Origin of the sequence: Enterobacter sp. 296B2 (genome assembly GCF_034106185.1) — a bacterium.
GTDB lineage: Bacteria > Pseudomonadota > Gammaproteobacteria > Enterobacterales > Enterobacteriaceae > Enterobacter > Enterobacter cloacae_N.
This window is the reverse complement of sequence record NZ_JAWNCA010000027.1, coordinates 1-56,872: the sequence shown is the minus strand read 5'-3', so window position 1 is coordinate 56,872 and position 56,872 is coordinate 1. Positions and strand designations below refer to the sequence as shown.

50 protein-coding genes, 5 tRNA genes, 1 pseudogene and 1 riboswitch (1 of these 57 cut by a window edge) are annotated in these 56,872 nt (G+C 55.6%); of the genes and pseudogenes, 32 read left to right on the top strand and 24 right to left on the bottom strand.

Translation table 11 applies throughout. The features are described 5' to 3' along the window. Positions 1-334 carry the 5' portion of a hypothetical protein gene (locus URZ40_RS18155; protein WP_320720954.1) on the bottom strand. It extends 116 nt beyond the left edge of the window, so only the first 334 of its 450 coding nucleotides appear in the window; it begins with the start codon at positions 332-334; the stop codon falls past the left edge of the window. Then, positions 301-447, bottom strand: a pseudogene (locus URZ40_RS23205) (HAD family hydrolase); the annotation flags it as partial. The gene URZ40_RS18155 and the pseudogene URZ40_RS23205, both read right to left, overlap by 34 nt. 798 nt (positions 448-1,245) lie before the next feature. Between URZ40_RS23205 and URZ40_RS18150 the strand changes: the two are divergent. After that, a complete protein-coding gene (locus URZ40_RS18150; protein WP_320720953.1) occupies positions 1,246-2,865 on the top strand; it encodes an ABC-F family ATP-binding cassette domain-containing protein in 1,620 nt (539 codons plus the stop codon). Positions 2,866-2,903: 38 nt separating this feature from the next. Here URZ40_RS18150 and URZ40_RS18145 read toward each other — a convergent pair whose 3' ends face one another. Beyond that, a complete protein-coding gene (locus tag URZ40_RS18145; RefSeq protein ID WP_116343066.1) occupies positions 2,904-3,191 on the bottom strand; it encodes an HTH-type transcriptional regulator in 288 nt (95 codons plus the stop codon). Positions 3,192-3,522: 331 nt separating this feature from the next. Between URZ40_RS18145 and URZ40_RS18140 the strand changes: the two genes are divergently transcribed. Both URZ40_RS18140 and cspA read left to right on the top strand, forming a co-directional pair. Then, complete coding sequence (locus URZ40_RS18140) at positions 3,523-4,233, top strand: DUF3053 domain-containing protein (RefSeq protein WP_045260020.1); 711 nt, start codon at positions 3,523-3,525, stop codon at positions 4,231-4,233. A 246-nt stretch (positions 4,234-4,479) separates the two neighbouring features. Next, positions 4,480-4,692, top strand: coding sequence for an RNA chaperone/antiterminator CspA (gene cspA, locus URZ40_RS18135; RefSeq protein ID WP_003860775.1), 213 nt, complete (start codon positions 4,480-4,482; stop codon positions 4,690-4,692). A gap of 58 nt (positions 4,693-4,750) precedes the next feature. On the opposite strand, the gene ghrB is transcribed toward cspA, so the two are convergent. The 6 genes from ghrB to URZ40_RS18105 all read right to left on the bottom strand — a co-directional run bounded on the left by ghrB (position 4,751) and on the right by URZ40_RS18105 (position 10,802). Continuing rightward, a complete protein-coding gene (gene ghrB, locus URZ40_RS18130) occupies positions 4,751-5,725 on the bottom strand; it encodes a glyoxylate/hydroxypyruvate reductase GhrB (RefSeq protein ID WP_320720952.1) in 975 nt (324 codons plus the stop codon). A 26-nt stretch (positions 5,726-5,751) separates the two neighbouring features. Next, positions 5,752-7,032, bottom strand: a complete 1,281-nt coding sequence (locus URZ40_RS18125; RefSeq protein WP_316380443.1) for an MFS transporter — start codon at positions 7,030-7,032, stop codon at positions 5,752-5,754. A 166-nt stretch (positions 7,033-7,198) separates the two neighbouring features. Beyond that, entirely contained in the window at positions 7,199-8,137 is a 939-nt protein-coding gene (locus URZ40_RS18120) for a sugar kinase (RefSeq protein ID WP_316380445.1), read from the bottom strand. A 3-nt stretch (positions 8,138-8,140) separates the two neighbouring features. After that, on the bottom strand, positions 8,141-8,890 hold the full coding sequence (locus tag URZ40_RS18115) for a sugar phosphate isomerase/epimerase (RefSeq protein WP_320720951.1): 750 nt from the start codon (positions 8,888-8,890) through the stop codon (positions 8,141-8,143). A 103-nt stretch (positions 8,891-8,993) separates the two neighbouring features. Further along, complete coding sequence (locus tag URZ40_RS18110) at positions 8,994-10,010, bottom strand: LacI family DNA-binding transcriptional regulator (RefSeq protein ID WP_116343076.1); 1,017 nt, start codon at positions 10,008-10,010, stop codon at positions 8,994-8,996. Positions 10,011-10,139: 129 nt separating this feature from the next. After that, positions 10,140-10,802: an OmpA family lipoprotein gene (locus tag URZ40_RS18105; RefSeq protein WP_008502762.1), complete on the bottom strand. Its 663-nt coding sequence runs from the start codon at positions 10,800-10,802 to the stop codon at positions 10,140-10,142. A gap of 212 nt (positions 10,803-11,014) precedes the next feature. Here URZ40_RS18105 and URZ40_RS18100 point away from each other — a divergent pair, with 212 nt between their 5' ends. Next, entirely contained in the window at positions 11,015-13,294 is a 2,280-nt protein-coding gene (locus tag URZ40_RS18100; protein ID WP_239508643.1) for a molybdopterin guanine dinucleotide-containing S/N-oxide reductase, read from the top strand. Here URZ40_RS18100 and URZ40_RS18095 read toward each other — a convergent pair. Together URZ40_RS18095 and tag are read right to left on the bottom strand one after the other, a co-directional pair. Next, positions 13,257-13,703 (bottom strand): N-acetyltransferase, encoded by a 447-nt coding sequence (locus URZ40_RS18095; RefSeq protein ID WP_320720950.1) that lies wholly within the window; start codon positions 13,701-13,703, stop codon positions 13,257-13,259. The two genes, URZ40_RS18100 and URZ40_RS18095, sit on opposite strands and share 38 nt — an antisense overlap. Beyond that, positions 13,681-14,262 carry a DNA-3-methyladenine glycosylase I gene (gene tag / locus URZ40_RS18090; RefSeq protein ID WP_116343083.1) on the bottom strand — a complete coding sequence of 194 codons (582 nt, stop codon included), beginning with the start codon at positions 14,260-14,262 and terminating at the stop codon, positions 13,681-13,683. Before tag ends, URZ40_RS18095 begins: the two co-directional genes overlap by 23 nt. 162 nt (positions 14,263-14,424) lie before the next feature. Between tag and URZ40_RS18085 the strand changes: the two genes are divergently transcribed. From URZ40_RS18085 to dppF, 9 genes are all read left to right on the top strand, one after another. Further along, the gene (locus URZ40_RS18085; RefSeq protein WP_116343085.1) at positions 14,425-15,123 is read left to right on the top strand and encodes an autotransporter domain-containing protein; all 699 of its coding nucleotides are present in this window, start codon (positions 14,425-14,427) and stop codon (positions 15,121-15,123) included. A gap of 238 nt (positions 15,124-15,361) precedes the next feature. After that, on the top strand, positions 15,362-16,564 hold the full coding sequence (locus tag URZ40_RS18080) for an MFS transporter (RefSeq protein WP_320720949.1): 1,203 nt from the start codon (positions 15,362-15,364) through the stop codon (positions 16,562-16,564). 237 nt (positions 16,565-16,801) lie between these two features. Then, positions 16,802-18,496 carry a kdo(2)-lipid A phosphoethanolamine 7''-transferase gene (eptB, locus tag URZ40_RS18075; protein WP_116343100.1) on the top strand — a complete coding sequence of 565 codons (1,695 nt, stop codon included), beginning with the start codon at positions 16,802-16,804 and terminating at the stop codon, positions 18,494-18,496. A gap of 91 nt (positions 18,497-18,587) precedes the next feature. Continuing rightward, positions 18,588-18,664 (top strand) — tRNA-Pro (locus tag URZ40_RS18070). Between the two features lie 620 nt (positions 18,665-19,284). Further along, a complete protein-coding gene (gene dppA, locus URZ40_RS18065) occupies positions 19,285-20,892 on the top strand; it encodes a dipeptide ABC transporter periplasmic-binding protein DppA (RefSeq protein ID WP_080329898.1) in 1,608 nt (535 codons plus the stop codon). A 161-nt stretch (positions 20,893-21,053) separates the two neighbouring features. Next, positions 21,054-22,073: a dipeptide ABC transporter permease DppB gene (gene dppB, locus URZ40_RS18060; RefSeq protein ID WP_028015092.1), complete on the top strand. Its 1,020-nt coding sequence runs from the start codon at positions 21,054-21,056 to the stop codon at positions 22,071-22,073. A 9-nt stretch (positions 22,074-22,082) separates the two neighbouring features. Next, entirely contained in the window at positions 22,083-22,985 is a 903-nt protein-coding gene (gene dppC / locus URZ40_RS18055) for a dipeptide ABC transporter permease DppC (RefSeq protein WP_233003603.1), read from the top strand. A gap of 10 nt (positions 22,986-22,995) precedes the next feature. Continuing rightward, a complete protein-coding gene (gene dppD, locus URZ40_RS18050; RefSeq protein WP_008502772.1) occupies positions 22,996-23,979 on the top strand; it encodes a dipeptide ABC transporter ATP-binding protein in 984 nt (327 codons plus the stop codon). Beyond that, entirely contained in the window at positions 23,976-24,989 is a 1,014-nt protein-coding gene (gene dppF, locus URZ40_RS18045; RefSeq protein ID WP_116343104.1) for a dipeptide ABC transporter ATP-binding subunit DppF, read from the top strand. Before dppD ends, dppF begins: the two co-directional genes overlap by 4 nt. Before the next feature lie 44 nt (positions 24,990-25,033). Here the strand turns inward: dppF and coaA are convergent, their stop codons facing one another. Continuing rightward, positions 25,034-25,984 carry a type I pantothenate kinase gene (gene coaA / locus URZ40_RS18040; protein WP_316380449.1) on the bottom strand — a complete coding sequence of 317 codons (951 nt, stop codon included), beginning with the start codon at positions 25,982-25,984 and terminating at the stop codon, positions 25,034-25,036. Positions 25,985-26,301: 317 nt separating this feature from the next. On the opposite strand from coaA, the gene URZ40_RS18035 reads away from it, so the two are divergent. The 13 genes from URZ40_RS18035 to rpoC all read left to right on the top strand — a co-directional run bounded on the left by URZ40_RS18035 (position 26,302) and on the right by rpoC (position 40,367). Further along, positions 26,302-26,377: transfer RNA gene (locus URZ40_RS18035), tRNA-Thr, on the top strand. 8 nt (positions 26,378-26,385) lie between these two features. Further along, a tRNA-Tyr gene (locus URZ40_RS18030) sits at positions 26,386-26,470 on the top strand. A gap of 117 nt (positions 26,471-26,587) precedes the next feature. Beyond that, positions 26,588-26,662, top strand: a tRNA-Gly gene (locus URZ40_RS18025). A gap of 6 nt (positions 26,663-26,668) precedes the next feature. After that, positions 26,669-26,744: transfer RNA gene (locus URZ40_RS18020), tRNA-Thr, on the top strand. 118 nt (positions 26,745-26,862) lie between these two features. Beyond that, positions 26,863-28,047, top strand: coding sequence for an elongation factor Tu (gene tuf, locus URZ40_RS18015; RefSeq protein WP_023309456.1), 1,185 nt, complete (start codon positions 26,863-26,865; stop codon positions 28,045-28,047). Between the two features lie 229 nt (positions 28,048-28,276). Then, positions 28,277-28,660, top strand: coding sequence for a preprotein translocase subunit SecE (secE, locus tag URZ40_RS18010; protein ID WP_013094999.1), 384 nt, complete (start codon positions 28,277-28,279; stop codon positions 28,658-28,660). 1 nt (position 28,661) lies between these two features. Then, positions 28,662-29,207: a transcription termination/antitermination protein NusG gene (nusG, locus tag URZ40_RS18005; protein WP_003862341.1), complete on the top strand. Its 546-nt coding sequence runs from the start codon at positions 28,662-28,664 to the stop codon at positions 29,205-29,207. A 156-nt stretch (positions 29,208-29,363) separates the two neighbouring features. Continuing rightward, a complete protein-coding gene (gene rplK, locus URZ40_RS18000; RefSeq protein WP_008503452.1) occupies positions 29,364-29,792 on the top strand; it encodes a 50S ribosomal protein L11 in 429 nt (142 codons plus the stop codon). 3 nt (positions 29,793-29,795) lie between these two features. After that, a complete protein-coding gene (rplA, locus tag URZ40_RS17995) occupies positions 29,796-30,500 on the top strand; it encodes a 50S ribosomal protein L1 (protein WP_006810530.1) in 705 nt (234 codons plus the stop codon). 289 nt (positions 30,501-30,789) lie between these two features. After that, positions 30,790-31,287: a 50S ribosomal protein L10 gene (gene rplJ, locus URZ40_RS17990; protein WP_003862338.1), complete on the top strand. Its 498-nt coding sequence runs from the start codon at positions 30,790-30,792 to the stop codon at positions 31,285-31,287. Positions 31,288-31,353: 66 nt separating this feature from the next. Next, positions 31,354-31,719, top strand: a complete 366-nt coding sequence (gene rplL / locus URZ40_RS17985; protein ID WP_002445276.1) for a 50S ribosomal protein L7/L12 — start codon at positions 31,354-31,356, stop codon at positions 31,717-31,719. A gap of 319 nt (positions 31,720-32,038) precedes the next feature. Continuing rightward, positions 32,039-36,067, top strand: a complete 4,029-nt coding sequence (gene rpoB / locus URZ40_RS17980) for a DNA-directed RNA polymerase subunit beta (RefSeq protein ID WP_061096566.1) — start codon at positions 32,039-32,041, stop codon at positions 36,065-36,067. A 76-nt stretch (positions 36,068-36,143) separates the two neighbouring features. Then, positions 36,144-40,367 carry a DNA-directed RNA polymerase subunit beta' gene (gene rpoC / locus URZ40_RS17975; RefSeq protein ID WP_116344079.1) on the top strand — a complete coding sequence of 1,408 codons (4,224 nt, stop codon included), beginning with the start codon at positions 36,144-36,146 and terminating at the stop codon, positions 40,365-40,367. A gap of 59 nt (positions 40,368-40,426) precedes the next feature. On the opposite strand, the gene URZ40_RS17970 is transcribed toward rpoC, so the two are convergent. The 10 genes from URZ40_RS17970 to URZ40_RS17925 all read right to left on the bottom strand — a co-directional run bounded on the left by URZ40_RS17970 (position 40,427) and on the right by URZ40_RS17925 (position 49,212). Continuing rightward, the gene (locus tag URZ40_RS17970) at positions 40,427-40,744 is read right to left on the bottom strand and encodes a PTS lactose/cellobiose transporter subunit IIA (RefSeq protein ID WP_316380450.1); all 318 of its coding nucleotides are present in this window, start codon (positions 40,742-40,744) and stop codon (positions 40,427-40,429) included. Next, complete coding sequence (locus tag URZ40_RS17965) at positions 40,744-41,052, bottom strand: PTS sugar transporter subunit IIB (protein ID WP_010425948.1); 309 nt, start codon at positions 41,050-41,052, stop codon at positions 40,744-40,746. Before URZ40_RS17965 ends, URZ40_RS17970 begins: the two co-directional genes overlap by 1 nt. A gap of 180 nt (positions 41,053-41,232) precedes the next feature. After that, entirely contained in the window at positions 41,233-42,774 is a 1,542-nt protein-coding gene (locus URZ40_RS17960; RefSeq protein WP_163331139.1) for a sensor domain-containing diguanylate cyclase, read from the bottom strand. 337 nt (positions 42,775-43,111) lie between these two features. Continuing rightward, positions 43,112-44,239: a 2-iminoacetate synthase ThiH gene (gene thiH, locus URZ40_RS17955; RefSeq protein WP_316380452.1), complete on the bottom strand. Its 1,128-nt coding sequence runs from the start codon at positions 44,237-44,239 to the stop codon at positions 43,112-43,114. Next, entirely contained in the window at positions 44,236-45,006 is a 771-nt protein-coding gene (gene thiG, locus URZ40_RS17950) for a thiazole synthase (RefSeq protein WP_316380453.1), read from the bottom strand. Before thiG ends, thiH begins: the two co-directional genes overlap by 4 nt. Before the next feature lies 1 nt (position 45,007). Further along, on the bottom strand, positions 45,008-45,208 hold the full coding sequence (thiS, locus tag URZ40_RS17945; RefSeq protein WP_163331138.1) for a sulfur carrier protein ThiS: 201 nt from the start codon (positions 45,206-45,208) through the stop codon (positions 45,008-45,010). Further along, positions 45,192-45,947, bottom strand: coding sequence for a HesA/MoeB/ThiF family protein (locus URZ40_RS17940; RefSeq protein WP_116344073.1), 756 nt, complete (start codon positions 45,945-45,947; stop codon positions 45,192-45,194). The genes thiS and URZ40_RS17940 overlap by 17 nt, the downstream gene beginning before the upstream one ends. Further along, positions 45,940-46,575 carry a thiamine phosphate synthase gene (thiE, locus tag URZ40_RS17935; protein ID WP_320720948.1) on the bottom strand — a complete coding sequence of 212 codons (636 nt, stop codon included), beginning with the start codon at positions 46,573-46,575 and terminating at the stop codon, positions 45,940-45,942. The genes URZ40_RS17940 and thiE overlap by 8 nt, the downstream gene beginning before the upstream one ends. Next, positions 46,575-48,470, bottom strand: coding sequence for a phosphomethylpyrimidine synthase ThiC (gene thiC / locus URZ40_RS17930; RefSeq protein WP_316380454.1), 1,896 nt, complete (start codon positions 48,468-48,470; stop codon positions 46,575-46,577). The genes thiE and thiC overlap by 1 nt, the downstream gene beginning before the upstream one ends. A gap of 78 nt (positions 48,471-48,548) precedes the next feature. Then, positions 48,549-48,660, bottom strand: a riboswitch (TPP riboswitch). A gap of 54 nt (positions 48,661-48,714) precedes the next feature. After that, positions 48,715-49,212 (bottom strand): Rsd/AlgQ family anti-sigma factor, encoded by a 498-nt coding sequence (locus tag URZ40_RS17925; RefSeq protein ID WP_061096558.1) that lies wholly within the window; start codon positions 49,210-49,212, stop codon positions 48,715-48,717. Between the two features lie 95 nt (positions 49,213-49,307). Here URZ40_RS17925 and nudC point away from each other — a divergent pair, with 95 nt between their 5' ends. The 6 genes from nudC to URZ40_RS17895 all read left to right on the top strand — a co-directional run bounded on the left by nudC (position 49,308) and on the right by URZ40_RS17895 (position 53,660). Then, on the top strand, positions 49,308-50,081 hold the full coding sequence (gene nudC / locus URZ40_RS17920; RefSeq protein WP_163331135.1) for an NAD(+) diphosphatase: 774 nt from the start codon (positions 49,308-49,310) through the stop codon (positions 50,079-50,081). Positions 50,082-50,119: 38 nt separating this feature from the next. Continuing rightward, complete coding sequence (gene hemE / locus URZ40_RS17915) at positions 50,120-51,184, top strand: uroporphyrinogen decarboxylase (RefSeq protein WP_116344069.1); 1,065 nt, start codon at positions 50,120-50,122, stop codon at positions 51,182-51,184. Positions 51,185-51,193: 9 nt separating this feature from the next. Then, positions 51,194-51,865, top strand: a complete 672-nt coding sequence (gene nfi / locus URZ40_RS17910; protein WP_023331768.1) for a deoxyribonuclease V — start codon at positions 51,194-51,196, stop codon at positions 51,863-51,865. Positions 51,866-51,906: 41 nt separating this feature from the next. Beyond that, positions 51,907-52,497, top strand: coding sequence for a YjaG family protein (locus tag URZ40_RS17905; RefSeq protein WP_116344068.1), 591 nt, complete (start codon positions 51,907-51,909; stop codon positions 52,495-52,497). A 186-nt stretch (positions 52,498-52,683) separates the two neighbouring features. Then, complete coding sequence (gene hupA / locus URZ40_RS17900; protein ID WP_002445246.1) at positions 52,684-52,956, top strand: nucleoid-associated protein HU-alpha; 273 nt, start codon at positions 52,684-52,686, stop codon at positions 52,954-52,956. A gap of 11 nt (positions 52,957-52,967) precedes the next feature. After that, positions 52,968-53,660 carry a DUF1481 domain-containing protein gene (locus URZ40_RS17895; RefSeq protein ID WP_302221391.1) on the top strand — a complete coding sequence of 231 codons (693 nt, stop codon included), beginning with the start codon at positions 52,968-52,970 and terminating at the stop codon, positions 53,658-53,660. 49 nt (positions 53,661-53,709) lie between these two features. Here URZ40_RS17895 and purD read toward each other — a convergent pair whose 3' ends face one another. Together purD and purH are read right to left on the bottom strand one after the other, a co-directional pair. Further along, positions 53,710-55,002: a phosphoribosylamine--glycine ligase gene (purD, locus tag URZ40_RS17890; protein ID WP_316380455.1), complete on the bottom strand. Its 1,293-nt coding sequence runs from the start codon at positions 55,000-55,002 to the stop codon at positions 53,710-53,712. 15 nt (positions 55,003-55,017) lie between these two features. Continuing rightward, the gene (purH, locus tag URZ40_RS17885) at positions 55,018-56,607 is read right to left on the bottom strand and encodes a bifunctional phosphoribosylaminoimidazolecarboxamide formyltransferase/IMP cyclohydrolase (protein WP_116344065.1); all 1,590 of its coding nucleotides are present in this window, start codon (positions 56,605-56,607) and stop codon (positions 55,018-55,020) included. Between the last annotated feature and the right edge of the window lie 265 nt (positions 56,608-56,872).

The window sequence follows — 56,872 nt, the reverse complement described above, 5'->3', positions numbered from 1 at the left end:
GCGGCAGTGAGCCGTTCATCAGCATCTGCGTAAGCTCCTGACAGTAGCGCCCCAGCTGATCGCATTCGGGTTCGAAAGCCGGAACGCGTGACGGGAGTTCCTTCACGGTCAGGCTGGCTTTTAAAGCGTCCGGAACAGGATCCAGAAGCGTGGGTTGCAGAAGATTCAGACAGGCATAAAGTCTGCCGTAAAGCGCCATTTTTGGGGCGGGTTCTTCGCAATCTACCAGTGCGTCGGTAAAACGTTCGCAGTTATCCGCCAGTTCGGTGAAGTCGGTGGCATGGTTGAAGGGCAGGGTGATTAAAGAATGAACTTGGGTTGGGGTAGTAGCCATATTGGCAGCCTCCGATAAGTGATAAAGCTTCCACCATCGGAAATGCTAATTTCGCTGGTGGTGGACTGAACAGAGTTAGCATTACCGGCCTTATCGGATACCGGCGCATCTCTCGATGCCCCTGCTCAGCCCACCATTGAGATGTAGCAAAGCATGCTGCACATAATGTGCCGCCGATAAGATAAGCCAGGATGCTAAACCCGGCACCTGATTTTGCAGGTGCGAAGAGAACTTACTGCTCATCAAAACAGGCGGCAACAGATTTGAGCTATGCCACTGAGGATATTACCATTTCTGGAAAGAGACTCGCAAAATTACCGCAACGAAAAGCATACTGCGGGCAGAGGTCTTACAGCGACGCTATGGTCCGGCTGTAAATTGCTGAGGCGTTTGCCTTCCGGCCGGGGCGAGGCGCAGGGATGCGCCGAGAGGGCGGGCTTTACAGGGATGTTACCTCCGCCCGTCCCCGATAAGCCGGAAGGAATAAGCCGAAGGTACCGCGTAGTGGCGATTTACCGCCGGGAGCCCGGGTAGCCAGGGTGGTGGCGACTGAGCCACCCTGGCACGCTCACGGGTATTATCGCTACAGAGTAGCAAGGAACATAAAGTGAGCGGAATGACCACCAGAGCCGTATGCTCCCCCTCACCCTAACCCTCTCCCAAAAGGGGCGAGGGGATTGTTCACTGCTCGCATTAATTTGTGGGGATCCCTCATCCCAAAGGGAGAGGGAGTATAAGCCGTCCAAAATTTAACCTTGAAATGGTCAACCCATTACCGCTATCCTTATCTCCGTTAAATTTCTCGCTCTGGAGCGCCCCCCAAAAATGAACAAACACGACTGATGAATTTCGATCCTTGCTAAACGCCACCGCGTCGGCAGGGGATGTTTTGATTTCATTCAGGAGTGCTTATGGCTCATTTTGCGCAGTCCCCTTCTTTTATTTTGCATCAGGTCACCTGTCAGTTTCCGACGGGCGATACCCTTTTTGGTCCGCTGAATCTTTCTCTGGAATCCTCCCTGTGCGCGCTGGTGGGCCGCAACGGCAGCGGGAAAACGCGTCTGCTGCGTCTGCTGGCGGGGCTTGATGAGCCTGCAAGCGGGCATATCGAACGTACCGGAACACATGTTTATGTGGCTCAGCAGCAGGACATTTTGCCGCACACGACGCTGGCTGAACTGCTCGGGTTCGAGGCCATCTTCGCGGCGCGAGCGCGCATCGACAGCGGTGATTACCAGCCTGACGATCTGGAAACGCTTGATGGATTGTGGGATTTAGCTGAACGTCTGGGCGAGGCGTTTACCCGGGCAAAACTTCCGCCGTTTGATCCTGATAAGCCAGCCGGTGAGCTCAGCGGCGGCGAGCGCATTCGCGCGCTGCTGTGCGGTGCATTTACTGCTGAAGCGGATTATCTGCTGCTGGACGAACCCACAAACCATCTCGATCGACAAGGCAGGGCGTGGTTCCACGACCAGCTTGCCCGTTATCAGGGCGGTGTGCTGGTTGCCTCCCATGACCGCGAACTGCTGGCGAAGGTGCCGCGTATCCTTGAGCTGAGCAGCGGCGGCCTGCGCAGCTACGGCGGGAATTATGCGGATTATCAAACCCAGCGCGATGCCGAACAGCAGGCGGCCCGAGCGGCGCTGGAGCATGCTGCCACGGAGCGCAAACGCACCCGCGCACGCATGCAAAAAGAGCATGACGACAGCCAGCGGCGTTCAGCAAAAACATTGCGCACCGTCGATACCCTGAATATCGCGTCGTTTGAACGGGTCAAATACAAAGGCGCGGCGAAGGAGCGGATCGGCTCATGGAAAAAGCAGCATAGCGAGCAAAATGAAGCCCTGAACGCCGCGGTAAACAAGGCGTGTGAGCGGGTTGACGAAGATAACCCTGTGATGTTCACCCTGCCGGGGAGCCAGATTCCGGAAGGCAAACAGGTGCTGGTGCTGGAGGATCTGGTGCTGCCGCATGTGTCTTTACCACCACTCAACTGGCGGATCGATGGACCGATGCGCGTGGCGCTAAAAGGGCCGAACGGCTGCGGGAAATCGACGCTGTTGAAAACAATCCTCGGCGACATTCGCCCGCGTTCAGGAACCTGTAAGGTGTCGGTCAGCTGCGCTTATCTCGATCAGCATCTTTCCCGGCTCGATCTCTCGCAGTCGGTCATGACGCACCTCAACCTGGGCAATACGCCCCTGGAAGAGGGCATGTTACGAACCCGTTTAGCCCAGCTTCAACTGGGGGCCGATAAAGTTTCGCTTCCGCTGGCGGAACTGAGCGGCGGCGAGCGTCTGAAGGCTGCGCTGGCCTGCGTGCTATGGCGCGCGGAGGCCACGCAGCTCCTGCTGCTGGATGAACCGACCAACCATCTGGATCTGGCCTCGGTGCAGGCCATTGAAGCGGCACTGGCGGGTTTCCCCGGCGCGCTGCTGGTGGTGTCACACGATGATGCGTTTTTAAAAGGGTTAACGTTGACGCATGAGATGGTGTGGGAGGAGACGGGCTGGCGTTTCGAGAGCCTTTAAACACAAGCCCCCGCAGAGGCGGGGGCATTCAATCTTCACTACGCTATCTGTTTGCTGAGTGCAGGGTTGGCCTGAATCAGGCGCATCAGCCTTAACTCGGTTGGGGTGGGTTTCTCTCGTTTTGACTCCCACTCCAGCACCATAGCCACGCTGACACCCATCGCTCTGGCGAATTCTTCCGTTTTCAGTCCTGTCCCTTTGCGCAATTGCTCATATTCTGTAAAGGGATTGGATTTTTGTTGCAGGGTAATGGTCTGCGGTACATCTTTAAAAACGATCTGTTCCAGACTGCTCAGCAGCTCAAACTCAGGATCTTTATATTCCATTGAGAACTCCTCTTAAATCTCACATCGTGATCAAGAACATCAGAGAGCCAATTAAGAATAGTCCCTAATACAAACCCAGGATCGTAACGGCTGTGATTAATCGTGCGGTAACGATCGCTTTATCCGATTCAGCTATATGGATAGTTATGCTAATTACCTGATTAACCATATGTCGGCTTCGCCAGGTATTTTTTTGTAAATAGTAAGAAATAAATCGGCAATAGCCGTTTTACATGAAAAGAGTATCTTGCAAGGCTGACCTGGACTATCCTTGTCAGCGTCGGGCACGCGTGTGCCGGTGTGCGCTTTTTTGGGTGAAAGGAGTAATAAAATGGCGACAGGAAAGTCCTGCTCTCGCTGGTTTGCGCCTATTGCGGCGTTGTTGATGGTTGTTAGCCTGAGTGGGTGTTTTGATAAAGAAGGCGATCAGCGCAAAGCGTTTATCGATTTTCTGCAGAATACAGTGATGCGCAGCGGCGAGCGGTTGCCGACGCTGACTGCGGATCAGAAAAAACAGTTTGGCCCCTTTGTGTCCGATTACGCCATTCTTTATGGGTATTCACAGCAGGTGAGTCAGGCGATGGACTCCGGTATCCGCCCGGTAGTGGATAGCGTGAACGCCATCCGTGTTCCCCAGGATTATATGACTCAGCGCGAGCCGCTGCGCCAGTCCAACGGCGCGCTCGGCGTGCTGAGCCAGCAACTGCAGAATGCGAAAATGCAGGCTGACGCGTCACGTTCTGCGCTGAAGCAGGGCGAGGACCTCAAACCGGTCTTCGATAAAGTGTATGAGAAAGTGGTGACGAAACCGTCTGAAGCGATACAACCGCTGATCCCGGCCGCGCAAGTCTTCACTCAGCAGCTGGTTCAGGTCGGAGATTTTATCTCCCAGCAGGGTACGCAGGTGAGCTTCGTTGCCAACGGCATTCAGTTCCCGACCTCGCAGCAGGCAAGTCAGTACAATACGCTGATTGGGCCGCTGGCCGCACAGCACCAGGCCTTTAGCCAGGCGTGGGGCGCAGCAGTCGCTGCCACAGAATAAACCGAAAAACCCCGCCTCAGGCGGGGTTTTTTTCGGCATTCAGAAAATAACGCTTGTCATTCCTCTACCACATCGGTATAACTGTCTGCGTCGGTTTGTTACACAGACCTAAAGCAGTTTAGTAAAGCAGTCCAGATTGTTATCCATAGATACCCTTCGTAGTGACCCTTCCTTCATCGCTTAAAAATCTGTAACGCAATCCATCAAGCCGGAAGGCACAATATATTTGTTAATAAGGTAATTTCTATGTCTGCTAAAATGACTGGTCTGGTTAAATGGTTCAACGCTGATAAAGGTTTCGGCTTCATCACTCCTGACGATGGCTCTAAAGACGTGTTCGTACACTTCTCTGCTATCCAGAACGATGGCTACAAATCTCTGGACGAAGGTCAGAAAGTTTCCTTCACCATTGAAAGCGGCGCTAAAGGCCCAGCAGCTGGTAACGTTGTAAGCCTGTAAGCTTCCAACCCAGTAGCACAAAATTCAAAAACCCGCCTTCTGGCGGGTTTTTTCGTTTCTAGTGTTGGATCTGCGGGTTAACACAGTTCTTATCCACTTTTCCAGCAAGCGCGGCTATCAGGTTATCTACTGCCGTCGCCGCCATATTGTAGCGCGTCTCGTGGGTAGCAGAGCCGATGTGTGGCAGGGCGACGACGTTTGGCATGCTCAGCAGCGGGGAATCTACCGGCAGCGGCTCCTGTTCAAACACGTCCAGACCCGCGGCGTGGATCTCGCTGTTTTGCAGCGCCTCAATCAGCGCCTTCTCATCCACCACCGGGCCGCGACCCGCGTTGATGAAGATGGCGGACTTCTTCATTTTTTCAAACGCGGATTTGCCGATCAGATGGCGCGTTTCATCCGTCAGCGGCAGGATCAGGCAGACAAAATCGGCTTCCTGCAGCAGCGTATCCAGCTCGCAGTAACGCGCGTTGAAGCGTTCTTCTGCTTCACTGTGACGACGGCGCGCGTTATACAGAATCGGCATGTTGAAGCCGAAATGCGCGCGCTGCGCCAGCGCCAGCCCGATACGCCCCATACCCACGATGCCCAGCGTTTTGCCATGCACATCCACGCCGAACCAGTCCGGCCCAATGCTTTTCGTCCATTCGCCGGCTTTCACACGCTCGGCCACTTCCACCACGCGACGGGCCGTGCTGAGTACCAGCGCCATCAGCGTGTCGGCCACGGTTTCCGTCAGGGCATGCGGCGTGTGCATCAGCAGGATTTTACGGGCGTTCAGGGCATCCACGTCGAAGTTATCATAACCTACTGAAACGGTAGAGGTAGCACGAAGCTTCGGCATTTTCTCCAGCAGGGCGATATCCACTTTTTCGCTTGAACCCAGCAGGCCTTCGGCGCTCGCGAACGCGTCGGCGTGCTGCGCCACGGTCTCCGGGCTCAGGTTTTTCACCTGCGTAACGGTGAAGTGTTCTTCCAGGCGTTTCTGCAGATCTTCCGGCAGTGCTTTATACAAAATGACGGACGGCTTCATGCTAATCTCCGTTGATTTTTAAGGATTCAGGCGTGGCGTGCACCGACGGGGTGCTGTTGATTATTAGCAGGCTTAACAATCAGAGTAAGCCACACGGAGGCGAAAAGCGCTACCCCCATAAAGATGTACGATGCAGACGGGCTGCCGGTGGCACCGTTCAGGTAGCCCACAAACCAGGAGCCGCAGAACGACCCCAGCGCACCCATACTGTTAATCAATGCCATTGCACCGCCCGCGACGTTACGCGGCAGCATTTCCGGGATGATGGCAAAGAACGGACCGTACGGGGCGTACATGGCGGCACCGGCAATGACCAGCAGGGCGTAAGAGGCCCAGAAGTGATTCGCGCCGACGGCCCATGAGCCAATGAACGCAAAGGCAGCGATCAGCAGCAGCGGCCAGACAAACAGCTTACGGTTCTGCAGCTTGTCCGATGCCCATGATGCGACGATCATGGCGATGGTCGCGGCGAGATACGGTACGGAAGAGAGCCAGCCCACCTCAACCATGCCGAGGTTTTCTCCGCCGCTGCGGATAATCGACGGCAGCCACAGCACAAAGCCGTACACGCCGATACTCCAGGTAAAATACTGCGCGCAGAGCAGGATAACGTTGCGGGAGCGGAAGGCTTCGCCGTAGTTGCGTACCGCCTTCAACCCCTGCTGTTCTTTATCCAACTGCGCCTGCAGTGCGGCTTTTTCATCTTCGGAAAGCCACTTTGCCTGTGCAGGCTTATCTTTTACCAGCACCCACCAGCAGAATGCCCAGATAATCGCGGGTACCCCTTCGATGATAAACATCTCGCGCCAGCCGAAGGCCTGGATCAGGTAGCCAGACACCACCGACATCCACAGTACCGTGACCGGGTTACCGAGGATCAGGAAGGTATTCGCGCGCGAGCGTTCGGATTTGGTAAACCAGTTGCTGATGTAGATCAGCATCGCCGGCATGACCGCCGCCTCAACGACACCGAGGATAAAGCGAATGGCGGCCAGGGCAGGAATATTGTTCACCACGCCGGTCAGTGACGCGCAGGCACCCCACAGGATCAGGCAGACGAAGATCAGCTTGCGCACGCTGCGGCGTTCCGCATAAATCGCACCGGGGATCTGGAAGAAGAAGTAGCCCAGGAAGAAAAGGGCACCCAGCAGGGAGGAGATACCTTTGGTGATGCCAAGGTCCTCTGTGATCCCCGCCGCGGACGCGAAGCTGAAGTTGGCACGGTCAAGGTACGCCAGGCTGTACGTGATAAACACGATTGGCATGATGTACCACCAGCGTTTTACTGCATTGGTCGAACTGTTCATAGGCTTGCCTCTGTTGTTGAGGTTGTTACCGCCGTTGTCTGTAGGGTACACGGTGGCTTGTTTTGTTGAGTGTAATTTATGCCCTTCACCCTAACCCTCTCCCCAAAGGGGCGAGGGGATGATTTGCTCCCTCTCCCCTTTGGGGAGAGGGCTGGGGTGAGGGGATCTATTCGTTGAGCTGCACACGCGTTGGCAATCCTTCGCTGTCGCCCTGCACCTGAATGGCCAGCGAGCCAATCTTGTTGCCACGCGCGACGGCCTGCTGCAGTGATTTGCCTTCCAGCAGCGCGCTAATAACGCCCACGGCAAAGCCATCGCCCGCGCCGACGGTGTCGACCACGTTCTCAACCTTCACCGCGGCGACCGCGCCCTGTTCACCATCGGCCGTCTTAAACCATGCGCCATCGGCACCGGTCTTCAGCACCACCGCTTTTACCCCTTGATTCAGGTAGAAATCGGCAATGCCTTCCGGCGTGCTTTCGCCAGTCAGGATCATCCCTTCTTTCAGGCCCGGCAGCACCCAGTCCGCCTGGAACGCCAGGCGGTTGAGCTTCTCGACCATTTCCGCTTCGCTTTTCCACAGCACCGGGCGCAGGTTCGGATCGAAAGAGATCGTTTTGCCCTGCGACTTCATGGCCGTTGCCGCATGATCCAGCAGTTCATACGAGCTGGCAGAGAGCGCTGCCGCCACACCGCTCAGGTGCAGGTGGCGCGTGAAGGCGAAATAGTCGGCGTGGTAATCCGCCACAGAGAGGTGGCTTGCCGCCGATCCTTTACGGAAATACTCCACAATGGGATCGGTTCCATTTTCGACTTTAGATTTAAGCTGAAAGCCGGTAGGGAAGCGTCCATCAAGGGTGACACCTGCGGCATCAATACCCTCTTTTTTCAGCGAGTCGAGGACGAAATGGCCAAAGCTGTCGTCCCCCACGCGGCTGACCCAGCCGACGTTCAGGCCGAGACGCGCCAGTCCGGTCGCGACGTTCAGCTCTGCGCCCGCCACGCGCTTGATAAAGTGCTCTACCGCGCTCAGTTCGCCCGTTTCAGTGGCGACAAACATCGCCATGGCTTCGCCGATCGTGATGACATCCAGCGTCTTGTGCATGGTTTACTCCTCGCGCAGCAGATTGACGTAATGGCGGGTAACGGCGGTTAAATCCGTCCCTTCCAGCGGGAACTCGATACCGCGCGGGGCATCGGCAGGCAGCTGGCCGAGCAGATCCAGCCAGCGCGCATCGGCGTGGTCCGGCGCCACGGCGCGGAAGTTATCTTTATGCGGCACGGCGGCTTTAACGTGGATATAGCTCACCGCAGGGGCCAGGCGACGCGCGGCCTCCTCAGGCGAATCGCCCACCCACAGCCAGTTGCCCATGTCGAAGGTCAGCGTGACGGGCAACGCCATTTCCCGACAGGCGGCCTGGAAGCGCTGCATCGGCGCGAGCTGACCGCAGTCGGTCTGATCGTTCTCCACGACAAGCGCCATACCGCTGGCGTTCAGCAGGCTACGCAGGGCGTCGAGAGGCTGCGCGTCGCGGAAATGGCCCAGGGAAACCTTCAGCCACAGGGCGTTAAGGGTGCTGGCCTCAGAGAGGTAGCGGGTCAGGTCCGGGTTGAGGGTGCCGTCGGGCATAAACAGGGCGGCGGGGGCGGAGTAGCACGCCAGCAGGCCGAGCAGCTCAATGGATTCGCCCAGCGCAGGCAGCGCCAGCAGCTCTTCGCTGCTGAACAGTTCCCGGCGGATCTCCACGCCGTCTGCCCCTGCACCTGCAATAACGGGAAGCATCGCCCGCTGACCGCCAGCCTGTCGCACCTGTTCCGCGCCGTACGCGGCGGTGACCACCATAATTTTCCTGCCCATCTTCGGACTCCATCGCAACATATCAATACTATTACGCTAGATGGAACCGGTTCCAAAGAAAAGGTCAGGATGTCGAATTTATGATCGCTATCACAAGGGGAAATTAACGGGCGGTGGAGCCGCGAACGATCAGCTCGCCGGAGAAGACCTGCTCGCGTACGGCATCGCTGGTGCCTTCAATACGACGAACCACTTGTTCTACAGCGGCATAGCCAATCTGCCAGGTGGGCTGTTTGAGGGTCGTGATACCAACGCCTGCCAGCTCCGCCCACTCCAGTTCATCAAAGCCCAGCAGACCGATGTCGCTGCCCCAGTGCAGGCCAATGCGCTTGAGGGAGCGGGCGACCTGCAGCGTCAGCGCCCCGTTGGCGGAGATAACGGCTTTGCGCATCCCGCGATGTCGGGTGTGGAACTGGCGCAGGGTATTGTCGAGCTGGTCGGCTTCGTGAAGCGGCGTTTCGGCATTTTCGGCGATGACGCCGGGATAACGTGCAAGCGTGGCGCGAAATGCCGCCAGGCGATCGCGTCGGGTATTTACCATGCCCAGCGGTTCGCTCAGGAACAGAATCGCCTCGAAGCCCTGTTCGATCAGGTGCTCGGTAGCGGTTGTGGCTGCCTGGGTGTTATCCAGCCCAACCACATCGCAGGCGAATTCCGGGATTTTACGATCGATAAGGACCATGGGCAGGGAGGATTGCTGCAGGCGGTTCAGGCCCTCTTCACGCATGCCTACCGCGTTAACCACAATTCCTTCGACCTGATAGCTGCGCAGCAGATCGAGATAGTGCAGCTCCTGGTCGACTTCATTATTGGTATTACAGACCAGCGGCGTGAAACCCTTCTCGCGACAGGCGGCCTCGATACCGCTGAGGACGTTGACGGAGTAGGGGTTGGTGATATCGGCGATGATAAGGCCAATCAGACGGGTGCGGCCGCGTTTGAGCCCGCGTGCCATAAGGCTGGGACGGTAGTCGAGATCGGCAATGGCCTGTTCAATACGCGCCAGCAGCGCATCGGACAGCAGGTGTTTCTCGCCGTTAAGGTAGCGCGAAATGCTGGTTTTACCGGTTTTGGCGGCTTTCGCCACGTCGCTGATGGTGGCCCGGGCTGGTTTGCTCATCGCTGATTTCCCTGAATTTAGTGAGAATACCTTAGCGGGAAAATCAACGATGGCAAGTGGTTCATGCCGGGGTGTGCGGTCTGATACCCTCACCCCGACCCTCTCCCACGGGGAGAGGGGGAAATGCGATTACTGAATTGGACTCAACGTAATCTCTACACGACGGTTCTGCGCTTTGCCTTCCGCCGTGCTGTTGCTGGCGATAGGGTTGGCAGGGCCCATGCCGCTGGTGCGGATGCGGTTCGCTTCAACGCCCTGGGTGATCAGCGAGCTGGCCACGGAATCGGCGCGTTGCTGGGACAGGCGCATGTTCAGATCCTGGCTGCCGGTGCTGTCGGTGTAGCCAATCACGTTCACGGCGGTCTTGTTGTACTCTTTCAGCACCATTGCCACGCCGGTGAGGGTGTTCGCACCCGCGGGTTTCAGCGTTGCGCTGCTGCTGTCAAAGGTGACGTTGTTCGGCATGTTCAGGATGATGTTATCGCCGCTGCGGGTGACGCTCACCCCGGTTCCCTTCATTTTGTCGCGCAGTTTTGCTTCCTGTACGTCCATGTAATAACCAACGCCGCCGCCCAGAGCCGCGCCCGCCGCTGCGCCAATCAGCGCACCTTTACCGCGGTCTTTCTTGGAGGAGGAGAGCGCCCCAACGCCTGCGCCTACCAGCGAGCCGATGCCCGCGCCGATGCCGGATTTACCCGCTTCGCGCTCACCGGTGTAAGGGTTGGTTGTGCAGCCAGAAACAGCCAGTGCACCGCTCACCAGAGCGGCAATAACGAGTACGCGTTTTTTCATCTTCTTTCCTTAATCCTTTTTATTCTTTGCCACGGCGAGCGTGGCAGTTGATTATGACGTCCAGATACGGAGAAAATTCCGGGTATAACTCTGAAATTTGTGACAAACCATAAACGGCCTCACCGAGAAGGCCGTAAAACCTGCACGCAACCAGGAGCGCACGCTTGAGCACCTCAACAAAAACCATTCTGACCGCCGCCCACTGGGGGCCGATGCTGGTCGAAACCGATGGCGAAAATGTTCTGTCGTCCCGTGGGGCACTGCCAACACAACATCCCAACTCGTTACAGACCGTCGTTCGCGATCAGGTGCACAGCAAAACGCGCGTGCGCTGGCCGATGGTGCGTAAAGGTTTTCTGGCCTCGCCGGACAAGCCGCAGGGGATCCGTGGTCAGGATGAGTTTGTTCGCGTGAGCTGGGATGACGCGCTGGCGCTGATCCACGCCCAGCATAAGCGCATCCGCGACAGCTACGGTCCGTCATCCATTTTCGCCGGCTCTTACGGCTGGCGTTCGAACGGCGTGCTGCACAAGGCCTCGACGCTGCTGCAGCGCTACATGAGCCTGGCAGGAGGCTATACCGGTCATCTGGGTGATTACTCCACTGGCGCGGCGCAGGCGATCATGCCGTACGTCGTGGGGGGGAACGAAGTGTACCAGCAGCAGACAAGCTGGCCGCTGGTGCTGGAGCACACCGACGTGGTGGTGCTGTGGAGCGCCAATCCGCTGAATACGCTGAAAATTGCCTGGAATGCCAGCGACGAGCAGGGGATTGGGTATTTCGACGCGCTGCGCAAAAGCGGCAAGCGCATCATCTGCATTGATCCGATGCGCTCTGAAACCATGGATTTCTTCGGCGACAGCGCCGAGTGGATTGCTCCGCATATGGGCACCGACGTGGCGATGATGCTGGGCATCGCCCATACGCTGTTGGAGAACGGCTGGCACGACCGCGATTTCCTCGCCCGCTGCTCCTCTGGCTTCGACAAATTCGCCGACTACCTGACGGGCCAGTCCGATGGGGTAGTGAAAACGGCAGAGTGGGCCGCAGAAATTTGTGGCATTCCTGCGGCTAAAATCCGCGAACTGGCGGGGCTGTTCCATAAAAACACCACGATGTTAATGTCCGGCTGGGGGATGCAGCGCCAGCAGTTCGGCGAGCAGAAACACTGGATGCTGGTGACGCTTGCCGCAATGCTTGGACAGATTGGTACGCCGGGGGGCGGTTTTGGTCTTTCCTATCATTTTGCGAACGGCGGTAACCCAACGCGTAAAGCGGCGGTGCTGGCGTCCCTGCAAGGCTCGGTGCAGGGCGGCGTGGATGCCGTGGATAAAATTCCGGTGGCGCGGATCGTTGAAGCCCTGGAAAAGCCGGGCGGTTTTTATCAGCACAACGGTCTGGACCGCCACTTCCCGGACATTAAGTTTGTCTGGTGGGCGGGCGGGGCGAACTTTACGCACCACCAGGATACCAATCGCCTGATCCGCGCCTGGCAAAAGCCTGAGCTGGTGGTGATTTCCGAGTGCTTCTGGACCGCCTCGGCCAAACACGCCGATATCGTGCTGCCGGCGACCACGTCGTTTGAACGTAACGATCTCACCATGACCGGCGATTACAGCAACCAGCATATGGTACCGATGAAGCGCGTTGTGGCCCCGCGTGATGAAGCGCGTGATGATTTTGACGTATTTGCCGAACTGAGCGAGCTGTGGGAAGCGGGCGGTCGCGAACGCTTTACCGAAGGGAAAAATGACCTGCAGTGGCTGGAGAGTTTCTATCAGATCGCCGGGCAGCGCGGTGCGGCGCAGGGCGTGACGCTTCCGCCATTTGCTGAGTTCTGGGAGGCGAACCAGATTCTCGAAATGCCGGAAAGCGAACAGAACGCCCGGTTTGTCCGTTTCGCCGATTTCCGCCGGGACCCGGAAAACCATCCGCTGAAAACGGAGAGCGGCAAGATTGTGATCTACAGCGAGCGCATCGCCAGCTTTGGTTATGCCGATTGTCCGCCACACCCTTCGTGGCTGGAGCCGGACGAGTGGCACGGCAATGCGCTGCCGGAACAGCTCCAGATATTGTCTGCTCATCCCGCGCATCGTCTCCACAGCCAGCTTAACTACACCTCACTGCGTGAGCAGTATGCGGTTGCCGGGCGAGAGCCGATTACGCTGAATACTTTTGACGCGAAAGCCCGCGGGATTGCAGACGGCGACGTGGTGCGCGTCTGGAACTCGCGTGGACAGGTGCTGGCAGGAGCGGTGGTCAGTGACGGGATTAAGCCGGGCGTGATCTGTATTCACCAGGGGGCATGGCCCGACCTTGAGCCCGCCGAAGGCGGTATCTGTAAAAACGGGGCGGTTAACGTGCTGACCAAAGATCTCCCCAGCTCGAAGCTGGGGAACGGTTGCGCGGGGAACACGGCGCTGGCCTGGGTCGAGAAATATGAGGGGCCCGAGCTTACCTTAACGGCGTTTGATCCGCCTGCCAGCTCATGATCCACGTCGGGTGCTGAGTATCATCTTGCCAGGCGCTGTCTTCGATGCGAAAGCCCTGAGCATGATAGAAATTCACCGCCCGGACGTTTTTCTGATACACCTCCAGGCTTAAGTGCGGGAAGCGCTGTTGAACATGGTTCAGCAGCGCGCGTCCAATACCGTGCCCGATATACGCAGGCGTAACGAACAGCGCCCCCACAAACTGCGACTGTATGACGCTGATAAACCCGCGCGGCGCGCCTTCTTCTTCCCACACCCAGGTTTCTGCCGCGGGCAGGTAGACCTCCCGCACCATGGCTTCATTCTCTTGCCAGTAGCTTGCGCTAATAAACGGGTGCGCCTCGGTGGTGCTTTCAAGCCACAGGCTCAGGAGCGGATCGGCATTTTCACTTTGCCATTTGCGGATCATGTTGCCTCCCCGGATGACAGAAGCAGCCGGTGACATGGTCGTTGACCAGACCACAGGCCTGCATAAAGGCGTAGCAGATGGTGGAGCCGACAAACTTAAAGCCGCGTTTTTTCAGCGCTTTAGAGAGCGCGTCCGACGCAGGCGTGGACGCCGGGATCTCCGCCAGCGTGGCGGCCTGCGTGATTTGCGGATCGTTATTCACGAACGACCAGACAAACGCTGAGAACGGTTCGCCGTTTTGTTCCATCGCCAGCCAGGCGCGGGCGTTGCCGATGATGGCCTGGATTTTACCGCGATGGCGGATGATACCGGCATCCTGCACCAGCCGTTCTACGTCATCTTCGGTCATGGCGGCGACGGCAACGGGATCGAACTGGTGGAAGGCGTTGCGGTAGTTTTCGCGTTTCTTCAGTACCGTAATCCATGATAATCCTGCCTGCTGGCCCTCCAGGCAGATCATCTCAAAGAGTTTTTTGCCATCCGTCTCCGGTATGCCCCATTCCCGATCGTGATAGTCGATATAAAGCTGATCCTGGCTAACCCAACCGCAACGTTCCATTCGTCCTCTCCCTTATTGATACTGATTTCGCAAAAATTTCGTTCTGACTGGCTTGACGTGTTTACTATAAAGACAATAGTTAATACAGGGCCATATGCTCTCTCAAGTCTTCCTGAATAACGACAAATATCGCCGAATTCGGCTCTCTCTGGGGTCGCTTTGATGATGATAAAAAAAATCAGTGGTCGCCATGCCGCTTCTGGCCTGGTGGGGATTTCAGCCTGCCTGTTGTTGTGTAATACAGCGTCTGCCTGGCAACAGGAATATATCGTTTCAGACGCCCAAAATAATACGGCTGAACGCTATACATGGGACGCGGATCACCAACCGCGTTACGAGGATATTCTGGCTGAGCGAATTCAGTCTTCCCAAAATTCGCCGGGGCTGGCCCTGGCTCTGCCATCTGGTGCTAAAACGGAAGCGGCGATGAGCGTAGGCTGGAATTTTCCGGTTTCGGCGCGGGTAACCACCGGTCCGGTGATGGCCTGGCGGTATGACGGCTCTACGCCGATGATGATCAATGAGTTTGGTGATAGCGCGACGACGCAGACGCTCGCCGATCCGCTCTGGCATGCCAGCGTGAGTACGCTAGGCTGGCGCGTGAATACCCAGTACGGCGATCTTCGTCCCTGGGCACAGATTAGCTATAACCAGCAGTTTGGTGAAAACCAGTGGAAATCGCAGTTTGGCATGCCTCAAACGCCAGCCCCTGTTCAAAGTGGTAACTGGATGGACGTCACCGTGGGAACAGACATTCCGTTTAATACGCACATGGCGGCCTATGCGTCGCTGGCTCAGGGGGAACGCACCACCACTGGTGAGGAGTTTCTCTATACCCTGGGGGTGAGCGCGAATTTTTAGTATTGTTACTTTTTTAAACGTTACGATAACATCTTAAAAACAATGACCACAGGCTTTGCAGCGATAGCAGGCACTAACCTGCCATCGCTTTCTTCCCCGGCAAGGTCATTCATTCCCGATTCCAGGCATTTCATTCCGTTCTTCCTGCATTTCATGACGTTTTACCCCATCGGTATTAAGGTTTTGTTTATCGTTGTCCTCAGCGAATTCCCTTAATTTCTGTTGCAGGACAACGGCCATGAACACATCAACCTATAACCGTACGCGCTGGCTCACGCTCTTCGGCACCATCGTTACCCAGTTCGCGCTGGGATCGGTCTATACCTGGAGCCTGTTTAACAGCGCGCTTTCCGACAAACTCGACGCCCCGGTCAGCCAGGTAGCGTTCTCCTTCGGCCTGCTGAGTCTGGGTCTGGCGATTTCGTCTTCCGTCGCGGGCAAGCTGCAGGAGCGTTTTGGCGTGAAGCGTGTGACCATGGCGTCCGGCATACTGCTGGGGCTGGGCTTTTTCCTGACGGCGCATTCCAGCAACCTGATGATGCTGTGGCTGAGCGCCGGCGTGCTGGTGGGGCTGGCAGACGGTGCAGGTTACCTGCTGACGCTGTCGAACTGCGTGAAGTGGTTCCCGGAGCGTAAAGGCTTAATCTCCGCGTTCGCCATCGGCTCCTATGGCCTGGGCAGCCTCGGCTTTAAATTTATCGACTCCCAACTGCTGGCATCCGTTGGCCTCGAAAAAACGTTTATGATCTGGGGCGCAATCGTCCTGGTGATGATCCTGTTTGGCGCTACGCTGATGAAAGATGCCCCGCAGCAGGAAGTGAAATCCGTTAACGGCGTGGTAGAGAACGATTTCACCCTCGCGCAGTCCATGCGTAAGCCGCAGTACTGGATGCTGGCGGTGATGTTCCTGACGGCCTGCATGAGCGGTCTGTATGTTATCGGTGTGGCGAAAGATATCGCGCAAGGGATGGTAAAACTGGATGCCGCGACGGCGGCGAATGCGGTGACGGTCATCTCCATTGCCAACCTCTCGGGTCGCCTGGTGCTCGGTATTCTGTCTGACAAAATTGCCCGCATCCGCGTGATTACGATTGGGCAGGTGGTTTCGCTGGTAGGAATGGCGGCACTGCTGTTTGCACCACTGAATGAAGCGACCTTCTTTGCGGCGATTGCCTGCGTGGCCTTTAACTTCGGCGGCACCATTACCGTCTTCCCGTCGCTGGTGAGCGAGTTCTTTGGCCTGAACAACCTGGCGAAAAACTACGGTGTCATTTATCTCGGCTTCGGTATCGGCAGTATTTGCGGCTCGCTGATTGCCTCGCTGTTTGGCGGGTTCTATGTCACTTTCTGCGTTATCTTTGCCCTGCTGATTATTTCGCTGGCGCTGTCCACGACGATCCGTCAGCCGCAGCGTGAAGTGTATAAAGAAGCGCACGCATGATTCGATGAAAAGAGGCCGCATGGCCTCTTTTTTTATCTCCGCATCGCTGCCTGACCTGTTATTTTGTAAAAATCTTCATCGATCACACTCTCTGCTGCCACTTTTTTTCCCCGCTGTGGTCTACTTATCGCGCTTGTGGACGTTTCTGATAACGGTTTCTCTCGCATCTACTTACTCTGTCTGCTTTCTCGATGAGATTCGGCGGGTCTTTATACCCCTTCCCCCAGGGTTGTTTGCATGAAATATATTAGGTCTCTTACCCAGCAAAGATTATGTCTGATGCTGGCTGTCTATATCGGTTTGTTTCTGAATGGCGCGGTGCTGTTCAGAAGAGTGGAAGGTTATTTTGAACACCTCACCGTAAGAAATGGAATTTTTGCCGCGATTGAAGTGTTTGGCTCTGTTCTCGCTACCTTCTTCCTGTTGCGTCTGCTCTCGCTCTTTGGCCGACGTACCTGGCAAATTCTGGCCTCGCTGGTGGTGATTATTTCCGCCGCTGCAAGCTATTACATGACATTCATGAACGTGGTGATTGGCTACGGCATCGTTGCCTCGGTGATGACCACGGATATCGACCTCTCGAAAGAGGTGGTAGGAAAAGGCTTTATCGTCTGGACGGTATTAACCTGCCTGATACCACTCTTCTTTATCTGGAGTAATACCTGCCGCTATACCCTGTTACGCCAGCTGCGTACGCGGGAGCAACGTATCCGCAACGTCCTCGTCGTTCTACTGGCGGGTCTGCTGGTGTGGGCGCCGATTCGTTTGATGGAAAAACAGCAAAAACGTATCGAAAAAGCGACGGGCGTGGATATGCCAAGCTATGGCGGCGTAGTGGCGAACTCCTATTTGCCGTCTAACTGGCTGTCAGCGTTAGGCCTGTATGCCTGGGCGCAGGCGGACGAGTCCAGCGATGTGAAATCCTTGATGAACCCGACCAAAAAATTTACCTATCAGGCGCCGGCTGACGGACTGGATGATACTTACGTGGTCTTTGTTATCGGAGAAACGACGCGCTGGGATCATATGGGTATTCTCGGCTATGACCGCGATACCACGCCAAAACTGGCGCAGGAAAAGAACCTGGTGGCCTATCGGGGTTACTCCTGCGATACCGCAACGAAGCTCTCGCTGCGCTGTATGTTTGTGCGTGAAGGCGGGGCAAGCGATAACCCACAGCGCACGCTGAAAGAGCAAAACGTCTTTGCCGTGTTGAAGCAGCTTGGATTTAGCGCTGACCTGTTCGCCATGCAGAGTGAGATGTGGTTCTACACCAACACGCTGGCAGATAACATCGCGTACCGTGAGCAGATTGGCGCCGAGCCGCGTAACCGGGGCAAAAACGTTGATGACATGCTACTGCTGGAAGAGATGTCGCAATCTCTGAAGAACCATCCGAAAGGTAAGCATCTTGTCATTCTTCATACCAAAGGGTCGCACTACAGCTATTACCAGCGCTATACCCGTGATTTCGCGAAGTGGAAACCTGAGTGTGTTGGCATTAATAAAGACTGCAGCAAGCAGGAGCTGATCAACGCCTACGATAACTCCGTTCTGTATGTGGATACGTTCCTGAGCCGCGTAATCGACCAGCTGCGTGATAAAAAAGCGATTGTTATCTACGCCGCAGACCACGGTGAGTCCATCAACGAGAAAGAGCATCTGCACGGTACGCCGCGCAAGCTGGCGCCGCCGGAGCAGTTCCGCGTGCCGATGATCATGTGGATGTCCGATAAGTATCTGGAGAACCCTGATAAGGCGAAAATGTTTGCCCATCTGAAACAGCAGGCAGAAATCAAGGTACCTCGCCGTCACGTTGAGCTGTACGACACCATTATGGGTTGTCTCGGCTATACCTCACCAAACGGTGGGATTAACGAAAACAACAACTGGTGTAAACTCCCTGATAACACCGCAAAAGCCGCGCAGTAGTAGCTCTGGCGAGAATATCGCCAGTTGAATGGCTTTTTGAAAATAAGGGATTGACGGGGGCGTACCTCAGCAGTAAGATGCGCTCCGCATTCGGCGAGTAGCGCAGCTTGGTAGCGCAACTGGTTTGGGACCAGTGGGTCGGAGGTTCGAATCCTCTCTCGCCGACCACATTCTGAAAAGGGCTAACCGCAAGGTTAGCCCTTTTTGCATTATGACCTTATCCTGTCAGAGTATCCAAAACGCCCCTTAGACCTGCTTCTCCCTGCCTGTTAACGATTTTGTGACATAATCCATTGTATTTTTTTATATATAGATTGATCTTTTTTCGCGTTGCTTATGGATAACCTCAGCATTTTTCGCTGTGCGTTTTAACGTTCGCGGTATTTAGTGCTCAGATAATCACCATTCTGCAAGAAAATTTACCCATTCTGAATAAAAGTTAATCACTGATTGTTGCGAAATATGAAGATAGTTGTGCTGCAAGTTGGCGAGTAGCATAAATTTCCCTGCTGAAAACTGGCGTTCAGGGTTTTTTTAATCTTTGTTTGCGGTTTCTCACACTCAGCGCAAATCCCCGTCACCTGTATTGACGTTTTCACATTCTGTTGACAGATTGTAGGGCATGAGGGGCATTTCAGGGACGATCTGCGCTGCAACTCAAACGCTCTTCTGAAAGGATTCTCCATCCCTTTAACGCCTTCGGGCACCTCCGACCGGACCGGGTAAAAAATAAATAAAGGTCTGGCGGCGTAACACAACAAAGCAAAACATCACATTGGAGCAGAATAATGAGTATTTCCTTGAAGAAGTCAGGGATGCTGAAGCTTGGTCTGAGCCTGGTGGCTATGACCGTGGCAGCAAGCGTACAGGCAAAAACCCTGGTTTACTGTTCTGAAGGCTCGCCGGAAGGCTTTAACCCACAGCTCTTTACCTCTGGTACGACTTACGACGCAAGCTCTGTACCAATCTATAACCGTCTGGTTGAATTCAAAACCGGCACCACGGAAGTGATTCCGGGTCTGGCCGAGAAGTGGGACATCAGCGAAGACGGTAAAACCTATACCTTCCACCTGCGCCAGGGCGTGAAGTGGCAGGACAGCAAAGAATTCAAACCAACGCGCGACTTTAACGCCGACGACGTTGTGTTCTCCTTCGACCGTCAGAAAAACGCGCAGAACCCATACCACAAAGTGTCTGGCGGCAGCTACGAATACTTCGAAGGGATGGGTCTGCCGGACCTGATCGCCGAAGTGAAAAAAGTGGACGATAAAACCGTTCAGTTCGTACTGACGCGCCCGGAAGCGCCATTCCTGGCTGACCTGGCCATGGACTTCGCCTCTATTCTCTCTAAAGAGTATGCGGATAACATGCTGAAAGCCGGCACGCCGGAAAAAGTGGACCTGAACCCAATCGGTACCGGTCCGTTCCAGCTGCTGCAGTACCAGAAAGACTCTCGTATTCTGTATAAAGCCTTCCCGGGCTACTGGGGCACCAAGCCGCAGATCGACCGTCTGGTCTTCTCCATTACGCCTGATGCGTCCGTTCGTTATGCAAAACTGCAGAAAAACGAATGCCAGGTTATGCCGTACCCGAACCCGGCTGACATCGCGCGCATGAAGCAGGATAAAAACATCAACCTGCTGGAGCAGGCGGGCCTGAACGTGGGCTATCTCTCCTTCAACACCGAGAAGAAACCGTTTGATGACGTGAAAGTGCGTCAGGCGCTGACCTACGCGGTGAACAAAGAAGCGATCATCAAAGCCGTTTACCAGGGCGCGGGCGTTGCGGCCAAAAACCTGATCCCGCCAACCATGTGGGGCTATAACGACGACGTTAAAGACTACAGCTACGATCCTGAAAAAGCGAAAGCGCTGCTGAAAGAAGCGGGTCAGGATAAAGGCTTTACCGTTGAGCTGTGGGCGATGCCTGTTCAGCGTCCGTACAACCCGAACGCCCGCCGTATGGCGGAAATGGTTCAGGCTGACTGGGCGAAGATTGGCGTTCAGGCCAAGATTGTGACCTACGAGTGGGGCGAGTATCTGAAGCGCGCCAAAGCGGGTGAGCACCAGGCGGTGATGATGGGCTGGACCGGTGACAACGGGGATCCGGACAACTTCTTCGCTACCCTGTTCAGCTGCGCGGCGGCGAAAGACGGTTCTAACTACTCTCGCTGGTGCTACAAGCCGTTTGAAGACCTGATCCAGCCGGCGCGTGCCACCGACGATCACAACAAACGTATTGAACTCTACAAGCAGGCTCAGGTTGTTATGCACGATCAGGCTCCGGCGCTGATTGTTGCTCACTCCACCGTATATGAGCCAGTGCGTAAAGAAGTGAAGGGCTACGTGGTTGATCCACTGGGCAAACACCACTTCGAAAACGTATCGGTTGAATAATAAGTAGGGTGTTCTCCCTCTCCCTGTGGGAGAGGGCAGGGGTGAGGGGCGTGCATGCATCCCCTCACCCTAACCCTCTCCCGAAGGGAGAGGGAATTTACATTTGTGAGCAATACAGACGTCACGCCACTGGCCGTGCGTCATCAGAGAGAATCCGGGTTATGTTGCAGTTCATCCTCCGACGTCTGGGACTTGTTATCCCGACGTTTATCGGTATCACCCTTCTCACTTTTGCCTTCGTTCATATGATCCCCGGCGACCCGGTAATGATTATGGCGGGCGAGCGTGGTATCTCCCCTGAACGTCATGCGCAGCTGCTGGCTGAACTCGGCCTCGATAAGCCGATGTGGCAGCAGTACCTCCACTATATCTGGGGCGTGATGCACGGTGACTTGGGGATTTCGTTAAAAAGCCGTCTTCCGGTGTGGGACGAGTTCGTGCCGCGTTTTAAAGCGACGCTGGAGCTTGGCATCTGCGCCATGATTTTTGCCACTGCGGTGGGTATTCCTGTTGGGGTACTGGCTGCCGTTAAGCGTGGCTCTATTTTCGACCATACCGCCGTGGGTCTGGCGCTGACCGGTTACTCCATGCCTATCTTCTGGTGGGGCATGATGCTGATCATGCTGGTCTCGGTGCAATTGAACCTGACGCCGGTCTCCGGGCGCGTCAGCGATATGGTCTTCCTTGATGATACCAACCCGTTAACCGGCTTTATGCTGATCGACACGGCCATCTGGGGCGAGGAGGGCAACTTCATTGATGCCGTCGCGCACATGATCCTGCCTGCCATGGTGCTGGGCACCATTCCTCTGGCAGTGATCGTGCGTATGACCCGTTCCTCCATGCTGGAAGTGCTGGGCGAGGATTACATTCGTACCGCACGCGCTAAAGGGTTAACCCGGATGCGCGTCATCATTGTCCACGCGCTGCGTAACGCCATGCTGCCGGTGGTGACCGTTATCGGCCTCCAGGTGGGTACGCTGCTGGCGGGGGCGATCCTGACCGAAACCATCTTCTCCTGGCCGGGCCTCGGACGCTGGCTGATTGATGCGCTGCAACGCCGCGACTATCCGGTGGTGCAGGGCGGGGTGCTGCTGGTCGCGACGATGATTATCCTCGTCAACCTGCTGGTCGATTTGCTGTACGGCGTGGTGAACCCGCGTATTCGTCATAAGAAGTAAGGGGCCATCATGTCACAGGTTTCTGAAAACAAAGCTGTTGCTGCACCGGTTCCGATGACGCCGCTGCAGGAGTTCTGGCACTACTTCAAGCGCAATAAAGGCGCGGTAGTCGGGCTGGTGTATGTATCCATCATGATCCTGATTGCGGTGTTTGCAAACGTGCTTGCGCCGTATAACCCGGCGGATCAGTTCCGCGATGCGCTGCTGGCTCCCCCTGCCTGGCAGGACGGCGGTAGCCTGGCGCACCTGCTGGGTACCGATGATGTGGGCCGCGACGTGCTGTCGCGTCTGATGTACGGCGCGCGTCTGTCGCTGCTGGTTGGCTGCCTGGTGGTGGTGCTCTCCCTGATTATGGGGATCGTACTCGGTCTGGTTGCCGGTTACTTCGGCGGCATCGTTGATAACATCATCATGCGTATTGTCGACATCATGCTGGCGCTGCCAAGCCTGCTGCTGGCCCTGGTGCTGGTGGCGATCTTCGGTCCGTCGATCGGTAACGCCGCGCTTGCGCTGACCTTCGTGGCGCTCCCTCACTACGTACGTTTAACCCGTGCGGCGGTGCTGGTGGAAGTGAACCGCGATTATGTCACCGCGTCTCGCGTGGCGGGTGCGGGTGCGATGCGCCAGATGTTCGTGAATATCTTCCCTAACTGCCTTGCGCCGCTGATTGTTCAGGCGTCGCTCGGTTTCTCTAACGCCATTCTTGATATGGCCGCTCTTGGCTTCCTGGGCATGGGTGCGCAGCCGCCAACACCGGAGTGGGGCACCATGCTCTCCGACGTGTTGCAGTTCGCACAAAGCGCCTGGTGGGTTGTCACCTTCCCGGGTCTGGCAATCCTGCTGACGGTGCTGGCATTTAACCTGATGGGTGATGGTCTGCGTGATGCGCTTGATCCCAAACTGAAGCAGTAAGAGGCACGAGATGGCGTTATTAAATGTAGATAAATTATCGGTGCACTTCGGCGACGAAGGCACCCCGTTTCGCGCCGTGGACCGCATCAGCTACAGCGTAAATCAGGGCGAAGTGGTTGGCATTGTCGGGGAGTCCGGTTCCGGTAAGTCGGTGAGTTCACTGGCGATCATGGGGCTGATTGATTACCCAGGCCGCGTGATGGCGGAAAACCTGCAGTTCAACGGTCAGGACCTGAAGCGCATTTCTGAGAAACAGCGCCGCCAACTGGTGGGCGCCGAAGTGGCAATGATCTTCCAGGACCCGATGACCAGCCTGAACCCGTGCTACACGGTCGGTTTCCAGATTATGGAAGCGATTAAGGTGCACCAGGGCGGTAACAAGAAAACCCGTCGCCAGCGCGCGATCGACCTGCTGAATCAGGTCGGTATCCCTGATCCGGCATCGCGCCTGGACGTTTACCCGCACCAGCTCTCCGGAGGGATGAGCCAGCGCGTGATGATCGCCATGGCGATTGCCTGTCGGCCAAAGCTGCTGATTGCGGATGAACCGACAACGGCGCTGGATGTGACCATTCAGGCGCAAATCATCGAGCTGCTGCTGGAGCTGCAGCAGAAAGAGAACATGGCGCTGGTGCTGATTACGCACGATCTGGCGCTGGTGGCCGAAGCCGCGCACAAAATCATCGTGATGTATGCCGGCCAGGTGGTCGAGACCGGTAATTCGCACGACATCTTCCGCGCGCCGCGTCACCCGTATACGCAGGCGCTGCTGCGTGCGCTGCCGGAGTTTGCCCAGGACAAAGCGCGTCTGGCGTCGCTGCCGGGCGTCGTTCCGGGTAAATATGACCGACCGCAGGGCTGCCTGCTCAATCCGCGCTGTCCGTATGCGACGGATAAGTGCCGGGCGGAAGAGCCAGAGCTAAACCAGCTTGCTGACGGCCGCCAGTCGAAATGTCACTACCCACTCGATGATGCCGGGAGGCCAACACTATGAGTACGCAACAGGCCACCACGCAACAGCCGCTGTTGCAGGCCATCGACCTGAAAAAACACTATCCGGTTAAAAAGGGGATTTTTGCCCCTGAACGCCTGGTGAAGGCGCTGGACGGCGTATCCTTTACCCTCGAACGCGGTAAAACGCTGGCGGTGGTGGGGGAGTCAGGCTGCGGTAAGTCCACGCTCGGTCGTTTGCTGACGATGATTGAAGTGCCGACCGGCGGTGAGCTCTATTACCAGGGGCAGGATCTGCTCAAGCACGATCCGCAGGCGCAGAAGCTGCGTCGCCAGAAAATCCAGATTGTGTTCCAGAACCCGTATGGTTCTCTGAACCCGCGTAAAAAAGTGGGACAGATTCTGGAAGAGCCGCTGCTGATTAACAGCAATCTGAGCAAAGAGCAACGCCGTGAAAAAGCCCTGGCGATGATGGCGAAGGTCGGCCTCAAAACCGAGCATTACGATCGCTACCCGCATATGTTCTCCGGCGGTCAGCGTCAGCGTATCGCTATTGCCCGCGGTCTGATGCTTGACCCGGACGTGGTGATTGCCGATGAGCCGGTTTCGGCGCTCGACGTCTCCGTACGCGCGCAGGTGCTGAACCTGATGATGGATCTCCAGCAGGAGCTGGGGCTCTCTTACGTGTTCATCTCCCACGACCTGTCGGTGGTGGAGCACATCGCTGACGAAGTGATGGTGATGTATCTGGGGCGCTGCGTGGAGAAGGGGACCAAAGATCAGATCTTTAATAACCCTCGTCACCCGTACACCCAGGCGCTGCTGTCTGCCACGCCGCGTCTGAACCCGGACGATCGTCGTGAGCGCATTAAGCTGACGGGTGAACTGCCTAGTCCGCTGAATCCACCTCCGGGATGTGCATTTAACGCCCGGTGCAGCCGTCGCTTTGGCCCGTGCACCCAGCTCCAGCCGCAGCTGAAGGAGTATGGCGGGCAGCTGGTTGCCTGCTTCGCGGTCGATCAGGATGAAAACGGCGAGAAGCCCCATGCATAAAGTAAAAAAACCGGCGTTAAGCCGGTTTTTTTATGTCTGCCTGACTATTTCCGCAGGCGAATCTGGTCGACGGCGTGCTTCTCGCTCTTGGTGAGGATCAGGCTCGCACGCTCGCGCGTCGGCAGGATGTTCTCTTTGAGGTTCACGTAGTTGATCTCATTCCACAGCCCCGTCGCCACATTAATCGCTTCTTCTTCAGAAAGCTGGGCGTAGTGGTGGAAATAGGAGTCCGGGTCGGTGAATGCCCCTTCGCGGAACTTCAGGAAGCGGTTGATATACCAGCTCTGCAGCAGATCTTCCGGCGCATCAACATAGATAGAGAAATCGACGAAATCCGAAACGAACACATGATGCGGGTCATGTGGATAATCCATTCCGCTTTGCAGCACGTTCAAACCTTCAAGAATCAGGATGTCCGGCTGGACTACCGTTTTATCCCCATCCGGGATGCGGTCGTAGATCAGGTGTGAATAGACCGGCGCCGTGACGTGAGGCACGCCAGATTTCAGGTCAGAGACAAATTTCACCAGACGGTGCATATCATAAGAGAGCGGGAAGCCCTTCTTCTTCATCAGCCCGCGTTCTTTTAATACTTCGTTCGGGTGCAGGAAGCCGTCGGTCGTGATCAACTCAACGCTGCGGTGTTCCGGCCAGCGGCTCAATAACGCCTGCAATACGCGTGCGGTGGTGCTTTTACCCACGGCCACGCTGCCTGCAATGCTAATGATATAAGGAATGCGCTGACCGTTCGTGCCGAGGAACTGCTCCAGCACCGCCTGACGGCGCAGGTTGGAGCTGATATAGAAGTTAAGCAAGCGAGAGAGGGGGAGATAAATTTCTGCCACCTCTTCCAGGGACAGATCTTCGTTTATCCCTTTTAACCGTGCGATTTCACCTTCCGTCAGCGTCATAGGGACGGAATCACGCAGGGCAGCCCACTGGCTGCGGTTAAAGTGAAGATAAGGCGTCATTAACGTTTGCTCTTTTTTGCTCATAAGCATGCTTCAGTGAGCCAGCGCTATGCTGCCGGGACGTGGCTCATCACACAGTTAATTTTGGACAATGGGCAGGAGGTTAACACCAGATGGCGGGAATAATAAGAAAAAAGATGGAAAGCGCTGCGTTACGCGGAAGCCGTCACGCTACGGTGTATACCGTGCAAAACACCCTTCCATGTTGATTATTTGACCGTGGATGACTACTTTTACAGCGCTTAGTGCGCTGTTCGCATAAAATGTGAGCGAAAGAACGTTTTATGCAAATTTTTAGTTGCATGACCGCGCAGGTATCCATAGAATGCGCGCTACTTGATGCCGACTTAGCTCAGTAGGTAGAGCAACTGACTTGTAATCAGTAGGTCACCAGTTCGATTCCGGTAGTCGGCACCATCAAGTCCGGTGGGGTTCCCGAGCGGCCAAAGGGAGCAGACTGTAAATCTGCCGTCACAGACTTCGAAGGTTCGAATCCTTCCCCCACCACCACTTTCTGGCAGCGTAAATGCCGCCGGAGCTGGTTGGAAAAATTAGCCAGCTCAAACTGAAAAAGAGAGAAATCTCTTTTTTTGTTACAGAAAGAACTGGGTAGCCGAGTTTCAGGATGCGGGCATCGTATAATGGCTATTACCTCAGCCTTCCAAGCTGATGATGCGGGTTCGATTCCCGCTGCCCGCTCCAATACGTGCTGATATGGCTCAGTTGGTAGAGCGCACCCTTGGTAAGGGTGAGGTCCCCAGTTCGACTCTGGGTATCAGCACCACTTCACTTCTCCTTCCCGTTTCTCTCTGTTTCAATTTTACTGTATTCAACAATTCGGGCATTTCGCCTGGTTGATGTGGTGATATCACCGATTTATCCGTGTCTTAGAGGGACAATCGATGTCTAAAGAAAAGTTTGAACGTACAAAACCGCACGTTAACGTCGGTACTATCGGCCACGTTGACCATGGTAAAACAACGCTGACCGCTGCAATCACTACCGTTCTGGCAAAAACCTACGGTGGTTCTGCTCGTGCATTCGACCAGATCGATAACGCACCAGAAGAAAAAGCTCGTGGTATCACCATCAACACCTCTCACGTTGAATACGACACCCCGACTCGCCACTACGCACACGTAGACTGCCCAGGCCACGCCGACTATGTTAAAAACATGATCACCGGTGCTGCGCAGATGGACGGCGCGATCCTGGTTGTTGCTGCGACTGACGGCCCAATGCCTCAGACCCGTGAGCACATCCTGCTGGGTCGTCAGGTAGGCGTTCCTTTCATCATCGTGTTCCTGAACAAGTGCGACATGGTTGATGACGAAGAGCTGCTGGAACTGGTAGAGATGGAAGTTCGTGAACTGCTGTCTCAGTACGATTTCCCAGGCGACGACACCCCAATCGTTCGTGGTTCCGCGCTGAAAGCGCTGGAAGGCGACGCAGAGTGGGAAGCGAAAATCATCGAACTGGCTGGCTTCCTGGATTCTTACATCCCAGAACCAGAGCGTGCGATTGACAAGCCATTCCTGCTGCCAATCGAAGACGTATTCTCCATCTCCGGTCGTGGTACCGTTGTTACCGGTCGTGTAGAGCGCGGTATCATCAAAGTTGGTGAAGAAGTTGAAATCGTTGGTATCAAAGAGACTGCGAAGTCTACCTGTACTGGCGTTGAAATGTTCCGCAAACTGCTGGACGAAGGCCGTGCTGGTGAGAACGTTGGTGTTCTGCTGCGTGGTATCAAGCGTGAAGAAATCGAACGTGGTCAGGTTCTGGCGAAGCCAGGCTCAATCAAGCCACACACCAAGTTCGAATCTGAAGTGTACATCCTGTCCAAAGACGAAGGCGGCCGTCATACTCCGTTCTTCAAAGGCTACCGTCCACAGTTCTACTTCCGTACAACTGACGTGACCGGTACCATCGAACTGCCAGAAGGCGTAGAGATGGTAATGCCAGGCGACAACATCAAGATGGTTGTGACTCTGATCCACCCAATCGCGATGGACGACGGTCTGCGTTTCGCAATCCGTGAAGGTGGCCGTACCGTTGGCGCGGGCGTGGTTGCTAAAGTTCTCGGCTAATTGCTGATAACATTTGACGCAATGCGCAATAAAAGGGCATCATTTGATGCCCTTTTTGCACGCTTTCACGCCAGAACCTGGCTCATCAGTGATTATTTTTGTCATAATCATTGCTGAGACAGGCTCTGCAGAGAGCGTATAATCCGAAAAGCGAATTAGCATTTCGATTTGGTTTGCCTCGCGATCGCGGGGTGAAAATGTTTGTAGAATACTTCTGACAGGTTGGTTTATGAGTGCGAATACCGAAGCTCAAGGGAGCGGGCGCGGCCTGGAAGCGATGAAATGGGTAGTAGTAGCCGTTCTGCTGATCGTAGCGATTGTCGGCAACTACCTTTATCGTGACATTATGCTGCCGCTACGCGCGCTTGCAGTGGTAATTCTGATTGCTGCAGCGGGTGGTGTCGCGCTGTTGACGACGAAAGGCAAAGCGACTGTCGCTTTTGCCCGCGAAGCGCGTACCGAAGTCCGCAAGGTAATTTGGCCGACTCGCCAGGAAACATTGCACACCACGCTGATCGTAGCGGCGGTTACCGCTGTAATGTCACTGATCCTGTGGGGACTGGATGGTATTCTGGTTCGCCTGGTATCCTTTATCACTGGCCTGAGGTTCTGAGATGTCTGAAGCCCCTAAAAAGCGCTGGTACGTCGTTCAGGCGTTTTCCGGTTTTGAAGGCCGCGTAGCCACGTCGCTGCGTGAGCATATCAAATTACACAACATGGAAGAGTTGTTTGGCGAAGTTATGGTTCCAACCGAAGAAGTGGTTGAGATCCGTGGCGGCCAGCGTCGCAAAAGCGAGCGCAAATTCTTCCCGGGTTACGTGCTGGTTCAGATGGTTATGAACGACGCGAGCTGGCACCTGGTGCGCAGCGTACCGCGCGTGATGGGCTTTATCGGCGGCACGTCTGACCGTCCGGCGCCAATCAGCGACAAAGAAGTTGATGCGATTATGAACCGCCTGCAGCAGGTAGGTGATAAGCCGCGTCCGAAAACGCTGTTTGAACCGGGTGAAATGGTTCGTGTTAATGACGGTCCGTTTGCTGACTTTAATGGCGTGGTTGAAGAAGTGGACTACGAGAAGTCCCGCCTGAAAGTTTCTGTTTCTATCTTCGGTCGTGCGACCCCGGTAGAACTGGACTTTGCCCAGGTAGAAAAAGCCTAAGCAGCGATCAAAAAAGCGACGATTTAATCGTTGCACAAGGCGCGGGATTGGAATACAATTTCGCGCCTTTTGTTTTTATGGGTCTCGGCCCGTAAAACGAATTTTATTCACGGGGAGCCTCCCTGAGGCGCTATTACCCAATCAGAGGATTTTAGAATGGCTAAGAAAGTACAAGCCTACGTCAAGCTGCAGGTTGCAGCTGGTATGGCGAACCCAAGTCCACCAGTTGGTCCAGCTCTGGGTCAGCAGGGTGTGAACATCATGGAATTCTGTAAAGCGTTCAACGCAAAAACTGAATCCCTGGAAAAAGGTCTGCCAATCCCAGTCGTAATCACTGTTTACGCTGACCGTTCTTTCACTTTCGTTACCAAAACCCCTCCAGCAGCAGTTCTGCTGAAGAAAGCGGCTGGTATCAAGTCTGGTTCCGGTAAACCGAACAAAGACAAAGTGGGTAAAATTTCCCGCGCTCAGCTGCAGGAAATCGCGCAGACCAAAGCTGCCGACATGACTGGTGCCGACATTGAAGCGATGACTCGCTCCATCGAAGGTACTGCACGTTCCATGGGCCTGGTAGTGGAGGACTAAGAAATGGCTAAACTGACCAAGCGCATGTCCGTGATCCGTGACAAAGTTGATGCGACCAAACAGTACGACATCAACGAAGCTATCGCTCTACTGAAAGAACTGGCAACTGCTAAGTTCGTTGAAAGCGTTGACGTTGCCGTTAACCTGGGCATCGACGCTCGTAAATCCGATCAGAACGTTCGTGGCGCAACTGTACTGCCACACGGTACTGGCCGTTCCGTTCGCGTAGCTGTATTTGCTCAGGGTGCAAACGCTGAAGCTGCTAAAGCTGCCGGTGCTGAACTGGTAGGTATGGAAGATCTGGCTGATCAGATCAAGAAAGGCGAAATGAACTTTGACGTTGTTATCGCATCTCCAGATGCAATGCGCGTTGTTGGCCAGCTGGGCCAGGTTCTGGGTCCACGCGGCCTGATGCCAAACCCGAAAGTTGGTACTGTAACTCCTAACGTTGCTGAAGCGGTTAAGAACGCTAAAGCGGGTCAGGTTCGTTATCGTAACGACAAAAACGGCATCATCCACACCACCATCGGTAAAGTGGATTTTGACGCTGACAAACTGAAAGAAAACCTGGAAGCTCTGCTGGTTGCGCTGAAAAAAGCAAAACCAACTCAGGCGAAAGGCGTGTACATCAAGAAAGTTAGCATCTCCACCACTATGGGTGCAGGTGTTGCAGTTGACCAGGCTGGCCTGAGCGCTGCTGCAAACTAATGCCTTTACGTGGGCGGTGATTTTGTCTACAATCTTACCCCCACGTTTGCTAACGAAAGTTAGTGGCTAAAAGAATTGTTCGTTGGAGCCTGGCCTATCCAGGCCTCCGTCGAAGACCGCAGGTGTCTCGAAAGAGACTTAATCCCCTGCGTAGACGGTGACAGAACGCTAAGATTATTTTTAATACTCTGGCTTGTTTCTGCTCACCGTATTAAGACGCTCTTCCCGTTGGGAAGAGTGAAGTGAGTTCCGGAACATGAGTTCCGGCAAACATCCAGGAGCAAAGCTAATGGCTTTAAATCTTCAAGACAAACAAGCGATTGTTGCTGAAGTCAGCGAAGTAGCCAAAGGCGCGCTGTCTGCAGTAGTTGCGGATTCCCGTGGCGTTACTGTAGACAAAATGACTGAACTGCGTAAAGCAGGTCGTGAAGCTGGCGTATACATGCGTGTTGTTCGTAACACCCTGCTGCGCCGCGTAGTTGAAGGTACTCAGTTCGAGTGCCTGAAAGACACGTTTGTTGGTCCGACCCTGATTGCATACTCTATGGAACACCCGGGCGCTGCTGCTCGTCTGTTCAAAGAGTTCGCGAAAGCGAATGCAAAATTTGAGGTCAAAGCTGCAGCCTTTGAAGGTGAGTTGATCCCGGCATCGCAAATCGATCGCCTGGCAACCCTGCCGACCTACGAAGAAGCAATTGCACGCCTGATGGCAACCATGAAAGAAGCTGCGGCTGGCAAACTGGTTCGCACTCTGGCTGCTGTACGCGATGCGAAAGAAGCTGCTTAATTGCAGTTATCTTTATAAAGCATTTGCTTACGTATAAACTTATTCTGATTTTCAGGAACAATTTAAATGTCTATCACTAAAGATCAAATCATTGAAGCAGTAGCAGCTATGTCCGTAATGGACGTTGTAGAGCTGGTTTCTGCAATGGAAGAAAAATTCGGTGTTTCTGCTGCTGCTGCTGTAGCTGTAGCTGCTGGCCCGGCTGAAGCTGCTGAAGAAAAAACTGAATTCGACGTAATTCTGAAAGCTGCTGGCGCGAACAAAGTTGCTGTTATCAAAGCAGTACGTGGCGCAACTGGCCTGGGTCTGAAAGAAGCTAAAGACCTGGTAGAATCTGCTCCAGCTGCGCTGAAAGAAGGCGTGAGCAAAGACGACGCAGAAGCACTGAAAAAATCTCTGGAAGAAGCTGGCGCTGAAGTTGAAGTTAAATAAGCCAACTTTTCTGGTTGCAGCCTAAGCAATTAGGCTGATGGCTGGTGACTTTTTAGTCACCAGCCTTTTTGCGCTGTAAGGCATCAGTAGCATTTCACACTGTTTGACTGCTGATTGTCCTGACAATGCTTGTTTCTATCGACGACTTAATATACTGCGACAGGGTGCTCGCTCTGTGTAAATCGCAATGAAATGGTTTAAGCGTGATAGCAACAGGTATTGCGGAAAGTATTCAATTTTCCGGTCCACAAAATGGTGTTGCACAAACTGTCCCTTCGTCGGACAGATGGGTCGACTTGTCAGCGAGCTGAGGAACCCTATGGTTTACTCCTATACCGAGAAAAAACGTATTCGTAAGGATTTTGGTAAACGTCCACAAGTTCTGGACATTCCATATCTCCTTTCTATCCAGCTTGACTCGTTCCAGAAGTTTATCGAGCAAGATCCTGAAGGGCAGTACGGTCTGGAAGCAGCCTTCCGTTCCGTGTTCCCGATTCAGAGCTACAGCGGTAACTCCGAGCTGCAGTACGTCAGCTACCGCCTTGGCGAACCGGTGTTTGACGTTCAGGAATGTCAGATCCGTGGCGTGACCTATTCCGCACCGCTGCGCGTAAAACTGCGTCTGGTGATCTACGAGCGCGAAGCGCCGGAAGGCACCGTAAAAGACATTAAAGAACAAGAAGTCTACATGGGTGAGATTCCACTCATGACAGACAACGGTACTTTCGTCATCAACGGTACTGAGCGTGTTATCGTTTCCCAGCTGCATCGTAGCCCGGGCGTCTTCTTCGACAGTGATAAAGGTAAAACACACTCTTCCGGTAAAGTACTGTATAACGCACGCATCATTCCTTACCGTGGTTCATGGCTGGACTTCGAGTTCGATCCAAAAGACAACCTGTTTGTCCGTATCGACCGTCGTCGTAAACTGCCTGCAACCATCATTCTGCGTGCACTGAACTATACCACTGAGCAGATCCTGGACCTGTTCTTTGAGAAAGTGATCTTTGAAATCCGCGACAACAAGCTGCAGATGGAGCTGGTGCCGGAACGTCTGCGTGGTGAGACCGCGTCGTTCGACATCGAAGCCGACGGCAAAGTGTATGTGGAAAAAGGTCGCCGTATCACCGCGCGCCACATCCGCCAGCTGGAAAAAGATGATATCAAACACATCGAAGTTCCGGTTGAATACATTGCAGGAAAAGTAGCCGCGAAAGATTACGTTGATGAATCAACTGGCGAGCTGATCTGCCCGGCTAACATGGAGCTGAGCCTGGATCTGCTGGCTAAGCTGAGCCAGTCTGGCCACAAACGTATCGAAACGCTGTTCACCAACGATCTGGACCACGGTCCGTACATCTCTGAGACTGTACGCGTCGACCCAACGACCGATCGTCTGAGCGCGCTGGTCGAAATCTACCGCATGATGCGTCCTGGTGAGCCACCAACTCGCGAAGCGGCTGAAAGCCTGTTCGAGAACCTGTTCTTCTCCGAAGACCGCTACGATCTGTCCGCGGTAGGTCGTATGAAGTTCAACCGTTCTCTGCTGCGCGATGAAATCGAAGGTTCCGGTATCCTGAGCAAAGACGACATCATCGAAGTGATGAAGAAGCTCATCGATATCCGTAACGGTAAAGGCGAAGTGGACGATATCGACCACCTCGGCAACCGTCGTATCCGCTCCGTAGGCGAAATGGCGGAAAACCAGTTCCGCGTTGGCCTGGTACGTGTAGAGCGTGCGGTGAAAGAGCGTCTGTCTCTGGGTGATCTGGATACCCTGATGCCTCAGGATATGATCAACGCCAAGCCGATTTCTGCAGCAGTGAAAGAGTTCTTCGGTTCCAGCCAGCTGTCTCAGTTCATGGACCAGAACAACCCGCTGTCTGAGATTACGCACAAACGTCGTATCTCCGCACTCGGCCCGGGCGGTCTGACCCGTGAACGTGCAGGCTTCGAAGTTCGAGACGTACACCCGACGCACTACGGTCGCGTATGTCCAATCGAAACGCCTGAAGGTCCAAACATCGGTCTGATCAACTCCCTGTCCGTTTACGCACAGACGAACGAATACGGTTTCCTCGAGACCCCGTACCGTAAAGTGACTGACGGTGTTGTTACCGACGAAATTCACTACCTGTCTGCTATCGAAGAAGGCAACTACGTTATCGCTCAGGCGAACTCCAACCTGGATGACGAAGGCCACTTTGTAGAAGATTTGGTTACCTGCCGTAGCAAAGGCGAATCCAGCTTGTTCAGCCGCGACCAGGTTGACTACATGGACGTTTCCACCCAGCAGGTGGTATCCGTCGGTGCGTCCCTGATCCCGTTCCTGGAACACGATGACGCCAACCGTGCATTGATGGGTGCGAACATGCAACGTCAGGCCGTTCCAACTCTGCGTGCTGATAAGCCGCTGGTTGGTACCGGTATGGAACGTGCTGTTGCCGTTGACTCCGGTGTTACTGCAGTTGCTAAGCGTGGCGGTACCGTTCAGTACGTCGACGCATCCCGTATCGTTATCAAAGTTAACGAAGACGAGATGTATCCGGGCGAAGCGGGTATCGACATCTACAACCTGACCAAATACACCCGTTCTAACCAGAACACCTGTATCAACCAGATGCCTTGCGTATCTCTGGGTGAGCCAGTTGAGCGCGGCGACGTGCTGGCAGACGGTCCGTCCACCGACCTCGGTGAACTGGCGCTCGGTCAGAACATGCGCGTAGCGTTCATGCCGTGGAACGGTTACAACTTCGAAGACTCCATCCTCGTCTCCGAGCGTGTGGTTCAGGAAGATCGTTTCACCACCATCCACATTCAGGAACTGGCCTGTGTGTCCCGTGACACCAAGCTGGGGCCAGAAGAGATCACTGCCGACATCCCTAACGTGGGTGAAGCTGCGCTCTCCAAACTGGATGAATCCGGTATTGTTTACATCGGTGCGGAAGTGACCGGCGGCGACATTCTGGTTGGTAAGGTTACGCCGAAAGGTGAAACCCAGCTGACGCCAGAAGAGAAACTGCTGCGTGCAATCTTCGGTGAGAAAGCGTCTGACGTTAAAGACTCTTCTCTGCGCGTACCAAACGGTGTTTCCGGTACGGTTATCGACGTTCAGGTCTTCACTCGTGATGGCGTTGAGAAAGATAAGCGTGCGCTGGAAATCGAAGAGATGCAGCTCAAGCAGGCTAAGAAAGACCTGTCTGAAGAACTGCAGATCCTCGAAGCGGGTCTGTTCAGCCGTATTTATGCGGTGCTGGTTGCCGGTGGTGTTGAAGCTGAGAAGCTCGACAAACTGCCACGCGATCGCTGGCTGGAACTGGGCCTGACCGACGAAGAGAAACAAAATCAGCTGGAACAGCTGGCTGAGCAGTATGACGAACTGAAACACGAGTTCGAGAAAAAACTCGAAGCGAAACGCCGCAAAATCACTCAGGGCGACGATCTGGCACCAGGCGTGCTGAAGATTGTTAAGGTGTATCTGGCCGTTAAACGTCAGATCCAGCCTGGTGATAAGATGGCAGGTCGTCACGGTAACAAGGGTGTTATCTCTAAGATCAACCCGATCGAAGATATGCCGCACGATGCTAACGGTACGCCGGTAGATATCGTACTGAACCCACTGGGCGTACCGTCTCGTATGAACATCGGTCAGATTCTGGAAACCCACCTGGGTATGGCTGCGAAAGGTATTGGCGACAAGATCAACGCCATGCTGAAACAGCAGCAGGAAGTCGCGAAACTGCGCGAATTCATCCAGCGTGCCTACGATCTGGGTACCGATGTGCGTCAGAAAGTCGACCTGAACACCTTCAGCGATGAAGAAGTGCTGCGTCTGGCAGAGAACCTGCGCAAAGGTATGCCAATTGCAACGCCGGTATTCGACGGTGCAAAAGAAGCTGAAATTAAAGAGCTGCTGCAACTGGGTGGTCTGCCAACGTCTGGTCAGATTACGCTGTTTGACGGCCGTACCGGTGAACAGTTTGAGCGTCCAGTAACCGTTGGTTACATGTACATGCTGAAACTGAACCACCTGGTCGACGACAAGATGCACGCTCGTTCTACCGGTTCTTACAGCCTGGTTACTCAGCAGCCGCTGGGTGGTAAGGCACAGTTCGGTGGTCAGCGCTTCGGGGAGATGGAAGTGTGGGCGCTGGAAGCATACGGCGCGGCATACACCCTGCAGGAAATGCTCACCGTTAAGTCTGATGACGTGAACGGTCGTACCAAGATGTATAAAAACATCGTGGACGGCAACCATCAGATGGAGCCGGGCATGCCAGAATCCTTCAACGTACTGTTGAAAGAGATTCGTTCGCTGGGTATCAACATCGAACTGGAAGACGAGTAATTCTCGCTCAAACAGGTCACTGCTGTCGGGTTAACGCCCGACAGCAGAGTGTGCTAACTCCGACGGGAGCAAATCCGTGAAAGACTTATTAAAGTTTCTGAAAGCGCAAACTAAAACCGAAGAGTTTGATGCGATCAAAATTGCTCTGGCTTCGCCAGACATGATCCGTTCATGGTCTTTCGGTGAAGTTAAAAAGCCGGAAACCATCAACTACCGTACGTTCAAACCTGAGCGTGACGGCCTTTTCTGTGCACGTATTTTCGGGCCAGTAAAAGATTACGAGTGCCTGTGCGGTAAGTACAAGCGCCTGAAACACCGTGGTGTGATCTGTGAGAAGTGCGGCGTTGAAGTGACCCAGACCAAAGTACGCCGTGAGCGTATGGGCCACATCGAGCTGGCGTCTCCGACTGCTCACATCTGGTTCCTGAAATCTCTGCCGTCCCGTATCGGCCTGCTGCTGGATATGCCGCTGCGCGATATCGAACGTGTACTGTACTTCGAATCTTATGTGGTTATCGAAGGCGGGATGACGAACCTGGAACGTCACCAGATCCTGACTGAAGAGCAGTATCTGGACGCGCTGGAAGAGTTCGGTGACGAATTCGACGCGAAGATGGGTGCGGAAGCTATTCAGGCCCTGCTGAAGAGCATGGATCTGGAGCAAGAGTGCGAGCAGCTGCGTGAAGAGCTGAACGAAACCAACTCCGAAACCAAGCGTAAAAAGCTGACCAAGCGTATCAAACTGCTGGAAGCGTTCGTTCAGTCTGGTAACAAACCAGAGTGGATGATCCTGACCGTTCTGCCGGTTCTGCCGCCAGATCTGCGTCCGCTGGTTCCGCTGGATGGTGGTCGTTTCGCAACGTCCGATCTGAACGATCTGTATCGTCGCGTGATCAACCGTAACAACCGTCTGAAACGTCTGCTGGATCTGGCTGCGCCGGATATCATCGTACGCAACGAAAAACGTATGCTGCAGGAAGCGGTAGATGCCCTGCTGGATAACGGTCGTCGTGGTCGTGCGATCACCGGTTCTAACAAACGTCCTCTGAAATCTTTGGCCGACATGATCAAAGGTAAACAGGGTCGTTTCCGTCAGAACCTGCTCGGTAAGCGTGTTGACTACTCCGGTCGTTCTGTAATCACCGTAGGTCCATACCTGCGTCTGCATCAGTGCGGTCTGCCGAAGAAAATGGCACTGGAGCTGTTCAAACCGTTCATCTACGGCAAGCTGGAGCTGCGAGGACTCGCCACCACCATCAAAGCCGCTAAGAAAATGGTTGAGCGTGAAGAAGCTGTCGTTTGGGATATCCTGGACGAAGTGATCCGCGAACACCCGGTACTGCTGAACCGTGCACCAACACTGCACCGTCTGGGTATCCAGGCATTTGAGCCAGTTCTGATCGAAGGTAAAGCTATCCAGCTGCACCCGCTGGTCTGTGCGGCTTATAACGCCGACTTCGATGGTGACCAGATGGCTGTTCACGTACCGCTGACGCTGGAAGCCCAGCTCGAAGCGCGTGCGCTGATGATGTCTACCAACAACATCCTGTCTCCAGCGAACGGTGAGCCAATCATCGTTCCTTCTCAGGACGTTGTATTGGGTCTGTACTACATGACCCGTGACTGTGTTAACGCCAAAGGCGAAGGCATGGTGCTGACTGGCCCGAAAGAAGCTGAGCGTATTTATCGCGCTGGCCTGGCCTCTCTGCATGCGCGCGTTAAAGTGCGTATCACCGAATACGAAAAAGATGCAAACGGCGAATTCGTTGCGAAAACCAGCCTGAAAGACACGACCGTTGGCCGTGCCATTCTGTGGATGATCGTACCGAAAGGTCTGCCTTTCTCCATCGTCAACCAGGCGCTGGGTAAGAAAGCGATCTCCAAAATGCTGAACACCTGTTACCGCATTCTGGGTCTGAAGCCGACCGTTATCTTCGCTGACCAGACAATGTATACCGGCTTTGCTTATGCAGCGCGTTCAGGTGCATCTGTTGGTATCGATGACATGGTCATCCCAGAGAAGAAACACGAGATCATCTCTGAAGCGGAAGCTGAAGTTGCGGAAATCCAGGAGCAGTTCCAGTCTGGTCTGGTCACCGCGGGCGAACGTTACAACAAAGTTATCGATATCTGGGCTGCGGCGAACGATCGTGTATCCAAAGCGATGATGGATAACCTGCAAACCGAAACCGTGATTAACCGTGACGGCGTAGAAGAGCAGCAGGTTTCCTTCAACAGCATCTACATGATGGCCGACTCCGGTGCGCGTGGTTCCGCAGCACAGATTCGTCAGCTGGCAGGTATGCGTGGTCTGATGGCGAAGCCGGATGGCTCCATCATCGAAACGCCAATCACCGCGAACTTCCGTGAAGGTCTGAACGTACTCCAGTACTTCATCTCCACGCACGGTGCGCGTAAAGGTCTGGCGGATACCGCACTGAAAACAGCGAACTCCGGTTATCTGACGCGTCGTCTGGTTGACGTTGCGCAGGATCTGGTTGTGACCGAAGACGATTGTGGCACCCTCGAAGGTATCACCATGACCCCGGTTATCGAGGGTGGTGATGTTAAAGAGCCGCTGCGCGATCGCGTACTGGGTCGTGTAACCGCGGAAGACATCCTGAAGCCGGGCACCGCAGACATTCTGGTTCCACGCAACACGCTGCTGCACGAACAGTGGTGTGACCTGCTGGAAGCGAACTCTGTTGACTCCGTGAAAGTGCGTTCCGTTGTATCCTGTGACACCGACTTTGGTGTATGTGCGCACTGCTACGGTCGTGACCTGGCGCGTGGCCACATCATCAACAAAGGTGAAGCCATCGGCGTTATCGCGGCACAGTCCATCGGTGAGCCGGGTACACAGCTGACGATGCGTACGTTCCACATCGGTGGTGCGGCATCTCGTGCGGCTGCTGAATCCAGCATCCAGGTGAAAAACAAAGGTAGCATCAAGCTCAGCAACGCGAAATCGGTTGTGAACTCCAGCGGTAAACTGGTTATCACTTCTCGTAACACCGAGCTGAAGCTGATCGACGAATTCGGTCGTACCAAAGAGAGCTATAAAGTGCCTTACGGTGCTGTTATGGCGAAAGGTGATGGCGAGCAGGTTGCCGGCGGTGAAACCGTTGCAAACTGGGATCCACACACCATGCCGGTTATCACCGAAGTAAGTGGTTTCATCCGCTTTACTGACATGATCGACGGCCAGACCATTACTCGTCAGACCGACGAGCTGACCGGTCTGTCTTCTCTGGTGGTTCTGGATTCTGCAGAACGTACTACCGGTGGTAAAGATCTGCGTCCTGCGCTGAAAATCGTTGATGCTCAGGGTAACGACGTTCTGATCCCGGGTACCGATATGCCTGCGCAGTACTTCCTGCCGGGTAAAGCGATTGTACAGCTGGAAGATGGCGTACAGATCAGCTCTGGTGACACCCTGGCGCGTATTCCTCAGGAATCCGGCGGTACCAAGGACATCACCGGTGGTCTGCCACGCGTTGCGGACCTGTTCGAAGCACGTCGTCCGAAAGAGCCTGCAATCCTGGCTGAAATCAGCGGCATCATCTCCTTCGGTAAAGAGACCAAAGGCAAGCGCCGTCTGGTTATCACGCCAGTAGATGGCAGCGAGCCGTACGAAGAGATGATTCCTAAGTGGCGTCAGCTCAACGTGTTCGAAGGCGAACGTGTAGAACGTGGTGACGTGGTTTCCGACGGTCCAGAAGCGCCGCACGACATCCTGCGTCTTCGTGGTGTGCATGCTGTTACTCGTTACATTGTTAACGAAGTACAGGACGTATACCGCCTGCAGGGCGTTAAGATTAACGATAAGCACATCGAAGTTATCGTTCGTCAGATGCTGCGTAAAGCAACCATCGAAAACGCGGGCAGCTCCGACTTCCTGGAAGGCGAGCAGGTTGAATACTCACGCGTTAAGATCGCTAACCGCGATCTCGAAGCGAATGGCAAAATCGGTGCGACCTTCGCACGCGATCTGCTGGGTATCACCAAAGCGTCTCTGGCAACCGAGTCCTTCATCTCTGCAGCATCGTTCCAGGAGACGACTCGTGTCCTGACCGAAGCCGCTGTTGCAGGTAAACGTGATGAACTGCGCGGTCTGAAAGAGAACGTCATCGTGGGTCGTCTGATCCCGGCCGGTACCGGTTATGCGTACCACCAGGATCGTATGCGTCGTCGCGCAGCGGGCGAACTGCCAGCTGCACCGCAGGTTACTGCTGAAGATGCCTCCGCGAGCCTTGCAGAACTGCTGAACGCAGGTCTGGGCGGTTCCGACAACGAGTAATCGTTGATGCCGTAAATAAAAAACCCGCCTCGGCGGGTTTTTTTTATATCTGCATGTCTTCAATTCACTAGCGGGATGCGTCGATAAAGCTCAATCATATCGCCCGCCAGATCCTGAATAACCATCGCGTTCATCAGGTGGTCCTGAGAATGAACGGTGATCAGGTTAACCGGCAGTTTCCCGGTCCCTTCGTCAAGGCCGATAAGCTGCGTTTGGATCATATGCGCGTGCTTCACATATTCGCGCGACTCTTCCATCGCTTTCTCAGCTTCGTCAAACTCACCTTTACGCGCCATCTGCAGGGCCATCAGGGCCGCGCTGCGTGCCGCACCTGCATTGACCAGCAGTTCCATGATCGTGGTTTCTAAGTCGTCCATTATGACTCCAGCAGCTTGAGTGCTTTTTCCAGTACGGCATCGCCTTTCATCATGCCGTAATCCATCATGTCGATCACCGCGACCTTTTTGCCCAGCGGGTCGGCCTGCGCCTGCAGTTTAGCCTGCTCGTATTTAACCTGTGGCCCCAGCAATACGATGTCGGCCGTCGCGATGTTGTCTTTAAACTCCGCAACCGGAACGGCTTTAATGGTGACTTCAACCCCTTTTTTCTGCGCGGCGTCTTTCATACGTTGAACCAGCATGCTGGTTGACATTCCCGCTGCACAGCATAAAACGATGTTCTTCATAATCAGCCTCGATCTACATGTGTTTATTGATAATTATCTCGCACAGAGGGCTTCAACAACCGCTTTACCACGATTGTGTGTCAGGCATCACAAAGAAACCGGCGAATTTCTGAAACCGGTTACAATTTGTATGACCGTCAACCTCACCCGTGGGGAACGGGCGGGCTGTGAGGTGGGGGATTAGCTGATGGCTGTTCGGATAATGCGGTTTTTACCCTGCCGTTTCGCGCTGTAGAGGGCGCTATCAACGCTTTCGACAAATTGTTCCAGCGGTTCGAAGTGCCATTCACCGAGACCCGCACTGAACGTGACGTGCAGGTTTTCTTCCCGCCAGGCGCGCCTTTCAACGGCGGTGCGCCATGCATCAAGCAATGAGAATGCGGCAGCGATCTGCTCGGCCTGGAAGATCACCGCGAACTCTTCGCCACCGTAGCGGTAGACCGAGACGTTATGGGGCTGCATTATCTGGATCCCCTCACGCGCCACGTTACGCAGGACGATATCACCGCTCAGATGTCCCCACGTGTCGTTAATTGACTTGAAGTTATCAATATCAACCAGCGCCATCGCGAAAGGCTGGTGGGCGCTTAATAATTCCTCTACATCGCTATCGAACGCACGGCGGTTTTTGCAGCCCGTCAGCGCATCGTGAGTGGCCTGGCGGACATATGCCATCTCACGCTCTTTATTGGACTGGATGGTGTGGCTCAGCATCGCTTCCAGACGCGGTGCCTGGCTGACATCGCCCGTTTTGATCGCGTTGATAATGGTCATCAGCACGGTACGTGAGGCATGGCGCAGATAGAGGCCGAAGAGAATGATAATGATGGCCGCCAGCGCGAAACCCCAGCCTACGATCGTCGTTTCGTGGCGGGTAATATCGGTAAGCGTTGCGCCAGAGACCCGGTAGATAACAAACCAGTCCGGATTTGTGAAAGAGTAGTAGTAATACCAGGCGTTGGTTTTCTTGTCGTAGAGATGGCCTTCGCCGCTGGTCATTTTGTCCATCAGCGCTTCGCTCACATACTGTTTGAAGAGCGCGCCAGTATCAGGGTGCAGCACAACGGCGCCATCACGTTCGACGACGAAGAATTCCCCCTGAACAGGGGCGACCATCTGGCGCAGGGTGTAGCCCATTGACGTCAAATCAAGATGAAACGCGAGCGTGCCCTTAAGGCGGCCTTCTGGTGAAATTAACGGCTTATAGACGGTTACCGTCGGGTGGCCGGTGAAGTAATCCATATAGGGGCGGGTATAGTGGCTAAAGATACTGGCTTCAGCCTGGGCGACAAACCACGGCCGCGTCCGGGGATCGAAAGTTTTGCTCTTTTCCGTGGGGAGCACTTCCGGCGCGCGCAGATAATGTCCCTGCGTGTCTGCCAGCGAGATGGATGATACGGTCGGCATCAGATTCTGCAAATGCATCATCATCTGCAGACCTTGCGTCGGGTTAAGGTTGAGGGTCTCGTTTAGCTTGTCGTCGCGCGCAAAGTAGATGGCGGAGCGTCCCAGAATATAGTCATTTTCACGCAGGATAGACTCGGTGTAGTTCACCGCAAGGTTATGGGTGAAATTCCCATTAATCTTATGATAGTCCTCAAGAAAATCCTTTTGTTGCGAAAGCGTGACCACGACTGCGATCAGCGCAAAACTGCACAGGATCCCCGCGAAGCTAAGCATGATTGGCCGGGTAAAAGAGAGCTTTTTGCTGTGAAGTGCCATGAGTTGTACATCGATCCTGATGGTGAATACTTTTCGTCTGCCGATATCCTCTCAGCATAGTCGCTGTCCTGCGGTTAGCGGTGAATTATACGGAACCCAATTTCAGACGAGATGATTTATCTTAAGAATCACTAAGAAATACCTTATTCATGCCATGTCGCCCATCTTATACACGGAGTCTGAGGCAGGGCGAAACGAGGAAGAAGCTTTTCGCCCTGGTCAGCGTCCGTTGCTGACCTGATGACAATAAAAAACCGGACGATCGCTGACAATCATCCGGTTTTGCCTTTCCGTAGCGCCTCGACAATTTTTTACCGTGTTGCAGTGCGTTTCATCGTCATTGCGAGGCTCTTCCCAGCCAGCTGTCCCAGTCTTTCCAGACAGGCTGCAGACCCTGTGTCGTCAGGGCGGCGGCAACGGCTTCTGGACGCCGTCCGTCATGCGGTGCAAACTGCTCCAGCTCCGGATGGTCGTCTGCATAACCGCCCGGCTGCGTTTTGGAAAACGCGCTGACGTTGTTAATCGCAAGGGGAATGACGCGATCGCGAAACGCCGGGGACTCACGTGTTGAGAGCGATAATTCTACTTCCGGGGCGAGCAGGCGAAACGCGCAGATGGTCTGCACCAGCTGGCGTTCATCCATCAGCGAAGCCGGTTCAATGCCTCCTGCGCAGGGGCGCAGGCGCGGGAAGGAGATGGAGTATCGGGTTTGCCAGTAGTGTTGCTGCAGCCACAGCAGATGTTCTGCCACCATGTAGCAATCAACCCGCCAGCTGTCTGAAAGCCCAATTAGCGCACCCAGCCCGATTTTGTCGATCCCGGCACGGCCCAGCCTGTCCGGCGTTTCCAGCCGGAAGAAGAAATCCTGCTTCTTCCCCTTCAGGTGATGCCGGGCGTACGTCGTCTCGTGGTAAGTTTCCTGATAGACCATGACCCCATCCAGCCCGAGCGTTTTTAACTCTGCATACTCGTCCTGCGACAGGGGCTGAACCTCCATCTGCAACGACGCAAACTCCCGACGTATCGCCGGAAGATGCTGACGGAAGTAGTCCATTCCCACTTTCCCCTGATGCTCGCCCGTAACCAGCAGAAGATGCTCAAACCCCATTTCACGAATGGCGGCACACTCGCGTGCGATCTCCTCTTCATCGAGCGTTTTCCGCTTGATGCGGTTGCTCATGGAGAAACCACAGTAGGTACAGTCGTTGGCGCACAGGTTCGAGAGATAGAGCGGGACGTAGAAGCTTACCGTGTTGCCAAACCGTTGCCGGGTGAGGCGCTGAGCGCGCTGTGCCATCGGTTCAAGGTAGGCGCTGGCTGCCGGAGAGAGCAGGGCCATCAGATCCTCACGGGTCAAATGACGGGCATTCAGCGCGCGTTCCACGTCAGCCGCCGTTTTGCTGTTGATGCGCAGGGCAATGTCGTCCCAGTTAAGCTCGCGCCAGCGCTCGGTAAACGTGCTCATGAGATCGCCTCCAGAAAACCGGTCAGCGGGCTGGTAGCCTGTGCCTGGAAACTGCGTGAGCCGGGACCTGATTCTCTGGCCAGCACGCCAGCCTCCACGGCAAGACGGAACGCGCGCGCCATCATCACCGGATCGTCAGCTACCGCAATCGCGGTATTCACCAGCACCGCGTCGGCACCCATCTCCAGCGCCTGCGCGGCGTGGCTGGGAACGCCGATGCCCGCATCCACCACCACCGGCACGGTCGCCTGCTCGATGATGATCTCCAGCATTGCGCGGGTTTCCAGCCCCTGATTGGAGCCAATGGGGGCGCCCAGGGGCATGACGGCGGCGCAGCCGACCTCTTCCAGACGCTTACACAACACGGGATCCGCGCCGCAGTAAGGCAGAACGGTAAACCCCTGCTGCACCAGCTTTTCTGCCGCTTTCAGCGTCTCGATCGGGTCGGGCAGCAGCCAGCGGGCATCCGGGTGAATTTCCAGCTTCAGCCAGCGGGTGCCGAGCGCTTCCCGCGCCAGCTGTGCGGCGAAAATCGCCTCTTCGGCCGTTTTGGCGCCGGAGGTGTTAGGCAGCAGCGTGACGCCGGCTTCAAGCAACGGTGCAAGAATGGCATCGCTGTGATGACGCAGATCCACGCGCTTAAGCGCCAGCGTCACCAGCTGGCTGCCGCTTTCGCGAATGGCATCCACCATCAGCTGTGGCGAGGCGAATTTTCCGGTTCCGGTAAACAGATGCGAATCAAAGACTTTATCGGCAATACGTAACATGTCAGCCCCCTGCGATAACCTGAAACAGCAGGATCTGGTCGCCTTCATTGACCTGCTGATGTTCCCACTGCTCGCGCGGCAGGATCTGTTGATTGAGCGCCAGCGCCGTTCCCGGCTTAAGCTGGCGTAATTTATCGAGCAGTACGGCAACGGTAAGCCCGTCGTCGCAGCTCATCGGCTCATCGTTAAACAGAATGCGCATCGCGGCCTCCGCATACCGGGCAGCGGCTGGCGCGGTGTAGCGCCAGATGGCGCCAGCCGCTGGAGCGGGCGTCGAACAGGCGCAGCGTGTTGCGCTCCGTCTCCATGCCGCTGAGCAGCTTGATGGCCTCCAGCGCCTGCAGCGTGCCCATCACGCCCACCACCGGACCAAGCACACCCGCCGTGCGGCAGTTGCGCGCTGGCTCGGCATCGTCCGGCCACAGGCAACGGTAGCAGCCCTGCGCCCACGGCGGCGTCAGGACCATCATCTGCCCGCCGAACCCCACCGCGCTGGCGGTGATCAGCGGCGTATTCTCTGCCACGCAGGCGGCGTTGATGGCCTGACGCGTCGCCATATTATCGGTGCAGTCCAGCACCGCGTCGGCAAGGGCGACTTCACGCTGCAAATGTTCACCGCTCAGCCGCGTCTGAAGTGCAATCAGTTCGATATCGGGGTTGAGCTGATTCAGCCTCTGGCGCGTAACTTGCGCTTTAGGCTGGTTGACATCGTCTGTCGTGAAGAGGATTTGCCGCTGCAGGTTGCTGAGGTGCACTTCGTCGTCATCGGCCAGCACCAGCGTGCCCACGCCCGCACCGGCCAGATAGAGCGCGGCGGGCGCGCCTAATCCTCCCAGGCCAACAATCAGCACCCGGCTGGCGAGCAGCTTTTGCTGCCCGTCGATGGCGATATCTTCCAGCAGGATCTGACGGCTGTAGCGCATAAAATCGCGGTCATTCATTGCCAGCTCCTGCCAGCTGTAAAAGCTGTTCGGTGGCGGACCGCCAGTCTGCGGCCTGGGTGATGGCGCTGACGACGGCGATACTGCCGACGCCGGTCTCCAGCACTGCCGGGGCGCGTTCAAGGCTGATTCCGCCAATGGCGACGGTCGGGTAATCGGCAAGGCGCTTAACGTGACTCGCCAGCTGCGTCAGCCCCTGCGGCGCCGAGGGCATCTGCTTGGTTTGCGTCGGGAAGACGTGACCCAGCGCGATGTAAGAGGGGCGGGCCGTCAGCGCCACGTCGATCTCCATGTCATCGTGTGTTGAAACGCCAAGGCGCAGGCCAGCCTGGCGGATGGCGTTCAAATCGGTGGTTTCCAGGTCCTCCTGACCCAAATGGACACCATACGCCTGGTGCTTAATCGCCAGTCGCCAGTAATCGTTGATAAACAGACGCGCGTCGTAACGGCGTCCCAGCGCGATGGCGGCGACCACATCGGCCTCTACCTCTTCATCGCGCTTATCCTTGATGCGCAGCTGGAGGGTGCGAACGCCGGCCTCAAGCAGGCGTTCGATCCACTCCACGCTGTCCACCACCGGATAGAGCCCTAAACGGAAGGGCACGGAGGGGAAATCAGGCTGGTACATTACGCCTCCTCTTTTTTGAGGTAGATTTCGCCGCCTTTCGTGCGGAAGTTTTCTGACATGTCCGCCATGCCGACTTCAATGGTCTGCGCGGCGGCGTAGTCGCGCACCTCCTGGCTAATTTTCATCGAGCAGAACTTCGGCCCGCACATGGAGCAGAAGTGCGCCACCTTACCCGATTCCTGCGGCAGGGTTTCATCGTGGTAGGCGCGGGCGGTGAAGGGATCGAGCGCCAGGTTAAACTGGTCTTCCCAGCGGAATTCAAAGCGCGCTTTGGACATGGCGTTGTCGCGGATTTGCGCACCCGGGTGGCCTTTCGCCAGATCCGCCGCGTGGGCGGCAATCTTGTAGGTAATCAGCCCCTGCTTCACGTCCTCTTTGTTAGGCAGGCCGAGGTGCTCTTTCGGCGTCACGTAGCAGAGCATGGCGCAGCCGAACCAGCCGATCATTGCCGCCCCAATGCCTGACGTGAAGTGGTCATAGCCCGGCGCAATATCGGTCGTCAATGGCCCCAGGGTGTAGAACGGCGCTTCGTGGCAGTGTTCCAGCTCCTCGGTCATGTTGCGGCGGATCATCTGCATCGGCACGTGGCCCGGGCCTTCAATCATTACCTGCACGTCATACTCCCAGGCGATTTTGGTCAGTTCGCCCAGCGTGTGCAGCTCGGCAAACTGCGCTTCGTCGTTGGCGTCGCGAATTGAGCCCGGACGCAGGCCGTCGCCCAGCGACAGCGAGACGTCATAGGCGGCGCAGATTTCGCAGATCTCGCGGAAGTGCTCGTAGAGGAAGTTTTCCTGATGATGGGACAGGCACCACTTCGCCATAATGGAACCGCCGCGCGAGACGATGCCGGTCAGACGCTTCGCCGTCATCGGCACATAGCGCAGCAGCACGCCTGCGTGAATGGTGAAGTAGTCCACACCCTGTTCCGCCTGCTCCAGCAGCGTGTCGCGGAACGCTTCCCAGGTGAGGTTTTCGGCGATGCCGTTGACCTTCTCCAGCGCCTGATAAATCGGGACGGTACCGATCGGCACCGGGCTGTTACGCAGGATCCATTCGCGGGTTTCGTGGATGTAGCGGCCAGTAGAAAGATCCATTACCGTATCCGCGCCCCAGCGCGTTGACCAGACCAGCTTTTCCACCTCTTCTTCGATGGATGACGTCACCGCCGAGTTGCCGATGTTGGCATTGACCTTCACCAGGAAATTGCGGCCAATAATCATCGGCTCGGATTCCGGATGGTTAATGTTGGCGGGGATAATGGCGCGGCCGGCGGCCACTTCGTCACGCACAAACTCCGGGGTGATGTTTTCCGGCAGGCGAGCGCCAAAGCCTTCGCCCGGATGCTGGTGGCGTAGCACTTCGCTGCGGATGCGCTCGCGACCCATGTTTTCACGGATGGCGATGAACTCCATCTCCGGCGTGACGATCCCTTGGCGCGCGTAGTGCAACTGGGTCACGCATTTGCCCGCTCTGGCGCGTTTTGGCGTCAGCAGGCCGGTAAAGCGCAGCTCGTCCAGACCGTCGTCGGCCAGACGTTCTTTGGTATACGCAGAGCTGCGCACGCTCAGCTCTTCGCAGTCGTTACGCGCGTCAATCCACGGCTGGCGTAGCTTTGCCAGGCCCTGTTGGACGTTGATGGCAACATCAGGATCGCCGTACGGGCCTGAGGTGTCATACACCGGCACGGCTTCGTTGTCTTCGTACTGCGGGTTCTCTTTGCTGCCGCCAATAAGCGTCGGGCTAAGCTGGATTTCACGCATCGGCACGCGGATATCGGCCTGCGAGCCGGTGATGTAGATACGTTTCGAGTTTGGGAAGGCGGTCCCTTCCAGGGTATCGATGAAGCGTTGGGCGTGTTCGCGCTGTTCGCGACGGGTCAATTTAGCGATAGACATAGCTCATTCCAAAAGTGAAGGACATGGCTTGTCAGACGACGGATGAAGCAAGAGAAGATCGCCCAGGGGCGATTCAACAGCAGTGTAACTCTTGTTCCCTTCGCAGGTATTAGCCTGATCAGGTTCCGCGGATCCCGAATTAACGGTCTCAGCCCGCGCGTTCAGGCGCTGGGCACTCCGACAAGAAAAATCCCCCTCCGTAGAGGGGCGAATGGTTGTAAATTACTCGTTAACGATTAAGAACTCAAGCCGGGCGCACGACGTTATCTTCGTGGCTGACGTCCAGGCCGTTATCCAGGGCGAGGGCGATCAGCTTATCTTCCAGCGTGAATCGCTCTTCCAGCGCTTCGCCAAGGTCGGAAAGCGCCTGCTGGAACTCAAGATAATTATCGTGATCGATGGCATTCTCGAGCGTGGAATCGTAGTAATCCATAATCTGCTGGGTATTGGCTTCCAGTAGTGGACAAAGTTTGCTGGCCGCTAAACAGGGATTTGTGCCTTCCATTTCGCGGATAATACGTTCATAAATGTTGAAATGGCCGTCGGAAAGGTAGTCGACCAGGCTCTGACAAAAATCATCCAGCGCTTTTTCGTTCAGCCGCATAAAGGATTCTTTGCCAGGCTTAAGACCGACCAGATTGTAATACGCCACGAGGAGATGCTTGCGTACATGTAGCCAGCGATCCACCAGTGTGTTACTTCCTCCAACGCGCTCCGTCAGGCTTTCTAGCTGGTTTAACATGGTCGACTCCGCAAAGTTTAGAATGGGATCTACTTATCCAAAATGTAACCACAATGCTAACAACATGTCAGTGAAGCGAAGGTAGTGCAATAGATATGGATCGTATTATTGAAAAATCAGATCTGGGTTGGTGGATCGTCAGTCACGAACAGAAGTTGTGGCTGCCCGGTGGAGAAATACCCTACGGTGCGGCAGAAACGTTCGATCTCGTGGGCCTGCCTGCGCTCAGGATCGGCGAGTGGCAGGGTGAGCCCGTATGGTTGATCCAACAAGCGCGTCGTCAGGATATGGGATCCGTTCGCCAGGTGCTTGATCTGGATGCGGGACTGTTCCAGCTCGCGGGGCGGGGCGTGCAGCTGGCGGAGTTTTATCGCTCGCACAAATACTGCGGCTATTGCGGGCATACCATGCACCCAAGCAAAACCGAGTGGGCGCTGCTCTGCGGCCACTGCCGTGAACGTTATTATCCGCAGATCGCACCGTGCATCATCGTCGCCATCCGGCGCGACGATTCCATCCTGCTGGCGCAGCATACCCGCCATCGCAACGGCATTCATACCGTCCTCGCCGGGTTCGTCGAGGTGGGCGAAACGCTGGAGCAGGCGGTAGCGCGCGAGGTGATGGAAGAGAGCGGAATCAAGGTGAAAAACCTGCGCTACGTCACCTCGCAGCCGTGGCCGTTCCCGATGTCGCTGATGACGGCGTTTATGGCTGAATATGATAGCGGCGAGATCGTTATCGACCAGAAAGAGCTGCTGGAGGCAAACTGGTATCGTTATGACGATCTGCCTCTTTTACCCCCACCGGGTACGGTGGCGCGTCGGCTGATAGAAGATACTGTGGCGATGTGTCGGGCCGAGTATGAGTAGTGTTACACTGAGGCCATGACGCTTAAGGAACTGCAAAAATGACCGAACTGAAGAACGATCGTTATCTGCGTGCGCTGCTGCGCCAGCCCGTTGATGTCACCCCGGTGTGGATGATGCGCCAGGCGGGACGCTATCTGCCAGAGTACAAAGCCACGCGCGCGCAGGCGGGTGATTTTATGTCGCTGTGCAAAAACGCCGAGCTGGCCTGTGAAGTAACGCTCCAGCCGCTGCGCCGCTTCCCGCTGGATGCCGCCATTCTCTTTTCGGACATTCTCACCATTCCGGACGCCATGGGCCTTGGGCTCTATTTTGAAACCGGCGAAGGCCCGCGCTTCACCTCCCCAATCAAAAGCAAAGCCGACGTGGATAAGCTGCCGATCCCCGATCCGGAAGACGAGCTGGGCTACGTGATGAACGCCGTACGTACCATTCGCCGTGAGCTGAAAGGTGAAGTGCCGCTGATTGGCTTCTCCGGCAGCCCGTGGACGCTGGCGACCTATATGGTTGAAGGGGGCAGCAGCAAAGCCTTCACCATGATTAAAAAGATGATGTACGCCGAGCCGCTGGCCCTGCATGCGCTGCTCGACAAGCTGGCGAAGAGCGTCACCCTCTATCTGAACGCGCAGATTAAAGCGGGCGCGCAGTCGGTGATGATTTTCGATACCTGGGGCGGCGTGCTGACCGGGCGCGATTATCAGCAGTTCTCCCTGTACTACATGCACAAAATCGTCGACGGCCTGCTGCGTGAAAACGAAGGCCGCCGCGTGCCGGTGACGCTGTTCACCAAAGGTGGCGGCCAGTGGCTGGAAGCGATGGCGGCAACCGGCTGCGACGCGCTGGGCCTCGACTGGACCACCGATATCGCCGAAGCGCGCCGTCGCGTGGGCGACAAAGTGGCGCTGCAGGGCAATATGGATCCGTCCATGCTCTATGCGCCGCCAGCCCGCATTGAAGAAGAAGTGTCGACTATACTGTCTGGTTTCGGCCAGGGTGAAGGCCACGTGTTTAACCTCGGCCACGGCATCCATCAGGATGTGCCGCCAGAACACGCAGGCGTATTTGTGGAGGCGGTGCATAGGCTTTCAGCCCAGTATCACAAGTAAGGAGAGGTTATGGATCTCGCGTCGCTACGCGCTCAGCAAATCGAACTGGCTTCATCAGTGATCCGTGAGGATCGTCTGGATAAGGATCCTCCGCAGTACATTGGTGGAGCGGACGTCGGGTTCGAGCAGGGTGGGGAAGTGACGCGAGCGGCGATGGTCGTACTGAAATACCCTTCGCTTGAGCTGGTGGAGTACAAGGTGGCGCGTATCGCGACCACCATGCCGTACATTCCGGGTTTCCTCTCCTTTCGCGAATATCCCGCGCTGCTGGCAGCGTGGGAACAGCTCTCGCAAAAACCTGACCTGCTGTTTGTCGATGGACACGGTATTTCCCACCCGCGCCGCTTAGGCGTTGCCAGCCACTTTGGGCTGCTGGTGGATGTGCCGACCATCGGCGTCGCCAAGAAGCGCCTGTGTGGGGCGTTTGAGCCGCTCTCCCCAGAGCCTGGCGCGCTGGCGCCGCTCATCCATAAAGGCGAGCAGCTGGCGTGGGTCTGGCGCAGCAAGGCGCGCTGTAACCCGCTGTTCATCGCCACCGGGCACCGGGTCAGTATGGACAGCGCCCTGGCGTGGGTTCAGCGCTGCATGAAGGGCTACCGTTTACCTGAGCCGACGCGCTGGGCGGACGCCGTTGCCTCCTCGCGTCCGGCTTTTGTTCGTTGGCAGGAAATTCAGCCGTGATTCAGGTAAACTGCGGCTAATTTTCGATTCGAGACCTCATCATGCTACAAAACCCGATTCATCTGCGCCTTGAGAAGCTGGAAAGTTGGCAGCACGTGACGTTTATGGCTTGCCTGTGCGAGCGCATGTATCCCAACTACGCCGCGTTCTGTAAGCAAACGGAGTTTGGCGAAGGCCAGATTTATCGCCGCATCCTGGATTTAATCTGGGAGACGCTGACGGTGAAAGACGCGAAGGTGAACTTCGACTCTCAGCTGGAAAAGCTGGAAGAGGCGATCCCGGTTGCGGATGATTTTGACCTGTACGGAGTTTATCCGGCGATTGATGCCTGCGTCGCGTTAAGCGAGCTGCTCCACTCTCGTCTGAGCGGTGAAACGCTGGAGCACGCTATCGAAGTCAGTAAGGCCTCGATTACCACCGTCGCCATGCTGGAGATGACCCAGGCAGGTCGTGAAATGACCGACGAAGAGCTGCGTGCCAATCCGGCCGTAGAGCAAGAATGGGATATCCAGTGGGAAATTTTCCGCCTGCTGGCAGAGTGTGAAGAACGCGATATTGAGCTGATCAAAGGTCTGCGAGCGGACTTACGTGAGGCCGGCGAGAGCAATATTGGCATAATTTTTAACCAATGAGACAACAAAACGTGATTTAACGCCTGTTTTGTCGCTCCTCGACTCTTCCCTTCTGCCCCCCGTCTGGTCTACATTTGGGGGGCGAAAAAAAGTGGCTATCGGTGCGTGTATGCAGGAGAGTGCTTTTTTGGCATTTTCGTCGCACTCGATGCTTAGCAAGCGATAAACACATTGAAAGGATAACTTATGAACAAGACTCAACTGATTGATGTAATTGCGGACAAGGCTGATCTGTCTAAAGTGCAGGCTAAAGCTGCTCTGGAATCTACCCTGGCTGCTATTACTGAGTCTCTGAAAGAAGGCGATGCTGTACAACTGGTTGGTTTCGGTACCTTCAAAGTGAACCACCGCGCTGAGCGTACTGGCCGCAACCCGCAGACCGGTAAAGAAATCAAAATCGCCGCAGCTAACGTGCCGGCATTTGTTTCTGGTAAAGCACTGAAAGACGCTGTTAAGTAAGACGCGTGGCAGTGAACAGTTTTAGCGAAGGGGCGGCAACGCCCCTTTTGTCTTTCTGGCGTGGAACGCTCGCGCTGGCAGGCGTGCTGTTGCTGTCAGCCTGTAGCCACGATTCCTCCCTCCCTCCGTTTACCGCCAGCGGTTACGCGGACAACCAGGGGGCGGTCAGGATCTGGCGCAAAGATTCCGGTGGCGAAGTGCATCTGCTTTCTGCCTTCAGCCCGTGGCATAGCGGCAATACGTCGACTGCGGAATATCGCTGGCAGGGAGATGACCTGTCGCTGATTGAACTGAACGTCTACAGCAAAACCCCCGAACACGTGAAAGTGCGTTTTGATGACCATGGCGAGCTGAGCTTTATGCAGCGTGAAGTCGGCGGTCAAAAACAGCAGCTTTCCAGCGATCAAATCGCCCTCTACCGTTACCGTGCCGAACAAATCCGCCAGACAAGCGACGCGCTGCGTCTGGGACGCGTTGTGCTGCGCCAGGGGCGCTGGCATACCGATGGGACGGTGACCACCTGCGAAGGGCAGACGGTGAAGCCTGAGCTCGAATCCTGGGCGACCGAACATATTCAACGCCGTCAGCGTCATTCATCAATGGAGGTGAGTGTGGCGTGGCTGGAAGCGCCGGAAGGCTCTCAGCTGCTGCTGGTGGCGAACGAAGACTTCTGCACCTGGCAGCCGACAGAGAAAAGTTTTTGATTTAAGTTCCCTCTCCCTTGAGGGAGAGGGTTAGGGTGAGGGTGTGAAATTACTCGCCCTGCTCACGCGCAATCGCGCGATAACCGATATCCTGGCGGCTGAAGCTGCCGTCCCAGTGAATATCCGCCATCAGCGCATAAGCGCGCTTCTGCGCTTCTGCCACGGTATGGCCCAGCGCGGTGGCGCACAGCACGCGGCCACCGTTGGTGAGGACGCGATCGTCGTCAGCCAGCTTCGTCCCGGCGTGGAACACCTTCGCACCGTCAATTTCTTCCAGCGGCAGGCCGTGGATTTCATCGCCGGTGCTGTAGCTACCCGGATACCCACCCGCAGCAATCACCACGCCCAGAGACGCGCGCTCGTCCCACTCTGAGGTTTTCTCGTCGAGCTTGCCTTCGCAGGCTGCCAGACACAGTTCCACCAGATCGGATTTCATGCGCAGCATGATGGGCTGTGTTTCCGGATCGCCGAAGCGGCAGTTGAATTCAATCACCTTCGGGTTGCCCTGCTTGTCGATCATCAGACCAGCGTAAAGGAAACCAGTGTAGGTATTGCCTTCCGCCGCCATCCCTTTCACGGTAGGCCAGATGATGCGGTCCATGGTGCGCTGGTGCACTTCGTCAGTCACTACCGGAGCAGGGGAGTAGGCGCCCATCCCGCCGGTATTCGGGCCGGTATCGCCGTTGCCCACGCGCTTGTGATCCTGGCTGGTGGCCATCGGCAGAACGTGCTCGCCGTCGACCATCACGATAAAACTCGCCTCTTCACCGTCGAGGAACTCTTCGATCACGATGCGGTGGCCCGCGTCGCCAAAGGCGTTGCCGGCCAGCATATCGTGAACAGCGGCTTCGGCTTCCTCGAGGGTCATCGCGACGATAACGCCTTTCCCGGCGGCCAGACCGTCGGCCTTGATGACAATCGGCGCGCCTTTTTCACGTAAGTAGGCCAGGGCTGGCTCCACTTCGGTGAAGTTCTGATACTCCGCCGTCGGAATGTTATGACGCGCGAGAAAATCTTTGGTGAAGGCTTTAGAGCCTTCAAGCTGGGCTGCACCCTCCGTTGGGCCGAAGATTTTCAGGCCGGCTGCGCGGAACGCATCCACCACGCCAATTACCAGCGGTGCTTCCGGGCCCACAATCGTCAGGTCGATTTTCTCGCTCTGGGCAAAGCTCAGCAGCGCCGGGATATCGGTCACGCCGATAGCCACGTTCTGCAGCGCGGGTTCCAGCGCGGTACCGGCGTTGCCCGGTGCCACGAAGACGGTATCAACCAGCGGAGACTGCGCCGCTTTCCACGCCAGAGCGTGCTCGCGCCCGCCGTTACCAATCACTAATACTTTCATTTTCTGCTCCGGGAATTAATGGCGGAAGTGACGCATGTCGGTGAAGATCATCGCGATGCCGTGTTCGTCGGCGGCGGCAATCACTTCGTCGTCGCGGATAGAGCCGCCAGGCTGGATCACGCAGGTGATGCCCACAGCAGCAGCCGCGTCGATACCGTCACGGAACGGGAAGAAGGCGTCAGAAGCCATGGCGGAGCCTTTCACTTCCAGACCTTCATCGCCTGCTTTAATGCCCGCAATTTTCGCGGAGTAAACGCGGCTCATCTGGCCGGCGCCTATCCCGATGGTCATGTTCTCTTTGGCGTAGACAATGGCGTTGGATTTGACGAACTTGGCGACCTTCCAGCAGAACAGCGCGTCACGCAGTTCCTGTTCGCTCGGCTGACGTTTAGTCACCACGCGCAGGTCGGCTTCTGTCACCATCCCCAGATCGCGGTCCTGAACCAGCAGACCGCCATTCACGCGCTTGAAGTCCAGGCCCGGCACGCGTTCTGCCCACTGGCCGCAAACCAGTACGCGCACGTTCTGTTTCGCCGCGGTGATTTTCAGCGCTTCTTCGGATGCGGACGGCGCGATGATCACTTCAACGAACTGGCGGGAGATGATGGCCTGTGCGGTTTCAGCATCCAGCTCGCGGTTGAAGGCGATAATGCCGCCGAACGCGGAGGTTGGGTCGGTTTTGTACGCGCGATCGTAGGCATCCAGAATAGAGTTGCTCACGGCAACGCCGCATGGGTTCGCATGCTTGACGATAACGCAGGCCGGCTCGCTGAATTCTTTCACGCACTCCAGCGCGGCGTCGGTGTCGGCAATGTTGTTATAGGAGAGCGCTTTGCCCTGCACCTGCCTGGCAGTCGCAACAGAGGCTTCTTTTACCTCTTCTTCTATATAGAAGGCTGCCTGCTGGTGGCTGTTCTCACCGTAACGCATATCCTGCTTCTTAATGAAGTTCAGGTTCAGGGTGCGCGGGAAGCGGCCAGAAGGATCTTTGCTTTCACCGTGGTAAGCCGGCACCAGGCTACCGAAGTAGTTGGCGATCATGCTGTCGTACGCCGCGGTGTGTTCGAAGGCTTTGATGGCGAGGTCGAAACGCGTTTCCAGTGTGAGCGACCCTTCGTTAGCATCCATCTCATTAATAATGGTTTCGTAATCGCTGCTCTTCACCACGATGGCCACATCTTTATGGTTCTTGGCCGCGGAGCGCACCATGGTCGGGCCGCCGATATCAATATTCTCTACGGCATCTTCAAGAGAACAGCCTTCGCGGGCAACGGTTTGGGCAAACGGGTAGAGGTTAACGACCACCATGTCGATTGGGGCGATGTCATGCTGTTTCATAATGGCGTCGTCCTGACCGCGACGGCCAAGAATACCGCCGTGTACTTTCGGGTGCAGGGTTTTGACGCGTCCATCCATCATTTCCGGGAAACCGGTGTAATCGGACACTTCGGTTACCGGCAGACCTTTATCTGCTAACAGGCGAGCGGTACCGCCTGTGGAAAGCAGCTCCACACCGCGTGCGGAAAGTGCCTGAGCGAATTCGACGATACCGGCTTTATCAGAAACACTGAGCAGAGCGCGGCGGACTGGACGACGTTGTTGCATGGTAAATCCCCTGGATTTCACGATTACAGAGAGCGTTAGATGAATTTTCCAGTGAAAAACTCATCTAACACACCTGACGGGGCATCCTTATTAAGCGCGAGCATTTTAACGAAAACGTTTGCGCAACGCTCGCATATTTTCACTTTTTCGTATCATTGTGGATAAGTCTGTGTGTAAAAAGGTATAAGGCGGGGTTTTGCTGTGGAATGCAGCAGTCAGTCATTTTTCTGTTATTTAACGGTTGCGGCCTGCGGAGAACTCCCTA

Excerpts from the sequence above, each read along its gene's own strand:
- URZ40_RS17970 (WP_316380450.1), bottom strand. The coding sequence starts at position 40,744 with ATGGACGACTTAGAAACCACGATCATGGAACTGCTGGTCAATGCAGGT.
- URZ40_RS17940 (WP_116344073.1), bottom strand. The coding sequence starts at position 45,947 with ATGAATGACCGCGATTTTATGCGCTACAGCCGTCAGATCCTGCTGGAA.
- purH (WP_116344065.1), bottom strand. The coding sequence starts at position 56,607 with ATGCAACAACGTCGTCCAGTCCGCCGCGCTCTGCTCAGTGTTTCTGAT.
- rpoB (WP_061096566.1), top strand. The coding sequence starts at position 32,039 with ATGGTTTACTCCTATACCGAGAAAAAACGTATTCGTAAGGATTTTGGT.
- URZ40_RS18140 (WP_045260020.1), top strand. The coding sequence starts at position 3,523 with ATGGCGACAGGAAAGTCCTGCTCTCGCTGGTTTGCGCCTATTGCGGCG.
- thiG (WP_316380453.1), bottom strand. The coding sequence starts at position 45,006 with ATGTTACGTATTGCCGATAAAGTCTTTGATTCGCATCTGTTTACCGGA.
- URZ40_RS17965 (WP_010425948.1), bottom strand. The coding sequence starts at position 41,052 with ATGAAGAACATCGTTTTATGCTGTGCAGCGGGAATGTCAACCAGCATG.
- nfi (WP_023331768.1), top strand. The coding sequence starts at position 51,194 with ATGGATCTCGCGTCGCTACGCGCTCAGCAAATCGAACTGGCTTCATCA.
- URZ40_RS18100 (WP_239508643.1), top strand. The coding sequence starts at position 11,015 with ATGCTGGTCGAAACCGATGGCGAAAATGTTCTGTCGTCCCGTGGGGCA.
- cspA (WP_003860775.1), top strand. The coding sequence starts at position 4,480 with ATGTCTGCTAAAATGACTGGTCTGGTTAAATGGTTCAACGCTGATAAA.
- dppF (WP_116343104.1), top strand. The coding sequence starts at position 23,976 with ATGAGTACGCAACAGGCCACCACGCAACAGCCGCTGTTGCAGGCCATC.
- dppB (WP_028015092.1), top strand. The coding sequence starts at position 21,054 with ATGTTGCAGTTCATCCTCCGACGTCTGGGACTTGTTATCCCGACGTTT.
- hemE (WP_116344069.1), top strand. The coding sequence starts at position 50,120 with ATGACCGAACTGAAGAACGATCGTTATCTGCGTGCGCTGCTGCGCCAG.
- dppD (WP_008502772.1), top strand. The coding sequence starts at position 22,996 with ATGGCGTTATTAAATGTAGATAAATTATCGGTGCACTTCGGCGACGAA.
- tag (WP_116343083.1), bottom strand. The coding sequence starts at position 14,262 with ATGGAACGTTGCGGTTGGGTTAGCCAGGATCAGCTTTATATCGACTAT.
- URZ40_RS17960 (WP_163331139.1), bottom strand. The coding sequence starts at position 42,774 with ATGGCACTTCACAGCAAAAAGCTCTCTTTTACCCGGCCAATCATGCTT.
- nudC (WP_163331135.1), top strand. The coding sequence starts at position 49,308 with ATGGATCGTATTATTGAAAAATCAGATCTGGGTTGGTGGATCGTCAGT.
- secE (WP_013094999.1), top strand. The coding sequence starts at position 28,277 with ATGAGTGCGAATACCGAAGCTCAAGGGAGCGGGCGCGGCCTGGAAGCG.
- purD (WP_316380455.1), bottom strand. The coding sequence starts at position 55,002 with ATGAAAGTATTAGTGATTGGTAACGGCGGGCGCGAGCACGCTCTGGCG.
- URZ40_RS17905 (WP_116344068.1), top strand. The coding sequence starts at position 51,907 with ATGCTACAAAACCCGATTCATCTGCGCCTTGAGAAGCTGGAAAGTTGG.
- URZ40_RS18145 (WP_116343066.1), bottom strand. The coding sequence starts at position 3,191 with ATGGAATATAAAGATCCTGAGTTTGAGCTGCTGAGCAGTCTGGAACAG.
- coaA (WP_316380449.1), bottom strand. The coding sequence starts at position 25,984 with ATGAGCAAAAAAGAGCAAACGTTAATGACGCCTTATCTTCACTTTAAC.
- eptB (WP_116343100.1), top strand. The coding sequence starts at position 16,802 with ATGAAATATATTAGGTCTCTTACCCAGCAAAGATTATGTCTGATGCTG.
- rplA (WP_006810530.1), top strand. The coding sequence starts at position 29,796 with ATGGCTAAACTGACCAAGCGCATGTCCGTGATCCGTGACAAAGTTGAT.
- URZ40_RS18120 (WP_316380445.1), bottom strand. The coding sequence starts at position 8,137 with ATGCACAAGACGCTGGATGTCATCACGATCGGCGAAGCCATGGCGATG.
- URZ40_RS18105 (WP_008502762.1), bottom strand. The coding sequence starts at position 10,802 with ATGAAAAAACGCGTACTCGTTATTGCCGCTCTGGTGAGCGGTGCACTG.
- thiC (WP_316380454.1), bottom strand. The coding sequence starts at position 48,470 with ATGTCTATCGCTAAATTGACCCGTCGCGAACAGCGCGAACACGCCCAA.
- rplK (WP_008503452.1), top strand. The coding sequence starts at position 29,364 with ATGGCTAAGAAAGTACAAGCCTACGTCAAGCTGCAGGTTGCAGCTGGT.
- URZ40_RS18080 (WP_320720949.1), top strand. The coding sequence starts at position 15,362 with ATGAACACATCAACCTATAACCGTACGCGCTGGCTCACGCTCTTCGGC.
- URZ40_RS18110 (WP_116343076.1), bottom strand. The coding sequence starts at position 10,010 with ATGAGCAAACCAGCCCGGGCCACCATCAGCGACGTGGCGAAAGCCGCC.
- rplJ (WP_003862338.1), top strand. The coding sequence starts at position 30,790 with ATGGCTTTAAATCTTCAAGACAAACAAGCGATTGTTGCTGAAGTCAGC.
- tuf (WP_023309456.1), top strand. The coding sequence starts at position 26,863 with ATGTCTAAAGAAAAGTTTGAACGTACAAAACCGCACGTTAACGTCGGT.
- thiE (WP_320720948.1), bottom strand. The coding sequence starts at position 46,575 with ATGTACCAGCCTGATTTCCCCTCCGTGCCCTTCCGTTTAGGGCTCTAT.
- rplL (WP_002445276.1), top strand. The coding sequence starts at position 31,354 with ATGTCTATCACTAAAGATCAAATCATTGAAGCAGTAGCAGCTATGTCC.
- hupA (WP_002445246.1), top strand. The coding sequence starts at position 52,684 with ATGAACAAGACTCAACTGATTGATGTAATTGCGGACAAGGCTGATCTG.
- nusG (WP_003862341.1), top strand. The coding sequence starts at position 28,662 with ATGTCTGAAGCCCCTAAAAAGCGCTGGTACGTCGTTCAGGCGTTTTCC.
- dppA (WP_080329898.1), top strand. The coding sequence starts at position 19,285 with ATGAGTATTTCCTTGAAGAAGTCAGGGATGCTGAAGCTTGGTCTGAGC.
- URZ40_RS18115 (WP_320720951.1), bottom strand. The coding sequence starts at position 8,890 with ATGGGCAGGAAAATTATGGTGGTCACCGCCGCGTACGGCGCGGAACAG.
- thiS (WP_163331138.1), bottom strand. The coding sequence starts at position 45,208 with ATGCGCATTCTGTTTAACGATGAGCCGATGAGCTGCGACGACGGGCTT.
- URZ40_RS18085 (WP_116343085.1), top strand. The coding sequence starts at position 14,425 with ATGATGATAAAAAAAATCAGTGGTCGCCATGCCGCTTCTGGCCTGGTG.
- thiH (WP_316380452.1), bottom strand. The coding sequence starts at position 44,239 with ATGAGCACGTTTACCGAGCGCTGGCGCGAGCTTAACTGGGACGACATT.
- ghrB (WP_320720952.1), bottom strand. The coding sequence starts at position 5,725 with ATGAAGCCGTCCGTCATTTTGTATAAAGCACTGCCGGAAGATCTGCAG.
- URZ40_RS17925 (WP_061096558.1), bottom strand. The coding sequence starts at position 49,212 with ATGTTAAACCAGCTAGAAAGCCTGACGGAGCGCGTTGGAGGAAGTAAC.
- URZ40_RS18095 (WP_320720950.1), bottom strand. The coding sequence starts at position 13,703 with ATGATCCGCAAATGGCAAAGTGAAAATGCCGATCCGCTCCTGAGCCTG.
- dppC (WP_233003603.1), top strand. The coding sequence starts at position 22,083 with ATGTCACAGGTTTCTGAAAACAAAGCTGTTGCTGCACCGGTTCCGATG.
- URZ40_RS18150 (WP_320720953.1), top strand. The coding sequence starts at position 1,246 with ATGGCTCATTTTGCGCAGTCCCCTTCTTTTATTTTGCATCAGGTCACC.
- URZ40_RS18125 (WP_316380443.1), bottom strand. The coding sequence starts at position 7,032 with ATGAACAGTTCGACCAATGCAGTAAAACGCTGGTGGTACATCATGCCA.